We start from the raw sequence: 42,914 nt of genomic DNA, 5'->3' as shown, positions 1-42,914 counted from the left end.
GCCAAAAGCAGGAACAACGGCCCGAGTGCAGGCAGAGGCGCTGGATTGACCAGCCAATATCCGCCCAGCAACACAATAGCGAACGGCAGTCCGTAAAGGTAGCGCACCAGCCCCGCCGCATTGAGCGACAGGCTATGGCTGACGCGCCGCTGGACGGCCGTGCGCCAAGCCTGCATCCCGCCCGCCATCAGCGTCGCGGGCAACCAGATCGGGGACGTGATCATCGCGCTGCTATGGCCGCCGGACGCCCGGCGTCATCCCATCATCACCAGCATGGTGAAGAACAGCGCCAGCGCCACGCAGGCGAACATATAGAGCAGGGGCAGCCGCCACATCGCGCCAAAGCGCGACAGGCTGTAGGCGTCCTTCATCTGCCGATACATATGCCAAGCGGCGTAGAGCAGCAGCGCCGTCGTCACCAGTCCGGCGGTGACATGCAGCGCCGACAACAACATCGACAATGAAAAGAGCAGGGACATGAAAGCGATCGAATAGGTGACGTAGATCGCATGGTCGTACATTTTGAAGCGGCGGTTGAACGGGAAGAGCAGCCACACGAACGGCATGGAAAACAGGATCAACGCCCAGGAGAATTTATAGGCATTGGCCTTGAGCTTGTAATAGGCCAGTTCCGGGTCTTTCGCCGCCGCGCTAACGACCTCTCCCACCGTGGCCGCGACCCCGCCGTTCATGCCCTCGCCACGCAGGGTTTGCGTCATGTTGGCAGCGAGCGTCATGCCCTGGCGCTCCTCGCGCGCCTCGCTCAAATCCTCGTTCAGCTTCTCGCGCCGCTTCGGCGTCAGGCCGGGCTCTTTCAACCGTGTTTCGATCTTCGCAATCCGCGCGTCGGCCCTGGCCTCTTCGGCGCGCAGTTCCGCGATGGCGCCATCGTCCATCTGCACCATCTTGCCCGCGCCGGCGCCATGGCCGCTGGTGAGCGAGAAGATGGCGTACATGAGGAAGGCGCTGAACAGGAACAGGGCGAAGGGCGACACGAACTTCGCGCGCTCGCCATGGATGTAGCGCCGCGTCAGCTTACCCGGACGCAGCGCGAGTTCGGGCAATGTCCGGAATATCTTGCCTTCAAAATGCAGCACGCCATGGGCCAGATCATGGCCGATCGCGCCGAAGCTGCGATGGAGATGCGCCGCCTGCCCGCATTGCGCGCAATAGGCGCCGGTCAGTTCCGCGCCACAATTGAGGCACTTGCCATGGCCATCATGATCGGATTCGCCATGCCCCGGCTCGACCGCGCGCGCGATCATGCCTCCGGTGATGGCGTCCCCCGCCGCGTCGATTTCCCCCGTCATGGGGGACAGGATAACAGCGGTGTATGGCGCTTGCCAGACAGTTGTTTGCGTTTAGCTGGGCTGGACGCCTGGCGGTACATGGTGTGCCAGGTTCCGCCCCATCGTCCAGTTCCCCTCCAGCCGCACCAGCGGATTGGGCGCGCACCAGATTTCGCCGCTGTCGGACAGGCCGGTGACCCAGATCAGATTATGTTCCTGCCCATAATCGATGACGGCAAAGGCATAGCCCTTCCCCTTGCCCTCCACATGGACGGGCAAGGGTGGGTCGAGTTGCGTGAAGGACATGGGACTGGCTCCGGCATGAAGGTGCGGAGACAATGCCGTGTAGCGGCCGGGGTTCCGGCCCCTTGATCCAGGTTGGTGCGATTAGCTGATCCCCCCACGCACGGCATGGGGGGGCGGCTTGCATCAGGCGTTTTCGAGCAACCCTTCGCGCTTGATCTTCTCCTGCCAGACCAGCGGGGCGAGATGGTGGACATTCTGGCCTTCGCTATCGACCGCGACGGTCACGGGCATGTCCTGCACATCGAATTCGTAGATCGCTTCCATGCCCAGATCCTCAAAGCCCACAACCTTGGCCCCCTTGATCGCGCGGGCAACCAGATAGGCGGCACCACCGACCGCCATCAGATAGGCGCTCTTATGCTTGGCGATGGCTTTGGTCGCCGCGACCCCGCGCTCGGCCTTGCCGACGCAGCCCAGCAGGCCTTGTTCCAGCATCATGTCCATGAAGCTGTCCATGCGCGTTGCGGTGGTGGGACCGGCAGGACCGACCACTTCGTCGCCGACCGGATCGACCGGGCCGACATAATAGATGACGCGGCCCTTGAAATCGACCGGCAGGCTCTCGCCGCGGCTCAGCATGTCCTTGATCCGCTTGTGCGCAGCGTCGCGCCCGGTCAGCATCTTGCCGTTCAGCAGCAGCCGGTCGCCATGTTTCCAGCCCTGGACGATGTCCGGCGTCAGCGTGTTGAGATCGACGCGGATCGCTTCCTTGCTCGGCGTCCAGTTGACGTCGGGCCATTCGGACAGCTTGGGCGCTTCCAGATAGGCCGGGCCGGAGCCGTCGAGCGTGAAATGGGCGTGGCGGGTGGCGGCGCAATTGGGGATCATCGCCACGGGCTTGCCCGCCGCATGGCAGGGATAGTCGTAAATCTTGACGTCCAGGATGGTGGACAGGCCGCCGAGACCCTGCGCGCCGATGCCCAGCGCATTGACCTTGTCGAAAATCTCGACCCGCATCTTCTCGATCTCGGTCTGCGGTCCGCGCGCCTTGAGCTCGCCCATGTCGATCGCGTCCATCAGGCTTTCTTTAGCCAGGGCGACCGCCTTTTCCGCGGTGCCGCCAATGCCGATGCCCAGCATGCCGGGCGGGCACCAGCCCGCGCCCATTTGCGGCACCATCTCCAGCACCCAGTCGACGATCGAATCGCTGGGGTTCATCATCTTGAACTTGGTCTTGTTTTCGCTGCCGCCGCCCTTGGCCGCGACGTCGATGACCACCTTGTTGCCGGGCACCATTTCGACCGACAGGACGCAGGGCGTATTATCCTTGGTATTCTGGCGGCTGAACGCGGGATCGCGCAGGATGGAGGCGCGCAGGCGGTTTTCGGGGTTGAGATAGGCGCGGCGCACCCCTTCGTCGATCACCTCCTGCATCGACCGGCTATTGTCGTCCAGGCGGCATTCCATGCCCCATTTGACGAACACGTTGACGATGCCGGTGTCCTGGCAGATCGGGCGATGCCCCTCCGCACACATGCGGCTGTTGGTCAGGATCTGGGCGATGGCGTCCTTGGCCGCCGGGCTTTGTTCGGCCTCATAGGCTTTGCCCAGCGCACGGATATAATCCATCGGGTGATAATAGCTGATGAACTGAAGCGCGTCGGCGACGCTCTCGATCAGGTCGGCGGTCTTGATGAGCGTCATCTTACCCAAATCCCTTATGTCTGCGGCCCGGCCCTGCACGGCGGGTTCCTGCTCGGGCAGCGGCTAGTCAGGAATCGCCCGCCTGTCCAGAGAGGGGAGGCCTAGCCGTTCGCAAAGGGGAACATCGGCCACCATGGTTCCTTCTCCATCAGCACCCGCGCGAAGCTGGGCCGCGCGACGAGCCGGGCGAGATAGGCCGCGAGGCGAGGATGATCGCTGCCGATCGGCGCGATCCTGTCGGCATAGAAAAGCGCGGGGGCCGCCGCGCAATCGGCCAGGGTGAAATTGTCGCCCACCGCCCATCCCTGCGCGCCGATGCGCGTTTCCAGCAAGGCATAGGCCTTTGCGATCAGGGCGCGCGCTTGCTCTACGCCATAAAGGTCGCGCGAGTCGGCCGGGCGCAGCCGGTCGGCGACGATCGCCTGCATCGGCGTCATCACATAATTGTCGAACAGCCGGTCCATCATCCGCACCTGTAGCGCAGCGTCGGGGTTGAGCGGTATCGGCCGGAAGGTGCCCGGCTCATGCGTCGCCAGATATTCGATGATGATGCTGGCTTCGGCGACGGTCATGTCGCGGGTCGAATCGCGCAATACGGGAAATTTGCCGATCGGCCAAAGCGCCAGCCATTCCTGCGCCACTCCCTCGCCCTCCAGCATGCGCGGCGTGAAGGGCGTGCCATTTTCGTAAAAGGCGATCAGCACTTTCCAGCAATAGGAAGAGAGCGGGTGATAATAGAGAATCATCGGTCGGCCTCTGCGTAGGGGGAACGGGGCAGTCAGTCGGAGGCGACACCATAGCCCCTTTTGCGTGCGCCCACGCATTTGCGTGGCAAGCCAAAATTATTTTTTATTCCGCTTTTCGCTCTTGTCTTTCGGGGGAACGAGGAAAGTCCACGCGTCGCTGCGTCGCAACGGGTAGAAACAGCGATGAACGGAATCGGAACAGCGACGAATTGAGTCCCTAAACCGTCATTTACCCTCTTGCGCGTAAAACAGGCTATGGCACTATCTGTGGTATCGGGTAAACGGGGGTCACCCAACAGATAGTGATTGCGTCGCTGGACCGGTTTTCAGCGCAAGGGGGATTTTGTCCCTGCAATCCCGTCAGTTGGTCCCATTTCGACCCCGTTGCGATACGGTATCTGCTAGGGTGTTGGCACCTGCCGAACACCGCTTGACCGAATCGAACGGAACGGGAACATTCGGGGGCGTACATGGATTTTCGTGATAGTGGACAGGGTGGTACAAACGACGTGGCGACTGTGATGGATGATGTGATGGACCGGGTGAGCGAACAGCCTGTCGCGCCGACCAAGGCCGAACCTTTGTCCTCTTCCTCGGTGCAGGAACGACGCTTCGACGTCGTGACCGATCCGTCGCGCGACGCTCTGCTGACCGAGTTTGGCAAGGACACGCTGAACGACCGCTACCTGCTGCCCGGCGAAAGCTATCAGGATCTGTTCGCCCGCGTGGCGGCGGCCTATGCCGATGATCAGGCGCATGCCCAGCGCGTCTATGACTATATCTCCCGTCTCTGGTTCATGCCCGCCACCCCGGTCCTGTCCAACGGCGGCACCGGACGCGGCCTGCCGATCAGCTGCTATCTCAACAGCGTGGACGACAGCCTGGAAGGCATCGTCAACACCTGGAACGAGAATGTCTGGCTGGCTTCGCGCGGGGGCGGCATCGGCACCTATTGGGGCAGCGTGCGCGGCATTGGCGAGCCGGTTGGCCTCAACGGCAAGACCAGCGGCATCATCCCCTTCGTCCGCGTCATGGATTCGCTGACGCTGGCGATCAGCCAGGGCAGCCTGCGTCGCGGTTCCGCCGCCTGCTATCTTGACGTGTCGCACCCGGAAATCGAGGAGTTCCTTGAAATTCGCAAGCCCAGCGGCGACTTCAACCGCAAGGCGCTGAACCTGCATCATGGCGTGCTGCTGACCGACGAGTTCATGGAAGCGGTGCGCGACGGCAGCGATTTCAACCTGCGCAGCCCCAAGGACCAGTCGATCCGCGGCACCGTCAATGCCCGCGCGCTGTTCCAGAAGCTGGTCGAAACCCGCCTGGCCACGGGCGAGCCCTATATCGTGTTCAACGACACGGTGAACCGCATGATGCCCAAACATCATCGCGACCTGGGCCTTAAAGTCTCGACATCGAACCTCTGCTCCGAAATCACCCTGCCGACGGGTCGCGACCATCTCGGCAATGACCGCACCGCCGTGTGCTGCCTTTCCTCGATGAACCTGGAAACCTGGGACGAGTGGAAGGATGAGAAGCTGTTTGCCGAGGATATCATGCGTTTCCTCGACAATGTGCTGCAGGACTATATCGACCGCGCGCCGCCCGAAATGGCGCGCGCCAAATATAGCGCGATGCGCGAACGATCGGTCGGGCTTGGCGTCATGGGCTTCCACAGCTTCCTGCAGGCGCGCGGTATCCCGTTCGAAGGGGCCATGGCCAAGTCGTGGAACCTGCGCATGTTCAAGCATATCAAGAGCCAGGTGGACGAAGCCTCGATGCAGTTGGCGATCGAGCGCGGCCCCTGCCCCGATGCTGCCGATCAGGGCGTGATGGAGCGTTTCTCCTGCAAGATGGCGATCGCGCCGACCGCGTCCATCTCCATCATCTGCGGCGGCACGTCGGCCTGCATCGAACCGATCCCGGCGAACATCTATACCCACAAGACGCTGTCGGGCAGCTTCTCGATCAAGAATCCCTATCTGGAAAAATTGCTGGTCGAAAAGGCCAAGGATTCGACCAATGTCTGGAACTCGATCCTGGAGCATGGCGGCTCGGTCCAGCATCTCGACTTCCTGAGCCAGGAAGAAAAGGACACGTTCAAGACCAGCTTCGAAATCGACCAGCGCTGGCTGCTCGAACTGGCCGCCGACCGCACACCCTATATCGACCAGGCGCAGTCGCTCAATCTGTTCATCCCCGCCGACGTGGAGAAATGGGATCTGCTGATGCTCCACTTCCGCGCGTGGGAACTGGGCATCAAGTCGCTTTACTATCTGCGGTCCAAGAGCGTGCAGCGCGCCGGCTTCGCGGGCGGCGTGGAAGCCGACAACACGATCGACGCACCCAAGTTCGAACTGGCCGGCGGCAGCACCGATTATGACGAGTGCCTGGCCTGCCAGTAATTTCGGTCAAAGTGGTACTTTGACCGATTAGGAGAATGTCGTGATTGATGGTCTAGCCTTTCTCGCAATTACGATGTTGATTGCGTTGGGCGTTTTCCTGAACGGCTTAAGGTTTGCACGGATGACTGCCAATCCGTTCGGCGGGCGCAGGATTTTTGGTCAGCCAGTTCAAGGCTCGGAACTGTCGGTTCGACAGATCAAGCGAATTGGTTTGATACAGATGATATTTGCGCCAATTTTCCTATTGGTTGTGGCTGCGATGGCATTTGGATTTTTTGGCCCAGTTGAGGGCATTACAACAATCAAGTTTAACTGAGGTTCACCATGTCCCTTCTCCAAGCCTCCAAAGTCTACAAGCCGTTCGAATATCCATGGGCCTATGAGTTCTGGAAGCGGCAGCAGCAGCTGCACTGGCTGCCCGAAGAAGTGCCTTTGGGCGAGGATTGCCGTGATTGGGCGCAGAAGCTGTCCGATCATGAGCGCAACCTTTTGACGCAGATTTTCCGCTTCTTCACCCAGGCGGACGTGGAAGTGCAGGATTGCTACCACGAAAAATATGGCCGCGTGTTCAAGCCGACCGAGGTCAAGATGATGCTGACCGCGTTCAGCAACATGGAAACCGTCCATATCGCCGCCTACTCGCATCTGCTCGACACGATCGGGATGCCCGAAAGCGAATATTCGGCCTTCCTCCAATATAAGGAGATGAAGGACAAGCACGACTATCTGCAGCAGTTCGGCGTCGACACGGACGAGGATATTGCCCGCACGCTCGCCATGTTCGGCGGCTTTACCGAAGGGTTGCAGCTGTTCGCCAGCTTCGCGATGCTGATGAACTTCCCGCGCTTCAACAAGATGAAGGGCATGGGGCAGATCGTCACCTGGTCGATCCGCGACGAAACGCTCCATTGCGAGGGCATCATCAAGCTGTTCCACGCCTTCTGCGCCGAACGCCAGTGCCTGACCCCTTCGGTCAAGGACGACATCATGGACATGTGCCAGAAAACCGTCCGTATCGAGGATGCGTTTGTCGATCTGGTGTTCGAAATGGGTCCGGTGCCGGGCATGACGCCCAAGGACATCAAGAAATATGTCCGCTATATCGCCGACTGGCGGCTGGGCCAGCTGGGCCTCAAACCCATCTACATGATCGACGAGCATCCGCTCCCCTGGCTGACCCCGATGCTCAATGGCGTCGAACATGCCAACTTCTTTGAAACCCGCGCGACCGAATATTCAAAGGGCGCGACACGCGGCCAGTGGAACGAGGTCTGGGACGCGTTCGACCGCCGCAAGACCCGCGCAACGCCCGCCAATGCGGACGAAGCAACCGATCCCGACATGTTCAAGGCGGCGGGCATCGCGGCGGAGTGATTGCCAAATTCGTGAAGGGCATCGGGGTGACATTGCTGTTTGCAATGGTCGCCCTGTGCCTGGCCGTCACGATCGTGCCGCCCTTCCTCGACCGCATCTATTATGAAGGGCCGGTGAGCCGTCATTATGACGGCGCGCATTTCTTCAATCCCGATGGGGTGATCGACGTGCCCGCCCCGCCGGGGACGAGCCGACGGGGCTTTATCGCCAACTGGCTTCTGGGCCATGACGACCGGCCACAATGGCCCGACGCGATCGCCGTCAAGCCTGCCCGCCCCGCGCCCTTCGCCGCGCCGCGCGGGATGGTGGCGACATGGGTGGGCCATGCCACGGTGCTAGTGCAGGCGGCGGGCATCAACATATTGACCGATCCGATCTGGTCGGACCATGCCAGCCCCCTGCCCCCCTTCGGCCCCAAGAGGATCGCGCCGCCGGGCGTCGGCTTCGATGACCTGCCCCGGATCGACCTGATCGTCCTGAGCCACAATCATTATGATCATATGGACCTGCCGACGCTGAAACGACTATGGGAGCGCGACCGGCCCAGGATCGTCACCAGCCTGGGCAATGAGACGATATTGAAGGCGCACGGCATCCCGTCGACCGCGCTTGACTGGGGCCAGTCGGTCAGCGGCGCGGCGCTCAACGGGCTTGCCCCGCAGGCAGTGATCCAGTGCGGCAATTACGAACATTGCCCCGACTATCGCGTCCATGTGACCCGCAACCATCATTGGGGCAGCCGCTGGGGCACGGATCGCAACCGCGCGCTCTGGTCCAGCTTTCTGATCGAGACCCGCGCGGGCAACATCTTCTTTGCAGGCGACACCGGCGCGGGCGACATGGGCTGGCCCTATGAAGCCGCACGCTTCGGCCCGATCCGGCTGGCCCTGATCCCCATCGGCGCGTTCCGCTTCTGGAAGGGGCAGATGGCGTCGGACGCGCATATCGGCCCGCAACAGGCGGTGGAGGTGTTCAAACGGCTGGGCGCGTCGACCGCGATCCCGATCCATTGGGGGACGTTCCACCTGTCCTACGAACAATGGAATACGCCGCCCCGTATGCTGGACCTGTTCCTGGCGTGCGAAGGCATAGAGCGCCAGCGCTTCGCCCCGCTGCGGATCGGCCAGTCGCTGCTGGTGCCGCCCTACACCGCCGTGGCGCAGGACAAGGGATCAAAGCGCAAGCGACAGTGCGACTGGCGCGCGATCAGGGCGCTGGAATAGCGCCCTGCCCGGCGTCAACCCTTGGGGCAGTCGCCTATCCGCTTGCCCGACAGGTCATAGGTCGCGCGCAGCACCGCGCCGCCGCTTTCCGACTGCGTCATGGTTTCGCCCAGCGTCAGCGTGTCAGCGGTATAATTGCCTTCCAGCGCAATTTCCGACGTGCCCTTGCCCGCCGTACAGGCCAGGGTCGCGATCATGCGGCCCTTGCGGACCATCTTGTCCTTATAGGTGCAGTCCGTGCCATCCTTGCCTGCCATCGCCGCAACGTCCGGCAACCCTTCGGCATCGACCGAAAGGCAGACCTTATCCTCGCTCGTCTGCTTGAGCGCCGCCTGATATTGCTCCGGCGTGACGGTCGGCGTGTTGTAACCGGTGGTCTTGCGGGTCAGCACCCACTCGCCCGCCTGCATCAGGATCGGCGTTTCCTCGACTTCCGGCGCCGGGGCCGGTTCGCTACAGCCACCAAGGGCCAACATCGTTACGAGCGGCATGATCGCAAGCGGCATCCCCGCCAGCACGGTCTTTCGCATAACCTCTCCCCTGTTCTCTTGGTCGGAACAGGCAAGAGGCTCTACCCGTCGCGCACAAAGCGCAAGCGGAAATGCGTGGAGACTTATTCCGCCCTGGTGCAGTCAGGGCCGATCCACTTGCCTTCGGAACGCGCCTTCATCGCCATGGCCGCGCCATTGGGGCCGCCCGCCATTTTCATGTCCATGTCCATCGAATAGGCCTCTTGCCCATAGGTGCCCGACATGCTGGCCTGCATCGTGCCGCCATCCGCCTTGCACGACACCTGCCCCTTCACGCTGCCACCGCTGACGGCAAAGCCCTGATAGGTACAATCCTTGTTTTCCTGACCGGAAAACATCTCGCCACTGGGATTGGCCGCTTCTTCAGGCGTGACGCAATATTTGAGCGACGTCTGGTTCATCATGCTCTTCATCTGGTCCTTCATGCCAGCGGGCGCGCCGGGCATGTTGGACAGGTCGATATCCTGCACGGTGAAGCGCCCTTCCCACTGGCCCGCCTTCAACTGCACCTTGTCGACCGCAGCCTTGACCTCTTCCTTAGTCATGGACGCGCCGCCATTGGCTGGCGCGTCGCTGGTCTTGTCGCCGCAGGCAGCGAGCAACAGGGTCATGGTGGCGGCGGCAAATACAGCTCTGATCATCGCTTTTCCCCTCATCGCGTCGGCATGGGCTGGGCCGTGGATAGCCGAGCATATCAAGCCGGTGCGACATTGCAAAATTTTCCCCGAAATGGATGGGCATCAGGCCTATCTGGACGCCGGACGGGCCGCCAAGAACAGGTTTCTGGCCTTGGCGCATTATATGGATACGCATGGCGGAAAATCACCGCCAGACCCCGCTGATCCACCGTCGCTGGAAAGCCAGATCCTCGACAACGACTGGCGCAAGGAGACGAAGAATGGCTATGATTTCCATATTGATGTCATTGCGCGACCGAGGGAAGTCGTCGCTGAGCTTACAGACGGCCCGATTGCCGCACGCTCACGGCGTGCTCAGGCTCAGGCGGGTCAGCCAGATCGCCGTCCTGGCGATGATGGCGGTCATTTTATCGCTGCCCGCTTCAACGGTCCCGGCGACAGCGTCAACCATTTCGCCCAGGACCGGAATTTCAACCGTGGCGCTTATCGCGCCATGGAAGATGGCTGGGCCAAAGACTTACGGGCGGGAAAGAAAGTCACCGTCAATATCGTTCCGCTATATGACGGAACATCCAAACGACCCTATAGCCTTACCGTCAAATGGTATGTGGACGGAGAGCCAAATATTCAACACTTCGACAACGAAGCGAAAGGCAAAGCACATGCCGGAAGATAAATTGGATTTGCTCGGACCAATTATGAACGACATTGGGCACGAGCTTGCTCATATCGTTGGTGGTGATCCTGACGGCATATTCCTCTATGCGGAAATTGGTGACGGATGGGTCAGACCCAGTATTTTCAAGGATGAAGGCGATCTGGTGCGCTGGTATGATCCCAAAGATGCCTATTTGTCTGACCTTCTCTTTAAGGCCTGGTATCTCGAACCGGAAGCGCCAAATATGCGCTGGTCGGTTCTGGAATATGCCATCGTCGACAAAAAATTTCACGTCAGCATGAAATATCCAGAAGAAGTGAATGTTGACAAGATTGATCCAGAGCGCCGCCGCAAAGCCCTGCGCGCGCGTTTCGGTGACAAGCCTGTCATCTATCCACCCCCGCCCAAAGGCGCGTTCGAGTTGAAGCCCTGACGTCAATTGCGTCCTGACGCAAACACCCCATATTGCCCCCATGGCCATCCAGATCCGCACCACGCTCGACGAGCCCGACACCGAAACCAGCTTCGTGCCGCATCGCCCCGCGCGACCGGACAAGAGCGAGGGCGGGCGCCCATTCAAGCTGGTGAGCGATTATGAGCCATCGGGCGACCAATGCACCGCGATCCCCGAACTGGTGGAACAGGCACTGGCAGGCGAGCGCGATCAGGTGCTGCTGGGCGTTACGGGCTCCGGCAAGACCTTCACCATGGCCAAGGTGATCGAGGCGTTGCAGCGCCCGGCGCTGATCCTGGCTCCCAACAAGATCCTCGCCGCGCAGCTTTATGGCGAGTTCAAAAGCTTCTTTCCCGACAATGCGGTCGAATATTTCGTCAGCTATTATGATTATTACCAGCCCGAAGCCTATGTGGCGCGGTCGGACACCTATATCGAGAAGGAAAGCAGCGTAAACGAGAGCATCGACCGGATGCGCCATTCGGCCACGCGGTCGCTGCTGGAACGGGACGACTGCATCATCGTCGCGTCGGTTTCCTGCCTCTATGGCATCGGCTCGGTCGAAACCTATTCGGCCATGACCTTTTCCATGAAGAAAGGCGGGATAGAGGATCAGCGCGAGATCATCCGCAAGCTGGTCGCGCTCCAGTATAAGCGCAACGACGCAGGTTTTGCGCGCGGCAATTTCCGGGTGAAGGGCGACAATCTGGAAATCTTCCCGTCCCATTATGAGGATACCGCCTGGCGCATATCCTTTTTCGGTAACGAGATTGAGGCCATCGTCGAGTTCGACCCGCTGACCGGCAAGAAGGTCGCCAGCCTCGATTATGTCAAAGTCTTTCCCAACAGCCACCATGTCACCCCCGGCCCGACGCTGAAGCAGGCGATGGAGGCGATTCGCTTCGAACTGGCCGAGCGGCTCAAGGAGCTGGAGAGCGAGGGCAAGTTGCTGGAGGCGCAGCGGCTGGAGCAGCGAACCAATTTCGACCTGGAGATGATCGCAGCAACGGGATCATGCGCGGGGATCGAAAATTACAGCCGCTTCCTGACTGGCCGCCTGCCCGGCGAACCGCCGCCGACCCTGTTTGAATATCTCCCCGAAAACGCGCTGCTGTTCGTCGATGAAAGCCACCAGACCGTGCCGCAGATCGGCGCGATGGCGCGCGGCGACCATCGGCGCAAGATCACGCTGGCCGAGTATGGCTTCCGCCTGCCGTCCTGCATCGACAACCGTCCGCTGCGTTTCAACGAATGGGACGCCATGCGGCCCCAGACGGTCAGCGTCTCCGCCACGCCCGGCAAATGGGAAATGGAGCAGACCGGCGGCGTGTTCAGCGAACAGGTGATCCGCCCCACCGGCCTCATTGACCCCCCGGTCGAGATCAAGCCGGTCGAGGATCAGGTGGACGACCTGATCAACGAATGCCGCAAAGTCACGGCCAATGGCTATCGCACCCTGGTCACCACGCTGACCAAGCGGATGGCGGAGGATCTGACCGAATTCATGCATGAGGCGGGAATCAAGGTCCGGTACATGCATAGCGATGTCGAGACGCTGGAGCGGATCGAACTGATCCGTGACCTGCGGCTTGGCGTCTATGACGTGCTGATCGGCATCAACCTGCTGCGTGAAGGGCTGGACATTCCCGAATGTGGTCTGGTCGCCATTCTGGACGCGGACAAGGAAGGCTTTTTGCGTTCCGAAACCTCGCTGATCCAGACCATCGGGCGCGCGGCGCGGAACGTGGACGGACGGGTGATCCTCTATGCCGACCGGATCACCGGCAGCATGGAACGCGCGCTGAACGAAACCGGGCGGCGGCGCGAGAAGCAGGAAGCCTATAACCGCGAACATGGCATCACACCGACGACGATCAAGCGCAACATCGGCGACATCATCGCTCATGTGGCCAACAAGGATAGCGTGCTGGTAGAAACCGGCGATGCCGACCGGCCCCACATGGTCGGCCACAATCTGCGCGCCTATATCGAGGATCTGGAAAAGAAGATGCGCGCCGCCGCCGCTGACCTGGAATTTGAGGAAGCGGGACGGATCAGGGACGAAATCCGCAAGCTGGAGGCGGAGGAATTGGGCCTGCCGCACGACCAACAGGTGGCAGCGCCCAAGGGACGCGCGACCGAAGGCAAGCCGGGCACGCGGAAGTTGCGCTATGGCAAAACCCAAAAGAAATTCGGGCGGTAGGGGTATGCCGTTTCCCAACTAGCCGTTCGTTTCGAGCGAAGTCGAGAAACGCTGTGCATTGGTTTCTCGACTTCGCTCGAAACGAACGGATGTGGTGTGTTATCGCACCCTCTAAACCACCGCTGGATAATCTGGCGCCGCGCTCTACATAGCGCCTATGCCGCCTGACATGCCCATATCCGCGCCATTGCCTCCCGTCTGGGCAACGCTCCGGCGGTTCCTGCCCTATTTGTGGCCGGCAGATGCGCCAGCGCTGCGGCGGCGGGTGGTCGTCGCCATGCTGTGCGTGCTGGCGGCCAAGGTCATCAGCCTGGCCATGCCCTTTGCCTACAAGGCCGCGATCGACCGGATGGTGCCGGGGATGGAACCGGCCGCCAGCCTGGCGATCGCGCTGGTCGCGGTCTATGCAGGCGCGCGTTTTGGCAGCGTGTTGTTCGATAATCTGCGCAATGCGGTGTTCGAAAAGGTCGGGCAGGAAGCCGGGCGGCGGCTGGCCGACGATGTGTTCGTCCACCTGCACCGCCTGTCGCTGCGCTTCCATCTCGACCGGCGCACGGGCGCGGTCACGAAGATTGTCGAGCGCGGGACCAAGAGCATCGATACGATGCTCTATTTCCTGCTGTTCAACATCGCGCCCACCGTGCTGGAACTGATCGCGGTCTGCGTCATTTTCTTCGTGAAGTTCGGTGCATGGCTGGTCGTCGTGACGCTGGCCATGGTCGCGCTTTACATCTGGTTCACCCGCACCGTGACCGAATGGCGCAACCAGTTGCGCCGCGACATGGTCGACATGGACACCAGCGCTGTCGCCCATGCCGTCGACAGCCTGCTCAATTTCGAAACAGTCAAATATTTCGGCGCGGAAGAACGCGAAGCCAATCGTTATGGCACGGCGATGCGCCGTTATGCGCAGGCGGCGGTGAAGAGCGAGAATAGCCTGGCCTGGCTTAATATCGGCCAGTCGCTGATCACCAACCTGATGATGGCGGGCGCGATGGCCTATACCGTGTGGGGGTGGAGCCGCGGGCAGTTCACCACCGGCGATGTCGTGCTGGTCAATACGCTGCTGGCGCAACTGTTCCGGCCGTTGGACCTGCTCGGCATGGTCTATCGCACGATCCGGCAGGGCCTGATCGACATGGAAGCGATGTACCGGCTGATGGACACGCAGCAGGAGATTGCCGACGTGGACGGCGCGCCTGCCCTGATCGCGTCGGGCGGCGAAGTGCGGTTCGATCATGTACGCTTTGGCTATGCTCCCGAACGCGAGATATTGCACGATGTCAGCTTCACCGTGCCTGCCGGGCGGACGCTGGCGATCGTGGGGCCGTCGGGCGCGGGCAAATCCACCATCGCGCGCATCCTGTTCCGTTTCTACGATATTCAATCGGGCCAGGTCAGCATAGACGGACAGGACATCGCCAGCGTGACGCAGGCGTCGCTGCGCACGGCGATCGGTATCGTGCCGCAGGATATGGTGCTGTTCAACGACACGGTAGGATATAATATCGGCTATGGCCGCGAGGGCGCGAGCCAGGCGGAGATCGAGGCCGCAGCCAAAGCCGCGTCGATCCACGACTTCATCCTTGGCCTGCCGATGGGCTATGATACGCGCGTGGGCGAACGGGGTCTCAAACTGTCGGGCGGGGAAAAGCAGCGGGTGGCGATCGCCCGCACGCTGCTCAAAGACCCGCCAGTGCTGGTGCTGGACGAAGCGACCAGCGCGCTAGACAGCCGCACCGAAAACGAGATTCAGGACGTGCTGCGCAACATTTCCCGCAAACGCACCACCCTGATCGTCGCGCACCGCCTGTCCACGGTGGTCGACGCCGACGAAATCATCGTGCTGGACCAGGGCCGCATCGTGGAACGGGGCCGCCACGCTGATCTGGTGCGGGCGGACGGCCTCTATGCCGTGATGTGGAACCGGCAGGCGGCCGAGCGGGAGGATATGCCGGTCGAACCGGGGATTGGGGATGTGTTTGAGGTGGTGCGGGAATAAACCTTTTATCCGTTCGTTTCGAGCGGAGGGAGTGGTCCCCCATCAATCCACAAAATTCGCCGCCACCTCCGGCGGCACGCGCAATATGCGGCCCGTGCTTTTATCCACGATCGCCCAGGTGGATCTGGCCGTGACCTTCACCTTGCCATCGGGACCGCTGAATTCGATCAGCCGGTCGAAGCGTGCGCCGCGGGGGGCATCGGGAATCCAGGTGCGGGCCGTCACCGTCTCGCCCTCCGCCACATTGCCGCGATAGTCGATTTCGTGACGGGTCACGACCCAGACATAGGCTTCGACATGCGCCGGGTCGGCATCATGGGTCCAATGTTCGGTTGCGACCTGCTCCATCCACTGGACCCAGACCGCATTGTTGACATGGCCGAGTATGTCGATGTCGGCCGGCTGGGCGGTGATCTGGGTGGTGTAGGACGAAGCCATCTCTATCCTCCGTTCGGTTCGAGCCTGTCGAGAACAATTCTCGACACCTTTGTTCTTGTCGGGCGCTTCTCGACTTCGTTTGAAGCTGCCCGAACCGAACGGATTTGGAAAAATATCACGCCCCAGCCATCCCCATCTGCCACAGGATGAAGGCAAACTCCTCCGCGCTTTCGTGCAGGCTCTCGAACCGCCCGGATTTACCGCCATGGCCCGCGCCCATATTGGTCTTGAGCAGCAGGACATTGTCGTCCGTCTTGGTCGCGCGCAGCTTGGCCACCCATTTGGCCGGTTCCCAATAGGTGACGCGCGGATCGTTCAACCCTGCGGTCACCATCAGCGGCGGATAATCCTGCGCCTTCACATTGGCGTAGGGGTCATAGGCCAGGATCGTTTCGAACGCTGCCTTGTCCTCGATCGGATTGCCCCATTCGGGCCATTCGCCCGGCGTCAGCGGCAGCGTTTCGTCCAGCATGGTGTTGAGCACATCGACGAACGGCACATGCGCCACCACCGCGCCCCACAGATCGGGATCGCTGTTGATGACTGCGCCCATCAGTTCGCCGCCCGCCGAGCCGCCCGAAATGCTGATCCGTCCCTTGCTGCTATAGCCAAGGTCGATCAGCCCCCTGGCCACATCGACAAAGTCGGTGAAGGTGTTGTTGCGTTTGTCGAGCTTGCCGTCGAGATACCATTGCTGGCCGAGATCATCGCCGCCGCGAATATGGGCGATGGCAAAGGCAAAGCCGCGATCCAGCAGCGACAGCCGCCCGGTCGAAAAACCCGGCTCCATCGCCATGCCATAGGCGCCATAGCCATAGAGGTGCAGCGGCGCGCTGCCATCGCGCGGCAGACCGGCGGGATAGACGATCGACACCGGAATCTGCGTGCCGTCGCGCGCCGGGATCATCAGTCGCTCGGTCGCGTAGCGGCTGGCGTCATAGCCTGACGGAATTTCCTGTACCTTGAGCAGCTCGAACCGCCCTTGCGCGATATGATAGTCGAAGATCGTGTCGGGCGTGACCATCGATTCATAGCCGATGCGCAGGACCGTCACGTCATATTCGGGATTGTCATCCAGCGACGCGGAATAGCTTGCCTCCGGGAATGGCAGTCGCTTTGGCGTGTGCGTCGCATAATCGCGCAGCTCGATCTGATCGAGGCCGTCCAGCCGCCCTTCCGTGACGTAGAAGCGTTTGAACAGGGTGAAATCGGTCAGGTAGAAATGCGCATCGGGCGCGATCACCTCCGTCCATTGACCGGGCGCTGCCAGCGTGGCTGTCACCAGTCGGAAATTGGGATGGGTGTCGTTGGTCCTGATGTAGAGCGTGCCTTCATGTTCATCGACATCATATTCCCGGCCCGCCTGCCGCGCGGACACGAGCAGGGGCGGCGCGGTGGGATTATCGGCGGGAATCAGCCAGGCTTCGGTCGTCACATGATCGCCCGTCGCGATGACGATCCATTTTTCCGACGAGGTAAGACCGATCGAGACGCGAAACCCCTCATCGGCCTCGTGGAACAGTTCGACGTCGGACTCGACGCTCTGCCCCAGCCAGTGCAGCCGGGCATTGTCGGTCCGCCAGTTTTCATTGGCGAGGCCGTAGAGCAGCCCCTTGCTATCGGACGTCCACACCAGCGATGACAAGGTGTCGGGGATCGACTCCGGCAAAATCTCGCCGGTAAAAAGATCCTTGATCCGCGCCTCGAACCGTTCCGACCCATCATTGTCGATCGCATAGGCCAGATAGCGGCCATCCGGGCTAACCGACATCGCGCCCAGCCGGAAATAGTCATGGCCCTGCGCCAGCGCCGGTTCGTCCAGTATCAGCTGGTCAGCGCTTCCGTCGTCCTTGGCGGCCACGGGCCTGCGATACCATTTGCGATATTGCGCGCCGGTTTCGAATGCGCGCCAGTAGATATAGTCGCCATCCTTTTGCGGAACGGAACTGTCATCTTCCTTGATGCGCCCCTTCATCTCGGCAAACAGCGCGTCGGTCAGCCCCTTGTGCGGGGCCATCGCCGCCTCGAACCAGGCATTTTCCCGCGCCAGATAGTCCAGCACATCCGCGTCCTTGACATCGGGATAGCCCGGATCGCGCAGCCAGGCATAATCATCGCTGACGGTGATGCCATGATGGGTAATGCTATGCGGCCGCGCTAACGCGACGGGAGCGGCAACGGGCGACATGGTGTTTACGGTCATTCACTATCCATCTGCGAGAACAAGGCGGGCGCTGGCATATAGGCCACAGCCTGCTTATGTTGTTGTCATTATGGCCTGCGCAAGAGGGCCGATACGCAAGGAAGCATGAATGTCCACCTATCAAGACCGTCTCAACGCCCTGCGCGACCAGCTTGCGCGCGACCGGCTGGACGGCTTCGTCGTGCCTTTGACCGACGAGCATATGAGCGAATATGTCGGCGCCTACGCCCAGCGCCTCGCCTGGCTGACCGGGTTCCAGGGGTCGGCGGGCAGCGCCGTGGTGCTGCCGGAACAGGCCGCAATCTTCGTCGACGGCCGCTATACGTTGCAGGTGCGCGAGCAGGTTGACGGCGCGCTGTGGCAATATGAGAGCGTCCCGCAAACCTCCATCGCGGACTGGCTGAAGGCCCATGCCCCGGCGGGCGGGCGGATCGGTTATGATCCCTGGCTCCATACCCGTGCCTGGGTGGAGCAGGCGAGCGCGGCACTGGCGGACAAGGGTGCGACGCTGGTGGCGGTGGACACCAACCCGATCGACCTGGTGTGGCCCGACCGCCCTGCCCCCAGCGACGCGCGGCTGGTCGTCCATGACGATCGCTATGCCGGGCAAAGCGCGGCGGAAAAGCGGCAGGCGATGGCTGACTGGCTGGTCGGGAAAAAGGCGGATGCCGCAGTGCTCTCCGCGCTGGATTCCATTGCCTGGACCTTCAACATCCGGGGCAAGGACGTGGACCGGACGCCAGTGGCGCTCGCCTATGCCATCGTCCATGCCGACGCGACCGCGGACCTGTATGTCGCGCCCGAAAAGATGGACGAAGCCGTCGCCAAGCATCTGGGCAATGCCGTGCGGGTGCATGATCGCGCCGCTTTTGCCGATGCGCTGGCGGGCTTTGCGGGCAAAAGCGTGGTGGCTGATCCCGAACGCGCGGTGGCGGCGATCTTCGAGGCGCTCGACAGTGGCGGCGCGACCACATTGCCGCTGCGCGATCCTGCTATCCTGCCCAAGGCGATCAAGAACCCGATCGAGATTGCCGGGCACAAATCGGCGCAGGCCCGTGACGGCGCAGCCTTGAGCCGCTTCCTCCACTGGGTGTCCGTGGAAGCGCCCAAGGGCGGCCAGACCGAAATGACCGCCGCCGACCGGCTGGAAGCGTTCCGCAAGGAAACCGGCCTGCTGGAGGATCTGTCCTTCGACACGATCAGCGGGGCCGGCCCGAATGGCGCGGTGGTGCATTACCGGGTCGAGGAAAAGACCAACCGCCCGATCGAGACGGGCACGCTCTATCTGGTCGATTCGGGCGGCCAATATCGCGACGGCACGACCGACGTGACCCGCACGCTGGCGATCGGCGCGCCTAGCCGCGAGATGCAGGAGCGTTTCACGCTGGTGCTGAAGGGCCATGTCGCCCTAGCGCGCGCGGTGTTCCCTGTGGGGACGCGTGGCGGGCAGCTCGACATATTGGCGCGGCAGTTCCTCTGGGCGCACGGTCTGGATTATGCCCATGGCACCGGCCATGGCGTTGGCAGCTTCCTGTCAGTGCATGAAGGACCGCAGCGGATCGCGACGTTCGGCGGCGGCGACGAGCCGTTGCAGGCAGGCATGATCCTGTCCAACGAGCCTGGCTATTACAAGACGGGCGAATATGGCATCCGCATCGAAAATCTGGTGCTGGTGGAGGAGCGCGCCATTGCGGGCGCGGAAAAGCCGATGCTGGGCTTTGAAACGCTGACCTTCGCCCCGATCGACCGTCATCTGATCGCGCTCGATCTGCTCAGCCCCGACGAGCGGGCATGGGTCGATGCCTATCATGCCAAGGTGCTGTCGGTCGTCGGGCCGCAGCTGGATGGCGATGCGAAGGCGTGGCTGGAGAGCGCCTGCGCGCCGCTTTAATCCTTGGGGTTATCGGGCGCGGGCGGCGAAGGCAGGACTTCCCGCGCCTGCGCCTTGCGCCGACGCAGATTGGTGCGCAACGCCTGCGCCAGCCGCGCCTTGCGGTCATCCTGTTCGCTCGTCATGGCATGGCCTTAAGCAAAATGTGGCATCCGCCGCAACCCGCCTTGACAAGGGCGGCGCGCACAGCCATAGGCCCGGCTCCGCAGGCCGAACAGGCCCGCGGACATGAAATAGTGCTGCCGTAGCTCAGTGGTAGAGCGCATCCTTGGTAAGGCTGAGGTCGTGAGTTCAATCCTCACCGGCAGCACCATTTCTCCCCCGGACATCAACGTGAATTTGCCGTCAGGCGGGCGGCGGCGCGCTCGATTCCGCGATCAGCAGCGGCAGGTCGACCTCGATCAGCGTGTCGACAGGCCGTTTGGCGATGATATCGAACAGGCAGCGGGCGGCCATCTGCGCCATCTCCCCCATGGGCCGCTGCACCGTCGTCAGCGCCGGGACGATCATCCTGGCCAACAGGCTGCCATCAAATCCTATGACCGTCAGGTCGCGCGGCACCACCAGACGGCGCGAGGCGGCCACCTTGATCACGCCAGCGGCCATGATGTCATTGGCGGCAAAGATCGCGGTCGGCATCGGGTCGATCGACAGCAACCGCTCCGCCGCCGCCACGCCTGACTCAAAGCTGTAATCGCCTGCCTCCTCGCCCACCAACGCCACGCCCGCAGCCGCCAAGGCGGACAGGAAACCCGCGCGTCGCTCTTGCGCCGAAAGCATTGCGGGTGGTCCCGACACATGCGCCACGCGCCTATGGCCTAGCGCCACGATATGTTCGGCCACGCGCACGGCCGCATGGCGTTCGCCCGATACCAGCATGGCGTCGAATCCGGGCAGGCGGACCGATGAAAGCGCCACCGCCGGGATGCCCAGGGTCCGAAGGGCGTCAGCCAGGCCCGGCACACCGGAGACCGGCGCCAGAATGACGACGCCATCGACGCGGGACCGCCGCACGAAATCGAGCACATCCTCGACCGAACCGTCCTGACCCGTCAGGGTTGCGTGGGCAATGACTTCACAGCCTTGTGCGGTCGCTTCGTTCGCGACGCAGCGATGCACGTCGCCCAGTACCAGCACATTCCCGTCATTATGGATCATGCCGATCAGATAGGAGCGTCCGGTCGCCAGTCCCCGCGCACGCGCGCTGGGGCGGAAACCCAGCGCCGCGATCGCGTCCACTATCTTCGCGCGGGTTTCCGCATTGACCTTGGGCGATCCGTTGATCACGCGGGAGACCGTGCGAATGGATACCTGCGCCCGGTCGGCCACGTCCGCGATCGTGACGTCGGCCCCGATCGCCCAATTGCCCTGCTCTGTCATGACACAGCCATAGCCGGTCTGCCGACGCAGGCAAGATCAGGCATGATTGCCGCAAGACCGGCTTGTCAGTTGGCGAAACTGATGCCGATCCACAGCGTGCGCGGCGTGCCCAGGTCCATGGACCCGCCCGCATTGCGGGTCACGACCTTCTCGTCGAACAGATTTTCGCCCCGCGCCACCAGCGTCACGCCATGGCCGACCGGCAGCCGTGCGATGGCATCGAGTGTCAGCGCGTCAGGCAGCACGTCGCTTTGCAGGTCATCCTCATATTGTTTGGCGACATAGCGCAGCGTGGTCGACAGGGTCGGTCCCTGCGCCGGACTATAGGCAATGGTCGCGCTGGCGGCATGGCGGGGGCTTTGCGCCGGGGTCAGGCCATCAAAGGGTTCACCGGGCGCACGCACACTGCTGTGGCTATAGGCGTAGGAGGCGGAAAGGCGCATGTCCCCCAGCGCCGCTGCCGCCGTCAGTTCGATCCCCTTCGCCACGATACGATCGACATTGCGACGCTGGCGGGTGGTCGCATTGATGGTGACATTGGCGATGGCGTCGTCCAGCCGGTTATAGAAGGCGGTGGCCGACAGGGTGACGCCCGGTGCGGGCGTAAGGTCGATGCCTGCTTCCGCCCCCTTCAGCTTTTCCGGGGTTAGCGCGGCATTGGCCTGCGTCGTGATCGGAAAGACCACGAACGGACGGTAGAGTTCATTCAGCGTCGGCAAGCGGAAGCCGCTATAGGCCGCGCCGCGCAACGCGATCGCCTCGGTCATCCGGTAGAGCGCGCCGACCCTGCCCGACATTTCCCAGTCGGACCGGTCGGCAAAGGCGCTGTTGGTGACTGCCCCGGTCGTCGCACTGACCTGCCGGTAAAAGCCGTTGCGGATCGACCAGCGATCGGCCCGTACCCCGCCGGTCAGGACCAGCTTGCCAATCGTCCAGTCATCCTCGACAAAAATACCGCTGGTCAGTGCCTTACCTCCGGCATGGCGGCGGAATGTCGCGGGGTTGCTGGCGATATTCGCGTTGAAGGCGTCCTCGAACATGTCGCCGGTGGCGAAGCGGGTGTCGACCCCGACGCGCAGCAGATGGTTGCCACCGACGGGCGGTCGCAGTTCGATCTTGCCGCCAAGGCCGGTCGAAGGCGTGTTGCGCTGGTCTAGCGACTTCCGGAAGGTCGAGGACGACATGACGATGTTGGAAAAATTGCGCGCCTGTATGTAGGCCAGCGCATCGACCTGCCACGGCCCGCGATTGATATAGCGGATGCTGGCGTCCTGCCCCTGGCTCATACTGTCCGCGCCGGCGAAACGCAGCGTGCGGTTATCTTCGAACAGGGTTGCGCGAAATTGCAGTTCGGCGTTCGCGGAGACAGGCGCGACCGCGCGGATGTTGGTGGACCATCCGTCATAGGCGGCGGGCACGGTCGCGGCGACGCGCTGTCCCTTGGGTGTGGTCTGGAACCCGTCTCCCTTGTCCCACCGCCCGGACAGCGACACATAGCCGCTGCCAAGATCCGGCGTCAGGCTGGCGGACAATTCGGTCGAATCGCGGCTGCCATAAAAGGCGCTCGCGGCAAAGGTCGGCAGTTGATCGCGCGTGGCGCTCGCCAGTTCGATCGTGCCCGCGACCGCCCCTGCACCAAATGCGCCGATACCCCCGCCGCGCGTCACCCGCACGACCGACAGCCGATCAGGCACCAGCGCGTTGAACGGAATATAGCCGAAGAAGGGATCGGCCATCGGTACGCCGTCCAGCAGCAGCAACGTCCGGCTGGACGCATTGCCGCCCAGCGCACGCAGGGTCGCGCCTTGCGCCGAAGGATTGGCGGACCGGCTGTCGGACCGGCGGAACTGCTGGAAACCAGCGACATCGCCCAGCACGCTTTCGATCCGGCCCGACGCGCTGTCCTGCAACCGGGCGCGGTCGATCACCACAGACCCATAGGCCGGGGTGCCGGGCGGCAACGACAGGCCCGTGCCAGTAACTATGATCGACGGCGTGTCCCCCGCATCGTCCGGCGCCTGCGCCAGCGCGCCTGTAGGAATGGACAAGAGCAAGGCGGGCAGAATGGTGGTTTTCATGACAATCCCCTCGGCGCCCCTGTCCTGATTTTTCAGCATTTTTGCAAACGGAAAGGGACCGCACCCTTTCTAGGATGCAGTCCCCGCCCCGTGACATTGTTCCTTGGGTCGATCAGCCGGTCAGAAGAACAGGATCGCCCCTGCCGCCAGCGCGTCGGAACTGGCCTCATTGCCATTATGCGCTTTCGACGTCGTGTGAACATATTCGCCCAGCAGCGTCACCCAGCTGTTGAGGCCGTAACGCACTTGCCCGACCCAGCTGCCATTCTTGTCCACGAGCAGCGGATTGGCCAGTGCATCGGCGGCATTGGCATAATCGAGATGGCTTTCACCATAGCTGCCGCCAACCGAGATCTTGCCGAACGTCGCCAGCCCCTGCAGATAGAAGCCATGGCTGTCGCGCCGGTTGCCAAGGCCATCGGTGTCGAACAGGTTGAGCGCGGTCGTGCCCAGGCCCGACGCATCATAATAGGTGCCGACCAGCGTGACCGGCCCGAACGTGACCTTGGCACCCGCGTCCCAGCCCCAGCCGGTATAGTCCGGACCCGCAATCACATTATGCTTTTGGCTGATCCCCGACAGCCACAGCCGCGTCGCAACATCGCCCAGCTTGCCGTCATAGACGAACTTCGCCTGGAAGCCGGGCTGCTTGTTCGATTCCGCCGGGCCTGTGAGCGAGGACAAGGGCTCGAAAATGCCGACACTGGCGGTGAAGCCGTTGAAATTGGGCGTGGTATAGGTGATCTGCGGCTGGAAATCGGTGTAGATATAGCCAGTGCCGATCCGTCCCAGCGTCGTGTTGGACGGGGCGACATTGCCTGCCGGCGTGCCCGATGACAGCAGGGTGATGTCGTTCAGGATCGCTTCGGACCCGAACAGGCCGATGTCGCGGCCGATCTTCACTTCACCAAAACCGGCCCGACCAAAGGTCAGATAGGTCTGGCGAAAGTCGATCCCGGCGGTCTGGAGCGCGCGGGGATTGCCGGGGCTGTTGGCCCCGCCGCCCGCGGCATAATTGACCGAGTTGATGCCGGGATACATGCCGAAATGCGCGCCGACGTCCCAGCCGCCCTGCGTCGTCATCGCCTCGACCTTCAGGAAGCCGGGCAGCAGGCCATTGCGGATCGCCGAGCTGTTGCCGCCCACCGTCGCCACGCCGCCGACGACCGTGTTGGTCGCATTGGGTGCCTCGCCATTGTCATGGACGTAAAAGCCATTGACCGAACCGGAGAATTTGAGCGTGACATCGCCCATTTGCAGCCCCACACCGCTGTCGGCCATGCGGACCAGCGGCTTGCCGCCCGACGCATCCGGAGTGACTGGCGGCGCTTGCGCGGCCTCTGCGCTCTGGCCCTTCAGCAGCTCCTGATATTCCTCATCGGTCAGGATGCCCTTTTCATGCAGGCGCTTGAGCAGATCGGCCGTGGTGCCGGCCATGGCCGGTGCAGCGGTGGCGGCGAGCAGCAGCGCTCCCGCCGCGCTCATCAGGCGCAACGTCCCTTTCATATCATCCTCCCGTTCATGACGCCGGTTTCCCCCCGGCCGAAGCAGGAGAGTGGCGGGTCCGAACCGACAGGAAAATTAGACTTAGGTTCTCATCCCTTCGGACAGTGCAGGCGCGCCGAAAGGGATAGCGTCAATGGCTGATCAGGCCGACGATCCGCACAAGTTGCGACTCCCGGCGGCATCCGGTCTTGTCGTAGATGCTGCGCAGTTGCACCTTCAACGTCTCGGCCGATACCCCGCGCGCCGCCGCGATGTCGGCGCGGGACTGGCCCGCCGCCAGCCGGATGGCGATGTCGGCTTCTGCCGGGGTCAGGCCGAATGTCCGCATCAACAGCTGGACGTGCCGGTCCGTCGGCGCGCCAACCCGCGCGATCATGATGGCGCGCGGCGCGAACGGCAGTGCCCAGGGTCGCCTGGGCAAGGGGTAGCATTCCAGCATGATGCCCACGCCCCCGCTATCATCGCGCAGCGCGACCGGATCGGCAGCGCGGCCAGGCGGGTCTATCACGGCGCGAACCGCGCGGGCGATGGCGCGGCTTTCATCGGGCCGTTCGCTCGCCAGCCAGCCATCGCGGACGCGAATGCGGCTGGTCGCCAGCAGCGCGTCGGCGCGCGGGGTCATGCCCCCAACCCGCCCGGTCGCATCGAGCAGCCAGCAGGCGCGGTCCATCGCCTCGAACGTGCCGGACAACAGCGCAAATCCCTGCTGCTCGATCGCGCGCTGAAGCAACACGGCCGTACGGACGTGCGGGGCGATGGCGCCGAACAGGTCGCGCTGCTCCTGGGTTGTGCGCCCATCCTTGCTGTCGCGCAGCAACGCCAGCCCGATCATCCCATCCCGTCCCGCCAGAAGGCGGGTCTGGCAGCCATTGAAAATGTCGAAATCGGCGCAAAGGTCGAGATAGTCGTCCGCGCGCAGCGACTGGCGCGCCACATCATATTGCGCTTCGTGGACGATGGTCGGACTGTCGCGCAAAGCGTCAGCCGCGACGCGATAATTCAGGTCAGGTCGGGACTGGTCGATCGTCGCGGTCTTGGCGACGATGCTGTCATCAATGTCGCTGATCCAGTTGAAACTGCTGGCGCCGGGACCAAAGCCGATCAGTTGGCCATGACGCGACCCGGTCGCGGCGGCCATTGCCCTGATCGCCCTGTCCCAGTTTTCCGGGTCCAGCGCGGCGGACAGAAACAGGTCTGCCCATTCATCCCCATTCGTGGCGCGTGACGCCATCCCCCATAACCCCCACAGTCAAGCAGGCATCCGATACGCAATATTTGGTTTAAGTCAAATATACGTAAGGAAAAAGGGGCAAGTGATTCTGGGCGTTACTGTTGTGGATTAACCCAGATCAAGCCGCTTGCGCCAATGCTTCTTCGCGCATGGCGCAGAACATCCAGCAAGGCGGAATATTGCGCCACTCCCGTCCTTCACGGACATGCGCGAACAACGGGTCGAGCAGACGGCGGACATAGCGTGAATATTGATAGACCAGAAAAGCGCCGCCCGGCCGCAATGCGGTGCGTGTTTCAGCGCAGATGGACGCGCCCACCGTGTCGGGCAATGTCGAAAAGGGGATGCCGGACAATATATAGTCCGCCTGGACATGACCCGCTTGCCGGATAAAGCGCCGCACGTCGGCAGCCGACCCATGCACGACCTTCAGCCTCGGATCGTCGAACTGCGCCTCCAGATAGGCGACGAAATCCAGATTGAGATCAATCGCCAACAAGGTCGCATCGGGGTGCAACCGATCAAGTATCGCCTGCGTGAAGGTGCCTACCCCCGGTCCATATTCGACGAACAGCCGCATATTGTGCCAATCGACCTGATCCAGCATCCGGTCCACCAGCGTAGCAGAGGAAGGAATGATCGATCCGATCATGCCGGGATGCCTGACGAACTGGCGGAAAAACATGCCCCATTGCTGGAGAAACCGGCCAGCACCTGGTTTGCCGCCCGGAATATTTTTCTTTTTCAAGGGAATGGAGGCCATCACTATCCGTCTGTCTATGATCGTGGTCGGGCGTCGCAAATATCAGTGCGACTGGCAAGCCGCTTTGCATTTACATGACAAGGAACGCGCAGGCGGCATATGGTTTCCCTCGCCGCCTGCTTGTCCCTTCAACTCGCCCCTCGCAACATGCCGGGGGAAACGAAGCCGATCGGGTCGACCTGCAACGCCTTCTGCTTCAGTGTCGCCTGGATCTTTTCATATTCATGCTCCATTTCCGGCGTCACCGATGCGCGTGTCTCCTCCAGCGCCGCTTCGAAATGGGCCATCGTCACCTTGTCGACCGACAGGGACTGGCGCAGCGCGAACAGGCCGGCCCGTCGCGCCAGATCCTCCAGATCAGCGCCAGTGAAGCGTTCGGTCCGTGCCGCCAGTGAAGCCAGATCGACATCATCGCCCAGCGGCATCTTGCCGGTATGGATCGACAGGATGCGCTGACGGCCCGCCCGATCGGGGACCGGTACATAGATGAGTTCGTCGAATCGCCCCGGCCGCAGCAGCGCCGGATCAACCAGCGTGGGCCGGTTGGTCGCGCCGATGACCACCACCGACTGCAATTCTTCCAGCCCGTCCATTTCGGCCAGGATGGTATTGACCACCCGCTCGGTCACTTGCGGTTCGCCCATGCCATTGCCGCGCGCGGGGACCAGGCTGTCCAGCTCGTCAATGAAGATGACGGTCGGCGCCACCTGCCGTGCGCGGGCAAACAGCCGGGCAATCTGCTGCTCGCTCTCGCCATACCATTTGGACAGAAGGTCGCTCGATTTGGTGGCGATGAAATTGGCCTGCGCTTCCCGCGCCACAGCCTTGGCCAGCAGGGTCTTGCCCGTGCCGGGCGGGCCGTAGAGAAGGAAGCCCTTGGCCGGACGAATGCCGATGCGGCGGAAGGCATCGGGGTCTTTCAGCGGCAGTTCCACCCCTTCCTTCAGCCGCATCTGCGCGTCATCCAGCCCGCCAATGTCCGACCAGCCGATATTGGGCGCCTGCACCATCACTTCGCGCATGGCCGATGGCTGGACGCGCTTGATCGCGGCCATGAAATCGTCGCGGGTGACCGACAATTCCTCCAGCACGTCAGGCGGGATCGTGCCGTCCTCCAGATTGAGGCGCGGCATGAACCGCCGCACCGTCTCGATCGCCGCCTCGCGAGTTAGCGCGGCCAGATCCGCGCCGACGAAGCCGTAGGTCATACGTGCCAGTTCCGACAGGTCGACCGTGTCGCCCAGCGGCATCCCGCGCGTATGGATGCCCAATATCTCGCGCCGCCCACGCTCGTCGGGCACGCCGACGACGATTTCCCGGTCGAACCGGCCGGGACGCCGCAACGCCTCGTCAATCGCTTCGGGACGGTTGGTCGCCGCGATCACGACCAGATTGGTGCGTGCCTCCAGCCCGTCCATCAGCGTCAGGAGTTGCGCGACCAGCCGCTTTTCGGTCTCGCCGGTCACTTGCCCCCGTTTCGGCGCGATCGAATCAATCTCGTCGATGAACAGGATCGACGGCGCAGCCTTCGACGCCGCCTCGAAAACCTCGCGCAGCTGCTTTTCCGATTCGCCATAGGCAGACCCGACGATTTCCGGCCCGTTGATCAGGAAGAATTCGGCTTCCGATTCATTGGCGACCGCGCGCGCCAGCCGGGTCTTGCCCGTACCCGGCGGGCCATGGAGCATCACCCCGCGCGGCGGATCGACGCCCAGACGCTGGAACAGTTCGGGATAGCGCAACGGCAATTCGACCATTTCGCGCAACTGGTCGATCGTATCGGCCATGCCGCCCACATCGTCATAGGTGACGTCAGCACGGCGCGCTTCCTTGGGTTCCTCATATTCCGGGCGCAGCTCAACCTCGGTCTCCGCGTCGATATGAACTATGCCCTTGGGTATGGTCGATACGACGACGAGCCGGATTTCCTGCAGGGCGTAAGCCGGTGCGGCCAGCATCTGCCGCAACTGGGGCGGCATGTCGCCAGGTGGCACCTGCTGCTGCCCCGCCGTCGCGACGACATCGCCTGCGGTCAGGGGACGCTGAAAGAAAACCCGCTTCAACGCTTCGGGATGCCCCTGAAGCCGCAGATTATTTTGTGCAGGCGCGAACACGACACGCTGGGCTGCGCGGGACTCCAACTTGTCGATATGGACGAAATCGCCGGAGCCGACACCGGCATTGGCCCGCTGCAACCCGTCCAGGCGCAGCACGTCCAGCCCTTCATCTTCCTTATAGGGGCGCACTACCCGCGCAGCGGTCGATCGCTTGCCAATGATCTCGATCACATCGCCTTCAGCCAGGCTCAGCTGCGCCATAACCGCCAGTGGCAGCCGCGCCAGCCCGCGTCCGGCATCTTCGGGCCGCGCATTGGCAACCTGAATCCGCCGTCCCGTCACGTCATCTTCCGCCATTGCGGGCCCCTCCTTTTCGCTCAATCACGAAATAGGAAACGACGCGGCCAAGGAAAAGGGGCAGGAGGCGAAGCCCTGCGCACAAAAAAAGGGCCGGCCCAAAGGCCAGCCCGGAAAGTTTTAGGAGAGGATGCCTGAAAGGCACTCCCTATGTGCACCGCGGCAGAATTTATTGCAAGTGCGAAAAGAAAAGGGGAGTTGCAGAAAATGCATCTTGCCATTTTGGAGATTTTCCTGCTGAGTGTGGACAGGATGCTTGAAACCGGCTGTCGCTGCGATCGACAAAAAGACATGATGCGACGCAGCGCACCGGCTTCGGATTAGTGAAGACAGATGCGCAGATTGCCGCCCCTTACGGCCCTGGAGGCCTTTGTTCAGGTTGCGCGCCTTGGCTCGGTCAAGGCTGCGGCGGAAGAACTCGCGCTCTCGACTCCAGCGCTCAGCCGCCGCGTTCAGGCGCTGGAGCGCTTCATCGGCCGCCCCCTGTTCGACCGCAAGCATCAGGCACTGGAAATCAACGCCGAGGGGCAGAGGCTGCTGGACGATATCGCGCCAGCCCTCGATTCCCTCGCGCAGGCGCTGGAAAATATCCAGAGCGGCGGCAACCAGTTGCGGCTGCGACTGGCGGTCATGCCCCTGTTCGCAACCCAAAGGCTGTTTCCCCATCTGGGCGCGCTGCGCGCGCTGCACCCGCAATTACACATCGACATCGAAACCACGCCCCATGCCGTCGCCCGGCTGGGTGAAGGGCTGGACGCGGCGATCGTGCTGGCCAAGGATATCGACGCCGCGCTCTATGCGCATGAACTGGATCATGACGAAGTCTATGTCATCGGCGCGCGATCTCTGCTCGAATCGCCCCATGCGCTGACGTCGCCGGGGGAACTGGCGCAGCATACCGTGCTGCTCCACCGCGACATGCCGTTGGCGTTCGATGCCTGGAAGGAAGCGGTCGGCCTGCCCGACCTGCAACCGCTGGCGACGGACAATTATGATTCAGGACAGTTGATGCTGGAAGCGGCAGCACAGGGGCTTGGCGTCGCCTTCATGCACGCCAGCCATTTCAAGGAAGCCGCCGACAACCGGCTGGTCCGCCTGTTTCCGATCCGCGTCGAAAGCCCCTATCGCTATTATTTCGTCTGTCGCCCCCGCGCGCTTCAGACCCGCGCCGTGCGCATCTTCCGCGACTGGTTGATCGCCGCCGATATCTGACGGGACGCCGAGCGAATTTTTATCTGTCCTGGCTCTTAACCTTAATCCGCGACCGCCGTTATAGCCCTCATGAACGGGGCAACTTCACCTTCCGCTAGCCCGCAACATGGGCTGACCGACCGCTTGGCGCGATGGGCGAAAGGCCTGTCGGGCAAGGCCGATGACGACGAGGGTGGCGCGGAAGATCAGCGCCCCCGCGCGGGGTCCGCTGCGAACCGCGAAGTGACGCGCCGCCGCCGCCTTTATGAAGAGATTGGCGACTTCCTGTTCGCCCATGATCTGGACCTGACGCCCATCAATTTCAGCGTGGCGCTCGATTATCTGACCGGCGCGAATATCGGCGTGGAAAAGGCGATCAAGGCAGTGCTGATGGAGCGCGGCAAGATTACCAACGGCTGGATCGAATCGGTCGCGGCCAGTCAGAACCCGGATGAAGTCACACCTGATTCGCTCGCCACGATGCTGGACAAGGTCGAGGAAAATCTGACCCAGTTTACCGGCCTGATGCACGAATCGCGCAATTCGGCCAAGGATTATGGCGCCGCATTGCAGGAGCAGGCCAAGGGCCTGGCCGAGGGCGGTGATGCCGAACCCGTGCTGGCGCGCCTTGTCGGGCTGACCCGGTCGATGGTGGAAAAGACGCGACTGGTCGAAACCCAGCTGCGCGAAAATCAGAAGCAGACGCAGGCGCTCAAATCCAGCCTGGAAAATGCCCGCCGCGCCGCCGAACATGATCATCTGACCGGCCTGCCCAACCGCCGCGCCTTTGAAGGCGTGCTGCGGGAGGAAGTGAAGCTGGCGCAGGACAATGGCGAGACGCTGTCCGTCGCCTTTTGCGACATCGACCATTTCAAGCATGTCAACGACACGCATGGCCATGAAACAGGCGATCGGGTGCTGAAATTCGTCGCTGGTCTGCTGGCCAAAGTTTCCAACGACCATTGTCATGTCGCCCGCCATGGCGGCGAGGAGTTCGTCATGCTGTTCCGCGGCAAGACCGCTGCCGAAGCATGCGAGGCCGTCGATGCCGTGCGGGAGGATCTGTCCACCCGCAGCCTGGTCAACCGCACCAATGGCGAACGGATGGAACGTGTCAGCTTTTCCGCCGGCGTTGCCAACGTGCTGGCCTATGAAGACCCGCGCAGCGCCCTGAAGGCCGCGGACCGCGCGCTCTATCTGGCCAAGGAACATGGCCGCAACCGGGTCTATATGGCGGCGGAGACGGACTGAAAGGGGGCGCGTTCGGCGTTTCTTAGAAATCCGGCTTTTCATAATGGGGTGGGGGCGTAATCACCTCCATCCTTTCGGACAGGAGCGGCCGGAAGGACGGGCGCGATTTGAACCCTGCATACCAGCGCCGCACCGGCTCATGGCCCTGCCAGTCGATGCCGCCCAGATAATCCGCGACCGACAGGTGCGCCGCCGCCGCAATGTCCGCCAGGCTGAGCGTACCGCCCCCCATCCAGCTGCGATGGTCGAGCAGATAGTCCATATAATCCAGATGGACATTCGCCCGCTTCATGGCCTCGCGCAGGATGCGCGCGTCGGGCGGGGCGCGTTCGATCAGCCTTTTCTTCATCCGCTCGTGCAGCAGCGGGCCGACCACGTCGCCATAGAAATTCTGGTCGAAAAAGGCGGTCAGCCGCCGCACTTCCGCCCGGCCAGCAGCCGAGCCGGAGATGAGCGGGAACTTCTCCACCGTTTCCTCGAAATATTCGCAGATCGCCTGGCTGTCGATCAGGGTGATGCCCTTGGCCTCGTCAATCAGCACCGGCGTCGTTCCGGCCGGGTTCCGATCGAGAAATTCGTCGCGCATCTCCCAGGGCGATTCGCGTACCAGATCATAGCCGACACCCTTCTCCCCCAGCAGCAGGCGGACCTTGCGAGAGAAAGGGCAGAGCGGAAATTGATAGAGAAGCCACATAGGCGATTCCTGTTAGGCGTGCCGGAGCGCCGGGGAAAGCGGCAAAATGAAAGACGGTCGATCTGGCGCTCCGGTCATATCGACCAAAAGGATGATGATAAACGGCATGAACAGCGCTTCCAATCCTCGTGTCAGGACGATAGAAGGCCATCCAAACAACGGTTTCGCTACGGAAGGGGTGCCCGATGTCTGATGATTTTTTCCCGGTGCCGGAAGATTGGGCCAAGAATGCGCTGATGGACAAGGCCGCGCGCGCTGCCGATTATGCCCGCTCGATTGACGATGCCGACGCCTATTGGCTGGAACGGGCGCAGCGGCTCGACTGGATCACGCCGCCCACCCGCGCCAATGAAAGCAGCTTTGCCGAGGCCGACTTCGGCGTCAAATGGTTCGCCGACGGCGTGCTGAACGTCAGCGCCAACTGCATCGACCGCCATCTGGCGACGCGCGGCGATCAGACCGCGATCGTCTGGGAACCCGATTCGCCCGATGCGGAGCCGCGCCGCTACAGCTATGCGCAGGTGCATGAACAGGTGTGCCGCCTGGCCAATGTGCTCAAAGCCGCTGGCGCCAGGAAGGGCGACCGCATCACCCTCTATCTGCCGATGATCCCCGAAGCCGCCTTCGCCCTGCTCGCCTGCGCCCGGATCGGCGCGGTTCACAGCGTCGTGTTCGGCGGATTTTCCCCCGAAGCGCTGGCCGGGCGCATCATCGATTGCGATTCCAGCCTGGTCGTGACCGCTGACGAGGGTCGTCGCGCGGGCAAGACGGTGCCGCTCAAGGCCAATGTCGATGCCGCGCTGAAGGATTGCCCCAGTGTGAAGAAAGTGGTGGTCGTGCAGGCCACCGGCGGCGCTGTGGCCATGACGCCCGGTCGCGACCTTTGGCTGCATGAGGAAGCCGCGAACGTCTCGCCCGATTGCCCGCCCGAACCGATGAATGCCGAAGACCCGCTGTTCATCCTCTATACGTCGGGATCGACCGGCAAGCCCAAGGGCGTGCTGCACACGACCGGCGGCTATCTGCTCTGGGCGAGCCTGACGCACGAACTCTGTTTCGACTATCGGCCCGGCGACATTTACTGGTGCGCGGCCGACATCGGCTGGGTCACCGGCCACAGCTATATCGTCTATGGCCCGCTGGCTAACGGCGCCACCACGCTCATATATGAAGGCGTACCCAACTATCCGACGCCAGCGCGCATCTGGGAAGTGGTCGACCGGCATCAGGTCCAGACCATCTTCACCGCCCCCACGGCGCTGCGCGCGCTGATGAAGGAAGGCGACGAATTCGTCCATTCGACCAGCCGCAAATCACTCCGGCTGCTGGGCACCGTGGGCGAGCCGATCAACCCGGAAGCCTGGCGCTGGTATCACAGCATTGTCGGCGAAGGGCGCTGCCCGATCATCGACACATGGTGGCAGACGGAAACGGGCGCGGCGATGATCGCGCCGACGCCCGGCGCCACCGACCTGAAGCCTGGCTCCGCCACCCTGCCGATGCCCGGCGTGGTACCGCAGATCGTCGATGCCGAAGGCCATGTGCTGGAGGGCGCGACCGAAGGCAATCTCGTCATCGCGCAAAGCTGGCCGGGTCAGATGCGCACCGTGTGGGGCGATCATGATCGCTTCTTCCAGACCTATTTCACCACCTTCCCCGGCAAATATACGACCGGCGATGGCGCGAGGCGGGACGCGGACGGCTATTACTGGATCACTGGCCGGGTGGACGACGTCATCAACGTGTCGGGCCACCGCATGGGCACCGCAGAGGTTGAAAGCGCACTGGTCCTGCATGAAAGCGTTGCCGAAGCCGCCGTCGTCGGCTTCCCCCATGATATCAAGGGCCAGGGCATCTACGCCTATGTGACGCTCAACGCGCATGACGAGCCGAGCGACGAGCTGCGCAAGACGCTGATCAAATGGGTCCGATCCGAAATCGGCCCGATCGCCACACCGGATGCCATCCAGTTCGCGCCAGGCCTGCCCAAAACCCGGTCGGGCAAGATCATGCGCCGCATCCTGCGCAAGATTGCAGAGGGCGAAGTGTCGGCGCAGGCGCTTGGGGATACCAGCACGTTGGCTGATCCGTCGGTGGTCGACAATCTCGTCGCAAACCGGCAGGGTTGACGCGCCCGCCCAAGGAGTTGCCATGGACCGCTATACATCCGTCGCCCGCGCCCTGCACTGGATTCTGGCGGTCCTGATCATCGTCAATCTGGTCCTTGGCATCGGGCATGACGCCCTGCCCAAGGATTGGGCGGTGATGCCGGTTCACAAGTCGATCGGCCTCACGGTGCTGGCGCTCACGCTGGTGCGACTGGCCTGGCGCGTCGGCCACCGCCCGCCATCGCTCCCCAGCGCGATGCCGGGTTGGGAAAAGGCGGCGGCGCACGCCACCCATGGCGTCTTTTACGCCTTCATGATCCTGGTCCCGCTGACCGGCTGGATCATGACATCGGCGGGTACGCGGCCGCTCAACTGGTTCTTCCTGTTCGACGTGCCGAAATTGGCGGTGACCAAGGGCGACGCGATCGTCGGTCTGTCCCGTGAGGGGCATGAGGTGATGGGTTTTGCCTGGGCAGCGCTGATCATCGTCCATATCGCCGCCGCGCTGCGCCATCATGTCGTGCTGAAGGACAATGTGCTGCGGCGGATGATGTGACGGTTACGATTGCTGGATGAACGGCCTGATGATCCGGCCCTGCCACCGGCACAGGGCATGCCAAACGAACGACTAGACCATCTCGCCCGTCAGCAACCGTGGCAGCGCGCCTGATTGACCGCGCGCTTCTGCCATGAAGCGCCCCTTGAGCAGCGACGTCCGCTGCACCGCGGACAGTCCCGCGCGCCGCGCCAAGGCAGGCAAGCGCCCCGGCACATCGAACAGCCGTACCAGCCCGTCCATCGCCACGCTGACCGACAGCGAATCCAGGCTCCGCCAGCGCTGGTAGCGCGCCAGCAATTGCGCGTCGCCCGGATCAAGCCCCAGCCTCTTGCCCTCCACCAGCACCTCCACCAGCGCGGCGACATCACGGAAGCCCAGGTTCAGCCCCTGCCCCGCAATCGGGTGAATGGCATGGGCGCTGTCGCCGACCAGCGCCAGCCGCGTATCGGTAATGCGCGCGGCGTGGTGGAAGCCCAAAGGATAGGAGGAACGCGGCCCTGCCAGACGGATTTCGCCCAGAAAGCCGCCGATCCGCTTCTGCGCTTCGGCCAGCCAGGCACGCTCGGACAGTTTGAGCATGGCGGGCGCCTGCTGCGTGGGTACGGTCCACACGATCGCCGATCGCGTACCAGGCAGCATCGGCAGCAGCGCGAACGGGCCGCCGACATAGAAAATCTCATAGGCCGTGTTGGCGTGCGGCACTTCATGGTCGATCGCCGTGACCATGGCGGTATGTTTATATTGCCAGCGCGTGGTGCGGATGCCCGCAGCCTCGCGCGTCGGACTGTTGCGCCCCTCCGCCGCCACCAGCAGCGCGCCCCGAATCATGGCCCCGCTCGCCAACGTCAGCGTCACGCCATCGGCGTTCCGGTCGACATGGATGGCGCGGTCGGGCTGGAAGCGGGTGAGATGGACGGCATCGGCCGCTGCCTGCGCCAGCGCAATGCGCAGGTCGCGATTGGGGATCATCGTCCCCATCACGCCATCGTCGGCATCCGGCACGAAATCGAGCGCCCCCGGCTCCAGCCCGTCGCTGACCCAGATCCGGTCGATCGGGCAGCCCTTCCCTTCCAGAAACGGCGCGACGCCGATCGCCGACAGCATCGCAAAACTGGTCGAACTGATTGCCGATACGCGGCCGTCAAAGCCGCTGGCGGTCGTGTCCACCGGATCGGCAGGGTCGATCACGGCACAGCGCACGCCATGGCCGGAAAGGGCGATGCCAAGGGTCAGGCCGACAAGGCCCCCACCCAATATCACGACGTCGAAGCGTTCCATGACCCGCTATCTAGGCGCTTGGGGGGCGATTGGGAAGCGACCTGAACCAAATAGCATAGTGCTCCCGCCAGCGCGGGAGCACTATGCGTCCAGATATCAAACCATCCGTACCCAGCCCGCCGGATCGGCGACAGTTCCGCGCTGGATGCCGGTCAGTTCCGCCCGCAGGGTTTCGGTGACGATGCCACCATCGCCATTGCCGATGGTGAAATCGCCATCCACGCTCTTGACCGTGCCGATCGCCGTGACGACCGCCGCCGTGCCGCAGGCAAATGCCTCGCGCAGCTTGCCGCTGGCCGCATCGGCGCGCCACTGAGCAAAGCTGTAGGGTTCTTCGCGCACGTCATGCCCCTTGGCGCGGGCCAGGGTGATGATCGAATTGCGGGTGATGCCGGGCAGGATGGTGCCGCCGAGCGGGGGGGTGACGATCGATCCGTCATCCATGACGAAAAAGACGTTCATGCCGCCCAGTTCCTCGACCCACTTATGCTCCGCTGCGTCCAGGAACACGACCTGATCGCAGCCATGGCCGATCGCTTCCTTCTGCGCGATCAGCGATGCGGCATAGTTGCCGCCGCATTTGGCCGCACCCGTGCCGCCCCGCGCAGCGCGGGTGTAATGTTCCGATACCCACAGGGTCACGGCCTTCTTGCCGCCCTTGAAATAGGCACCGGCGGGCGATGCGATGACGCAGAAAATATAGTCGTTGGACGGGCGAACGCCCAGGAAATTCTCGCTCGCGAACAGGAAGGGGCGCAGATAGAGGCTGCCTTCGCCGTCCGGAATCCAGTCGGCGTCGATCTTGACCAGCGCCTCGACCGCTTCGAGAAAAACCTCCTGCGGCAACGCAGGCATCGCCATGCGATCGGCCGATTCGGCAAAGCGACGGGCGTTTTCCTCCGGGCGGAACATGGCGATGCTGCCATCCGCTAGCCGATATGCCTTCATCCCTTCAAAGATTTCCTGCGCATAGTGCAGCACGGCACAGGCCGGGTCGATCTGGAACGGCTCACGCGGACCGATGGCATGGCTGTGCCAGCCCTGCCCTTCGGTGTAGCGGATCGTCACCATATGATCGGTAAAAATACGCCCGAAACCGGGGTCCGCCAGCAATTGCTCACGCTCGTCCGCCGACAAAGCCTTGGGGCTTGGCGTGACGGTGAAGCGGGATGTCTGCTCGACGTCCATAGTCTGTCTCCTTGGGTTGGAGGGCGAGCCTATGTCACAAATAGACGCGCGAAACAACGTCAACTATACTGACCCATCAGGCCAGTATTGCCATGCTGGCCTCTTGGCGCTCCCCTGTCCGCCCGCTATCGCTTGGCCATGCACTTTTTTTCCGACAATGCGACCCCGCTATGCCCGCAGGTGATGGCGGCGATAGCCGCTGCCGATCTGGCCGATCATGGCTATGATGGCGACCAGTGGAGCGCCCGGCTGGATGACGCTTTCTCGGCCCTGTTCGACACGCGCGTCCGGGCGCTGTGGATCGCGACCGGCACGGCCGCCAACAGCATTGCGCTGGCGACGCTCTGCCCGCCCTATGGCGGCGTGATCTGTCATGAGGAAGCGCATATCGTCGTCGACGAATGCGGCGCGCCCGGATTCTTCACCCATGGCGCGAGCCTCATGGCTTTGCCTGGCGAGGGCGCGAAACTTCATCCCGACATGGTCAGCGCGCGGCTCGCGGCGATCCGCCCGGACGTGCATCAGGTGCCAGCCCGCGCGATCAGCATCACCAACGCCACCGAATATGGCCGCGCCTACACGCCCGACGAGGTCGCAGCGCTGGGCGACATCGCGCGCACCCACGGCCTGGGCTTCCATATGGATGGCGCGCGTTTTGCCAATGTGGTGGCGCATCTGGGCTGCGCGCCCGCCGATCTGACATGGCGCGCCGGCGTCGACGCGCTCAGCTTTGGCTGCGTCAAGAATGGCGGGATGATCGGCGAGGCATTGCTCTTTTTCGGCCCGCAGGCAGATGCCCGCGCCGCCGAGGCCGCTCGCTGGCGCAAGCGGTCGGGGCATCTATTCTCCAAGGGCCGCTATCTTGCCGCGCAGATTTTGGCGATGGTCGAAGGCGACCTGTGGCTGGCCAACGCCCGTGCCGCCAATGCCGCGGCGCAGGCACTGGCGCAGGCCGTGCCCGCCCGCCTGCTCCACCGCGTCGAAGCGAATGAACTGTTCATCCGCCTCACCGCCGCCGATGCAGCGGCGCTGCGGGCGCAGGGTTTCGACTTTTACGACTGGGGCGAAGGGGCCGCGCGGCTGGTCACCAACTGGTCGCAGGACGCCGCCAGCGTCGCGCCGCTCGCCGCCGCGTTGCGGGCACTCGACCATGGCTGAACCGACTGCGAAAGGCGGCATACTCGTCCCCTTCGCGCTCGTCACGCTGATCTGGAGTTCGACCTGGATCGTCATTCGCGACCAGATTGGCAGCGTGCCGCCCAGCTGGTCGGTCTGCTACCGCTTCGCGCTGGCGGGGGTCGCCATGACCATTTTTTGCCGGATGCGCGGCGTGTCCTTGCGGATTGGCGGCGCGGGGCTGGCCTTTGCCGCGTTGCTGGGCACGGCGCAGTTCGTGCTCAATTTCAACTTCGTCTATCGCGCCGAACTTACCCTGACTTCGGGCGTCGTCGCGGTGATCTACGCCATGCTGCTCATCCCCAACTCCATCCTGGCCTTTCTGATTTTCCGTCAGCCCGTCAGCCGCACCTTCATTGCCGGGTCGGTGGTGGCGACGACCGGCATCATCCTGATGCTGACCCATGAATATCACGCCGCCGACATAGCGCCGGGCGACGTGCTGGCGGGGGTCGGCTTTGCACTCGCCGGGTTGCTCAGCGCTTCTGCCGCCAATGTCATGCAGGGGATGGATATTGCCCGCCGCCTGCCGATGATCGCGGTGCTGGCCTGGGCAATGCTGATCGGCGCGGCGGTGGACGCCGCCTATGCGCTTGCCACGGTCGGCCCGCCGGTGGCCGAATGGCGTACGGGCTATTGGCTGGGCGTCGCCTGGCTGGGCCTGGTCGGGTCGGTCATTACCTTCCCGCTCTATTTCCGCCTGATCCAGCGCATGGGCGCGGGGCGCGCGGCATATACAAGCGTCCTCATCCCGGTGATCGCGATGCTGATCTCCACCCTGTTGGAGGGCTATCGCTGGACCGGACTGGCAGCTGGCGGCGCCATGCTGGCGGTCGCTGGCATGGCGATCGCGCTGCGGGCGAAGGCGGGCTGAACCCGCCCTCGCTCCATCCTATCCGCGCAGCACCCCGCCCAGCTTCTGCGCCGCCTTGACGATGGCCGCGCTGATCGCGTCCAGCTCCTCCTGGGTAAAGCTCTTCTCGCCCGGCTGGAGCGTGACTTCGATGGCGAGCGACTTGCTGCCTTCGTCGACCCCCGGCCCGGTAAAGACGTCGAACAGGCGCACGTCCACAATCGCCTTCTTGTCCGCGCCCTTGACGGCGCGAACCAGCGCATCGGCCTCGACCGAGTCAGCCACGACAAAGGCGAAGTCGCGCTTCACCGCCTGCAAGGCGGGTGGCGCATAGGGCGCGCGCATGAAGCCCGACTTGCGCTTGCCCGGTATCGCATCGAGGAAGATTTCACCCGCGACCACCGTGCCGCTCAACCCGAATTGCTTGGCAAGGCCGGGATGCAGCACGCCATATTCGGCCAGCACCACCTTGGGACCAAGCCGCAGCGTGCCTGACTGACCGGGATGATAGGCGGCAGACGCCTCGCCGAAATTCTGGAGGTTGGCGACCGGCGCACCCGCCGCAGCCAGCAGCGCCATGACGTCCGCCTTGGCGTCATAGGCGGTGAAGGGCTGGGCCTTGCCATCCTGCCAGCTGCGCGGTTGCTTCTCGCCCGCCAGCACGAATCCAACGGTCGCCCGCTCACCCTGTTTGAAATAGCGCCGTCCCAGCTCGAACAGTCGCACCGACGCAGCGCCGCGATCCATGTTGCGGCGACTGGCCGACAGCAGGCCCGGTAGCAGCGAAGGGCGCATGACCTTCAAATCTTCCGAGATCGGATTGGCCAGCGTCCACTGCCCCCCGCCCACGGTAGCGGCTTCCTTTTCCGACAGGAAGGACCAGTTGATCGCCTCGGCAAGGCCGCGCGCCGCCGCCGTACGGCGTACGCGGCGCTCGACCAGCTGCTCCGCCGTCGCGGTCGGGCGGGCGACGCCCGGCATGCGCGGCAACGGGGTGGATGGCACATGCTCCAGCCCGACGATCCGCACTACTTCCTCGACAATGTCGGGCCAGCCATCAATGTCGCGGCGCCAGCTCGGCACTGTGATCGACCAGATGCCCGGCACGGTCACCGGCACGCCATCCTCATAATCGGTGCGATTGTCCTGCCCGCTTACGACAAAGCCCAGGCTTTCGAGGATGCGCTTCTGTTCGTCCGCCGCCACATAGACGCCCGCCAGCGTCAGGCACTGGTCGGGTCGGTAATCCACAAGCTTGGGCGTCACGGGCGGCGCGCCCGCATGAGTCGCCTCGCTGGGCGTACCACCGCACAGATGCGTCACAAGGCTGGTCGCGATCGACAGGCCATCGTCCAGAAAGGCCGGGTCAACGCCGCGCTCGAACCGTCCGCGCGCGTCCGATGTCAGGCTGAGCTTCTGGCCTGTCATCGCGATCCGTTCGGGCGTGAAATAGGCGCATTCGATCAGCACGTCGGTCGTGCCGTCCTGCGCGCCCGAATGTTCGCCGCCCATGATGCCGCCAATGTCATGGACAGCTTCATCGTCTGCGATGACGGTCATCGTCTCATCGACGGTGTAGGTCTTGCCGTTGAGCGCCAGCACCTGCTCGCCCGCCTTGCCCTTGCGCGCGACCAGGCCGCCTTTCAGGCTTGCCATATCATAGACGTGCAAAGGTCGGCCCAGGTCGATCATGATATAGTTGGTGATGTCGACCAGGGTGCTGATCGGCTTCTGCCCGATCGCCTTCAGGCGCTTGGCCATCCATTCGGGCGACTGGCCGTTGGTGACGCCGCGCACGGTGCGCGCGAAAAAGGCCGGACAGCCTTCCATATCCTCGGTCCGCACGTCCGGACCCGGCCCCACGCCCGCAATATCCGGCACGATGATGGCGTTCAGCGTGCCCAGCCCAGCCGCCGCCAGATCGCGCGCGATGCCGCGCACGCCCATGCAATCCTGCCGGTTGGGCGTAATCGACACGTCGATGACCGGATCATTGAGGCCCGCCCAGTCGGCATAGACCTGCCCAACCGGCGCGGCTGCATCCAGTTCGATGATGCCGTCATGATCGTCACCCAGCTCCAGCTCGCGGGTCGAACACATCATCCCGTTGGATTCGACGCCCCGGATCGCGGTCTTTTTCAGCACCATGCCATTGGCGGGAACGACAGCACCCTCGATCCCGAACACGCCGACAAGACCCGCGCGGGCATTGGGCGCGCCGCACACGACCTGAAGGGGTGTGCCATCGCCATGATCGACGGTCAGAACCTGCAACTTGTCGGCCTGCGGGTGACGATCGGCGGTCAAGACCTTCGCGATCTTGAAGCCACCCAGCCTTTCTGCCGGATTTTCGACACCGTCGACCTCCAGCCCGATGGCGTTGAGCGTCTTGAGAATGGTGGCCAGGTCGGCATCGGTCTTGAGATGCGTCTTGAGCCAGCTCAGTGTGAACTTCATGCGCCCACTCCCCCGCTCAGCGTGGGTACGTCCAGCGCCGAAAAACCATAATGTTTGAGCCAGCGCAGGTCGCCGTCGAAGAAGGCACGCAAGTCGTTCATCCCATATTTGAGCATGGCGAGGCGATCGACCCCGGTGCCAAAGGCAAAGCCCTGCCACTCGTCAGGGTCCAGTCCGCATGCCTCGATCACGCGACGGTTCACCATGCCGCTGCCCAGCACCTCCAGCCAGCCGCCATCCGCTGCATCGCCGTCGCCGCCAATCACGCGCTGGCCATTCACCAGCGTATAGCCGACATCGACCTCGACAGAGGGTTCGGTGAAGGGGAAATAGCTGGGGCGCAGCCGCAGCACGATATCCTCGCGCTCGAAAAAGGCCTTCAGGAAGGTCTCCAGCGTCCATTTGAGATGGCCGAGCGTGATCCCCTTGTCGATCACCAGCCCCTCGATCTGGTGGAACATCGGCGTGTGGGTGGCATCGCTGTCGCTGCGATAGACACGACCGGGCGCGATGATGCGGATCGGTGGCTCCTGCGTCATCATCGTGCGAATTTGCACTGGCGATGTATGGGTGCGCAGCAGCATCCGTTTCTGGCCTTCCTCGTCGGGGAAGTAGAATGTGTCGTGCATCGCACGCGCCGGATGCGTCTCAGGAATGTTGAGCGCGGTGAAATTATGCCAGTCGTCCTCGATCTCCGGCCCGGTCGCGACCGAAAATCCCAGGTCCGCGAAGATTTCCGCCAGTTCGTCCATCACCTGCGAAACCGGATGCACCGACCCTTGCGGC

The 42,914-nt window shown here is 63.0% G+C and carries 35 protein-coding genes, 1 tRNA gene and 1 pseudogene (1 of these 37 running past the window's edge); 16 read left to right on the top strand and 21 right to left on the bottom strand.

The features are described 5' to 3' along the window. The 5 genes and pseudogenes from SX1_RS22415 to SX1_RS05840 form a co-directional block, all read right to left on the bottom strand. A pseudogene (locus SX1_RS22415) lies at positions 1 to 224 on the bottom strand (EamA/RhaT family transporter); the annotation flags it as partial. 30 nt (positions 225 to 254) lie between these two features. Continuing rightward, positions 255 to 1,310, bottom strand: a complete 1,056-nt coding sequence (locus SX1_RS05855; protein ID WP_019052310.1) for a DUF3667 domain-containing protein — start codon at positions 1,308 to 1,310, stop codon at positions 255 to 257. Between the two features lie 51 nt (positions 1,311 to 1,361). Then, entirely contained in the window at positions 1,362 to 1,595 is a 234-nt protein-coding gene (locus SX1_RS05850) for a hypothetical protein (RefSeq protein ID WP_019052309.1), read from the bottom strand. Between the two features lie 123 nt (positions 1,596 to 1,718). Continuing rightward, positions 1,719 to 3,239, bottom strand: coding sequence for a fumarate hydratase (locus tag SX1_RS05845; protein ID WP_017181988.1), 1,521 nt, complete (start codon positions 3,237 to 3,239; stop codon positions 1,719 to 1,721). Positions 3,240 to 3,340: 101 nt separating this feature from the next. Next, entirely contained in the window at positions 3,341 to 3,985 is a 645-nt protein-coding gene (locus SX1_RS05840; protein WP_019052308.1) for a glutathione S-transferase family protein, read from the bottom strand. 470 nt (positions 3,986 to 4,455) lie between these two features. Here SX1_RS05840 and SX1_RS05835 point away from each other — a divergent pair, with 470 nt between their 5' ends. From SX1_RS05835 to SX1_RS05820, 4 genes are read left to right on the top strand one after another with little or no spacing between them, the layout of a single operon-like run. Then, positions 4,456 to 6,387, top strand: coding sequence for a ribonucleoside-diphosphate reductase subunit alpha (locus tag SX1_RS05835; RefSeq protein WP_037514163.1), 1,932 nt, complete (start codon positions 4,456 to 4,458; stop codon positions 6,385 to 6,387). Between the two features lie 40 nt (positions 6,388 to 6,427). Further along, positions 6,428 to 6,703 (top strand): hypothetical protein, encoded by a 276-nt coding sequence (locus tag SX1_RS05830; protein WP_019052306.1) that lies wholly within the window; start codon positions 6,428 to 6,430, stop codon positions 6,701 to 6,703. Between the two features lie 8 nt (positions 6,704 to 6,711). Next, on the top strand, positions 6,712 to 7,761 hold the full coding sequence (locus SX1_RS05825) for a ribonucleotide-diphosphate reductase subunit beta (protein WP_019052305.1): 1,050 nt from the start codon (positions 6,712 to 6,714) through the stop codon (positions 7,759 to 7,761). Between the two features lie 44 nt (positions 7,762 to 7,805). Next, on the top strand, positions 7,806 to 8,984 hold the full coding sequence (locus tag SX1_RS05820) for an MBL fold metallo-hydrolase (RefSeq protein ID WP_167539635.1): 1,179 nt from the start codon (positions 7,806 to 7,808) through the stop codon (positions 8,982 to 8,984). 14 nt (positions 8,985 to 8,998) lie between these two features. Here SX1_RS05820 and SX1_RS05815 read toward each other — a convergent pair whose 3' ends face one another. Both SX1_RS05815 and SX1_RS05810 read right to left on the bottom strand, forming a co-directional pair. Next, on the bottom strand, positions 8,999 to 9,514 hold the full coding sequence (locus tag SX1_RS05815; RefSeq protein WP_019052303.1) for a DUF3617 domain-containing protein: 516 nt from the start codon (positions 9,512 to 9,514) through the stop codon (positions 8,999 to 9,001). A gap of 83 nt (positions 9,515 to 9,597) precedes the next feature. After that, positions 9,598 to 10,155 (bottom strand): DUF3617 domain-containing protein, encoded by a 558-nt coding sequence (locus tag SX1_RS05810; RefSeq protein WP_043145337.1) that lies wholly within the window; start codon positions 10,153 to 10,155, stop codon positions 9,598 to 9,600. Between SX1_RS05810 and SX1_RS05805 the strand changes: the two genes are divergently transcribed. The 4 genes from SX1_RS05805 to SX1_RS05790 all read left to right on the top strand — a co-directional run bounded on the left by SX1_RS05805 (position 10,124) and on the right by SX1_RS05790 (position 15,469). Continuing rightward, a complete protein-coding gene (locus tag SX1_RS05805; RefSeq protein WP_019052301.1) occupies positions 10,124 to 10,828 on the top strand; it encodes a DNA/RNA non-specific endonuclease in 705 nt (234 codons plus the stop codon). The genes SX1_RS05810 and SX1_RS05805 overlap by 32 nt on opposite strands. Continuing rightward, positions 10,815 to 11,243: a hypothetical protein gene (locus SX1_RS05800; protein WP_026149541.1), complete on the top strand. Its 429-nt coding sequence runs from the start codon at positions 10,815 to 10,817 to the stop codon at positions 11,241 to 11,243. Before SX1_RS05805 ends, SX1_RS05800 begins: the two co-directional genes overlap by 14 nt. Before the next feature lie 40 nt (positions 11,244 to 11,283). Continuing rightward, complete coding sequence (gene uvrB, locus SX1_RS05795; RefSeq protein ID WP_017184280.1) at positions 11,284 to 13,467, top strand: excinuclease ABC subunit UvrB; 2,184 nt, start codon at positions 11,284 to 11,286, stop codon at positions 13,465 to 13,467. A 157-nt stretch (positions 13,468 to 13,624) separates the two neighbouring features. Next, positions 13,625 to 15,469, top strand: coding sequence for an ABCB family ABC transporter ATP-binding protein/permease (locus SX1_RS05790; protein ID WP_019052299.1), 1,845 nt, complete (start codon positions 13,625 to 13,627; stop codon positions 15,467 to 15,469). A gap of 42 nt (positions 15,470 to 15,511) precedes the next feature. On the opposite strand, the gene SX1_RS05785 is transcribed toward SX1_RS05790, so the two are convergent. After that, complete coding sequence (locus tag SX1_RS05785) at positions 15,512 to 15,907, bottom strand: acyl-CoA thioesterase (protein WP_019052298.1); 396 nt, start codon at positions 15,905 to 15,907, stop codon at positions 15,512 to 15,514. Between the two features lie 115 nt (positions 15,908 to 16,022). Beyond that, entirely contained in the window at positions 16,023 to 18,110 is a 2,088-nt protein-coding gene (locus SX1_RS05780) for a S9 family peptidase (RefSeq protein ID WP_019052297.1), read from the bottom strand. A gap of 109 nt (positions 18,111 to 18,219) precedes the next feature. Here SX1_RS05780 and SX1_RS05775 point away from each other — a divergent pair, with 109 nt between their 5' ends. Then, entirely contained in the window at positions 18,220 to 20,001 is a 1,782-nt protein-coding gene (locus tag SX1_RS05775; RefSeq protein WP_019052296.1) for an aminopeptidase P family protein, read from the top strand. Here SX1_RS05775 and SX1_RS24770 read toward each other — a convergent pair. Further along, entirely contained in the window at positions 19,998 to 20,126 is a 129-nt protein-coding gene (locus SX1_RS24770) for a hypothetical protein (RefSeq protein ID WP_019052295.1), read from the bottom strand. The two genes, SX1_RS05775 and SX1_RS24770, sit on opposite strands and share 4 nt — an antisense overlap. Positions 20,127 to 20,239: 113 nt before the next feature. Between SX1_RS24770 and SX1_RS05765 the strand changes: the two genes are divergently transcribed. Continuing rightward, positions 20,240 to 20,314: transfer RNA gene (locus SX1_RS05765), tRNA-Thr, on the top strand. A 32-nt stretch (positions 20,315 to 20,346) separates the two neighbouring features. On the opposite strand, the gene SX1_RS05760 is transcribed toward SX1_RS05765, so the two are convergent. From SX1_RS05760 to SX1_RS05735, 6 genes are all read right to left on the bottom strand, one after another. Continuing rightward, a complete protein-coding gene (locus tag SX1_RS05760; RefSeq protein WP_019052294.1) occupies positions 20,347 to 21,381 on the bottom strand; it encodes a LacI family DNA-binding transcriptional regulator in 1,035 nt (344 codons plus the stop codon). A gap of 65 nt (positions 21,382 to 21,446) precedes the next feature. Next, positions 21,447 to 23,459 (bottom strand): TonB-dependent receptor plug domain-containing protein, encoded by a 2,013-nt coding sequence (locus SX1_RS05755; protein WP_026149540.1) that lies wholly within the window; start codon positions 23,457 to 23,459, stop codon positions 21,447 to 21,449. Positions 23,460 to 23,579: 120 nt separating this feature from the next. Further along, positions 23,580 to 24,965, bottom strand: coding sequence for a porin (locus SX1_RS05750; RefSeq protein WP_019052292.1), 1,386 nt, complete (start codon positions 24,963 to 24,965; stop codon positions 23,580 to 23,582). Between the two features lie 130 nt (positions 24,966 to 25,095). Further along, entirely contained in the window at positions 25,096 to 26,196 is a 1,101-nt protein-coding gene (locus tag SX1_RS05745; RefSeq protein WP_019052291.1) for a helix-turn-helix transcriptional regulator, read from the bottom strand. Between the two features lie 118 nt (positions 26,197 to 26,314). Then, positions 26,315 to 26,959, bottom strand: coding sequence for a class I SAM-dependent methyltransferase (locus tag SX1_RS05740; protein ID WP_019052290.1), 645 nt, complete (start codon positions 26,957 to 26,959; stop codon positions 26,315 to 26,317). Between the two features lie 128 nt (positions 26,960 to 27,087). Further along, positions 27,088 to 29,373: a CDC48 family AAA ATPase gene (locus tag SX1_RS05735; protein ID WP_019052289.1), complete on the bottom strand. Its 2,286-nt coding sequence runs from the start codon at positions 29,371 to 29,373 to the stop codon at positions 27,088 to 27,090. Between the two features lie 333 nt (positions 29,374 to 29,706). On the opposite strand from SX1_RS05735, the gene SX1_RS05725 reads away from it, so the two are divergent. Both SX1_RS05725 and SX1_RS05720 read left to right on the top strand, forming a co-directional pair. Further along, positions 29,707 to 30,585 (top strand): LysR substrate-binding domain-containing protein, encoded by an 879-nt coding sequence (locus SX1_RS05725; protein ID WP_017184267.1) that lies wholly within the window; start codon positions 29,707 to 29,709, stop codon positions 30,583 to 30,585. Between the two features lie 69 nt (positions 30,586 to 30,654). Next, positions 30,655 to 31,815: a GGDEF domain-containing protein gene (locus SX1_RS05720; protein ID WP_026149539.1), complete on the top strand. Its 1,161-nt coding sequence runs from the start codon at positions 30,655 to 30,657 to the stop codon at positions 31,813 to 31,815. A 22-nt stretch (positions 31,816 to 31,837) separates the two neighbouring features. On the opposite strand, the gene SX1_RS05715 is transcribed toward SX1_RS05720, so the two are convergent. Further along, positions 31,838 to 32,509 (bottom strand): glutathione S-transferase family protein, encoded by a 672-nt coding sequence (locus SX1_RS05715; RefSeq protein WP_017184265.1) that lies wholly within the window; start codon positions 32,507 to 32,509, stop codon positions 31,838 to 31,840. A 185-nt stretch (positions 32,510 to 32,694) separates the two neighbouring features. Here SX1_RS05715 and acs point away from each other — a divergent pair, with 185 nt between their 5' ends. Continuing rightward, positions 32,695 to 34,638, top strand: a complete 1,944-nt coding sequence (gene acs, locus SX1_RS05710; RefSeq protein ID WP_019052286.1) for an acetate--CoA ligase — start codon at positions 32,695 to 32,697, stop codon at positions 34,636 to 34,638. A gap of 22 nt (positions 34,639 to 34,660) precedes the next feature. Beyond that, positions 34,661 to 35,173, top strand: a complete 513-nt coding sequence (locus SX1_RS05705) for a cytochrome b (protein WP_019052285.1) — start codon at positions 34,661 to 34,663, stop codon at positions 35,171 to 35,173. Between the two features lie 72 nt (positions 35,174 to 35,245). Here the strand turns inward: SX1_RS05705 and SX1_RS05700 are convergent, their stop codons facing one another. Beyond that, positions 35,246 to 36,454 carry an FAD-dependent monooxygenase gene (locus SX1_RS05700; protein ID WP_019052284.1) on the bottom strand — a complete coding sequence of 403 codons (1,209 nt, stop codon included), beginning with the start codon at positions 36,452 to 36,454 and terminating at the stop codon, positions 35,246 to 35,248. A 96-nt stretch (positions 36,455 to 36,550) separates the two neighbouring features. Next, the gene (locus tag SX1_RS05695; protein ID WP_019052283.1) at positions 36,551 to 37,642 is read right to left on the bottom strand and encodes a branched-chain amino acid aminotransferase; all 1,092 of its coding nucleotides are present in this window, start codon (positions 37,640 to 37,642) and stop codon (positions 36,551 to 36,553) included. A 138-nt stretch (positions 37,643 to 37,780) separates the two neighbouring features. Here SX1_RS05695 and SX1_RS05690 point away from each other — a divergent pair, with 138 nt between their 5' ends. Next, entirely contained in the window at positions 37,781 to 38,800 is a 1,020-nt protein-coding gene (locus tag SX1_RS05690) for a threonine aldolase family protein (protein WP_019052282.1), read from the top strand. After that, positions 38,793 to 39,692, top strand: a complete 900-nt coding sequence (locus SX1_RS05685) for a DMT family transporter (protein WP_019052281.1) — start codon at positions 38,793 to 38,795, stop codon at positions 39,690 to 39,692. Before SX1_RS05690 ends, SX1_RS05685 begins: the two co-directional genes overlap by 8 nt. Before the next feature lie 18 nt (positions 39,693 to 39,710). On the opposite strand, the gene pheT is transcribed toward SX1_RS05685, so the two are convergent. Together pheT and pheS are read right to left on the bottom strand one after the other, a co-directional pair. Further along, positions 39,711 to 42,128, bottom strand: coding sequence for a phenylalanine--tRNA ligase subunit beta (pheT, locus tag SX1_RS05680; protein ID WP_019052280.1), 2,418 nt, complete (start codon positions 42,126 to 42,128; stop codon positions 39,711 to 39,713). After that, on the bottom strand, positions 42,125 to 42,914 hold the 3' portion of the coding sequence (pheS, locus tag SX1_RS05675) for a phenylalanine--tRNA ligase subunit alpha (protein ID WP_019052279.1). 302 nt of this gene lie beyond the right edge of the window; the window shows 790 of its 1,092 coding nt (coding positions 303-1,092); its start codon lies beyond the right edge, outside the window; its stop codon occupies positions 42,125 to 42,127. Before pheS ends, pheT begins: the two co-directional genes overlap by 4 nt.

The organism is Sphingobium xenophagum NBRC 107872, from assembly GCF_000367345.1.
Lineage (GTDB): Bacteria > Pseudomonadota > Alphaproteobacteria > Sphingomonadales > Sphingomonadaceae > Sphingobium > Sphingobium xenophagum.
Note: the sequence above shows the minus strand (reverse complement) of the source record. Positions and strands in the feature narration are given on the sequence as shown.

Bases quoted from the DNA above. Each gene is read 5' to 3' on its own strand.
- SX1_RS05855 (WP_019052310.1), bottom strand. From the start codon at position 1,310: ATGACGGGGGAAATCGACGCGGCGGGGGACGCCATCACCGGAGGCATG.
- SX1_RS05850 (WP_019052309.1), bottom strand. From the start codon at position 1,595: ATGTCCTTCACGCAACTCGACCCACCCTTGCCCGTCCATGTGGAGGGC.
- SX1_RS05845 (WP_017181988.1), bottom strand. From the start codon at position 3,239: ATGACGCTCATCAAGACCGCCGACCTGATCGAGAGCGTCGCCGACGCG.
- SX1_RS05840 (WP_019052308.1), bottom strand. From the start codon at position 3,985: ATGATTCTCTATTATCACCCGCTCTCTTCCTATTGCTGGAAAGTGCTG.
- SX1_RS05835 (WP_037514163.1), top strand. From the start codon at position 4,456: ATGGATTTTCGTGATAGTGGACAGGGTGGTACAAACGACGTGGCGACT.
- SX1_RS05825 (WP_019052305.1), top strand. From the start codon at position 6,712: ATGTCCCTTCTCCAAGCCTCCAAAGTCTACAAGCCGTTCGAATATCCA.
- SX1_RS05820 (WP_167539635.1), top strand. From the start codon at position 7,806: ATGGTCGCCCTGTGCCTGGCCGTCACGATCGTGCCGCCCTTCCTCGAC.
- SX1_RS05815 (WP_019052303.1), bottom strand. From the start codon at position 9,514: ATGCGAAAGACCGTGCTGGCGGGGATGCCGCTTGCGATCATGCCGCTC.
- SX1_RS05805 (WP_019052301.1), top strand. From the start codon at position 10,124: ATGGTGGCGGCGGCAAATACAGCTCTGATCATCGCTTTTCCCCTCATC.
- SX1_RS05810 (WP_043145337.1), bottom strand. From the start codon at position 10,155: ATGATCAGAGCTGTATTTGCCGCCGCCACCATGACCCTGTTGCTCGCT.
- SX1_RS05800 (WP_026149541.1), top strand. From the start codon at position 10,815: ATGCCGGAAGATAAATTGGATTTGCTCGGACCAATTATGAACGACATT.
- uvrB (WP_017184280.1), top strand. From the start codon at position 11,284: ATGGCCATCCAGATCCGCACCACGCTCGACGAGCCCGACACCGAAACC.
- SX1_RS05790 (WP_019052299.1), top strand. From the start codon at position 13,625: ATGCCGCCTGACATGCCCATATCCGCGCCATTGCCTCCCGTCTGGGCA.
- SX1_RS05785 (WP_019052298.1), bottom strand. From the start codon at position 15,907: ATGGCTTCGTCCTACACCACCCAGATCACCGCCCAGCCGGCCGACATC.
- SX1_RS05780 (WP_019052297.1), bottom strand. From the start codon at position 18,110: ATGACCGTAAACACCATGTCGCCCGTTGCCGCTCCCGTCGCGTTAGCG.
- SX1_RS05775 (WP_019052296.1), top strand. From the start codon at position 18,220: ATGTCCACCTATCAAGACCGTCTCAACGCCCTGCGCGACCAGCTTGCG.
- SX1_RS24770 (WP_019052295.1), bottom strand. From the start codon at position 20,126: ATGACGAGCGAACAGGATGACCGCAAGGCGCGGCTGGCGCAGGCGTTG.
- SX1_RS05760 (WP_019052294.1), bottom strand. From the start codon at position 21,381: ATGACAGAGCAGGGCAATTGGGCGATCGGGGCCGACGTCACGATCGCG.
- SX1_RS05755 (WP_026149540.1), bottom strand. From the start codon at position 23,459: ATGAAAACCACCATTCTGCCCGCCTTGCTCTTGTCCATTCCTACAGGC.
- SX1_RS05750 (WP_019052292.1), bottom strand. From the start codon at position 24,965: ATGAAAGGGACGTTGCGCCTGATGAGCGCGGCGGGAGCGCTGCTGCTC.
- SX1_RS05745 (WP_019052291.1), bottom strand. From the start codon at position 26,196: ATGGCGTCACGCGCCACGAATGGGGATGAATGGGCAGACCTGTTTCTG.
- SX1_RS05740 (WP_019052290.1), bottom strand. From the start codon at position 26,959: ATGGCCTCCATTCCCTTGAAAAAGAAAAATATTCCGGGCGGCAAACCA.
- SX1_RS05735 (WP_019052289.1), bottom strand. From the start codon at position 29,373: ATGGCGGAAGATGACGTGACGGGACGGCGGATTCAGGTTGCCAATGCG.
- SX1_RS05725 (WP_017184267.1), top strand. From the start codon at position 29,707: ATGCGCAGATTGCCGCCCCTTACGGCCCTGGAGGCCTTTGTTCAGGTT.
- SX1_RS05720 (WP_026149539.1), top strand. From the start codon at position 30,655: ATGAACGGGGCAACTTCACCTTCCGCTAGCCCGCAACATGGGCTGACC.
- SX1_RS05715 (WP_017184265.1), bottom strand. From the start codon at position 32,509: ATGTGGCTTCTCTATCAATTTCCGCTCTGCCCTTTCTCTCGCAAGGTC.
- acs (WP_019052286.1), top strand. From the start codon at position 32,695: ATGTCTGATGATTTTTTCCCGGTGCCGGAAGATTGGGCCAAGAATGCG.
- SX1_RS05705 (WP_019052285.1), top strand. From the start codon at position 34,661: ATGGACCGCTATACATCCGTCGCCCGCGCCCTGCACTGGATTCTGGCG.
- SX1_RS05700 (WP_019052284.1), bottom strand. From the start codon at position 36,454: ATGGAACGCTTCGACGTCGTGATATTGGGTGGGGGCCTTGTCGGCCTG.
- SX1_RS05695 (WP_019052283.1), bottom strand. From the start codon at position 37,642: ATGGACGTCGAGCAGACATCCCGCTTCACCGTCACGCCAAGCCCCAAG.
- SX1_RS05690 (WP_019052282.1), top strand. From the start codon at position 37,781: ATGCACTTTTTTTCCGACAATGCGACCCCGCTATGCCCGCAGGTGATG.
- SX1_RS05685 (WP_019052281.1), top strand. From the start codon at position 38,793: ATGGCTGAACCGACTGCGAAAGGCGGCATACTCGTCCCCTTCGCGCTC.
- pheT (WP_019052280.1), bottom strand. From the start codon at position 42,128: ATGAAGTTCACACTGAGCTGGCTCAAGACGCATCTCAAGACCGATGCC.